The following is a 57,223-nucleotide window of genomic DNA, read 5'->3' on the forward strand; positions in this document are numbered from 1 at the left end:
CGCTTTCGTCGTCAGGACGTTTCGTCCTAGTGAGCCGCCCATTCTATATCGTTTTTCGTTTCCGTCAACACCCTCGTGAAGCTTTTTTTCGAGGTTGTCGCCGAAGCGATATAGCTGCCGTAGCGTTTGCCTTTCGGCGTGGGCCGCTGCGGGAGGCGAATAATACGGTTTTCAGAAAGGGCTGCAACCCCCTTTCGTGAATTATTTTTGAAAGCGCCGTTAAATCAGGCGGATACGGGCGAAATTTCTTTTGCCGACCTGCAGCACACCCTCGAAACCAGCCACGAACGTGCGGGAAGCATCTTCCACCACCTCGCCGTCGATACGCACGGCGCGCTCCTTGAGCTTGCGGTTCGCCTCGGAATTGCTGGGCGTGACGCCCGCGGCGGTAAGCAGGGAGGCCAGACGGAACCCTTCAGGGGGCACGGCGATCTCTGCGAGCGGAAGCAGGCTGGTATCGCCCTGCCCTGTTACCACGGCGTTCCAGCCGGCGATCGCCTGTTCTGCGGCGCCGGCATCGTGGAAGCGCGTGGCCAGTTCACGGGCCAGGCGGAGCTTGGCTTCCCTGGGATTGAGCGTGCCGGAGGCGACGTCGGCCTTCATGGCGGCCAGCTCATCCAACGATACGTCGAAACTGAGCAGTTCGAACCAGCGCCACATGAGGTCATCGCCGATCTTCATCGTCTTGGTGACGATGTCGATGGCCGGTTCGTTGATACCTATGTAGTTGCCCAGCGACTTGGACATCTTGTTGACCCCGTCCAGGCCCTCCAGGAGGGGCATGGTCAGGACGATCTGCGGCGGCTGCCCGTGGTGCTCCTGCAGGGCGCGCCCCATCAGCAGGTTGAACCGCTGGTCGGTACCGCCCAGCTCGACGTCCGCCCTGAGGGCCACCGAGTCGTAGCCCTGCACCAGCGGATAGAGGAACTCGTGGATGGCGATGGGCTGCTCCGACTTGTACCGCTTGGCGAAGTCGTCGCGCTCCAGCATGCGCGCCACGGTATGGGTAGCGGCCAGGCGGATCATGTCCGCGGCCCCCATGCTGCCGAACCACTCCGCGTTGAAGCGCAGCTCGGTCTTCTCCCGGTCCAGCACCTTGAAGACCTGCTCGGCGTAGGTCTCGGCATTGGCCAGCACGTCCTCGCGGGTGAGCGGCTTGCGGGTGGCGTTCTTGCCCGTAGGGTCGCCGATCATCCCCGTGAAGTCGCCGATCAGGAAGATGACCTGGTGCCCGAGGTCCTGGAACTGGCGCATCTTGTTGAGCAGCACAGTGTGGCCGATGTGCAGGTCGGGGGCCGTGGGGTCGAATCCGGCCTTGATCCGCAGCGGGCGTCCCGTCTTGAGCCGTGCCTCGAGGTCGTCCTTCTTGATGATCTCGTCCGCGCCACGCGCGATCAGCGCGAGGGCCTGCTCCAGCTCGTTCATGCTTTCTCTCTATAGTCTGTAAGTCAGCGTCCTTCACATTTGTCAGTGAAGACGGCATGGGGGTTAATTGTGCGTTAACCCCACGATGTGTTGCAAAGCCTTGATGGAAAAGGCGTTGACGGCCTTTACACGCGGCCGTTATGGTACGCGACAACTCGGGGCGAGCGGATAGACAAAGACGATGAGTGACGCAAACCGCAGGGCGCACAGCGCCCGCAAGCAGGCCATCCGGCGCAAGGCACAGCGCAGGCATTCGCACTTCTACGATTCGCGTGCCCATTGGTCGTTCAGTCGTAACGCCTCGGCCGAGCCGCTGAGCTGGAGCCGTGAACGCTGGATTCTCGCCGGCACGGCGTTCCTCCTGGTCATCCTCTCCGCCCTGGTCATCCCCGCCTGGGCCGGTGCGATGAAGAAGCAGACGACGGTCACCGGTTCCGCGGTCACCGTGCCCATGGCCCTGTCGAAGTCCCACGCGGTCGTTCCGCTGGCCCTGCCGAAGATCGACCCCGCGTCCATCAAGCCGATCGCCCCGATCGAAGAATGGCAGACGGTGCAGGTCAAGCCGGGCCAGACCCTTGCCGACATCTTCCTGGCGCAGGGCCTGACCATGAACGACCTGCAGCACGTGATCGACGGTGCCGGCGGCGCAAAGGTTTTCCACCAGATCAAGCCGGGCCAGGAGTTCCAGTTCCTCGTCGGCGACGACCACACCCTCAAGGGCGTGCGCTTCGACCAGGACGAAGCCAACATCGCCACCCTGCGCATCGACGGCGACAAGCCCCAGCTGACGACGCAGACGCGCGACGTGCAGCATCGCGAGCACATCGTCCACGGCGTCATCGACGGTTCCCTGTTCGGCGCGGCCTCCCAGGCCGGCATGAGCAACGCGATGGTGCTGAAGCTGGCCGAGGTGTTCAAGTTCGACATCGACTTCGTGCAGGACCTGCGCGTCGGCGACAGCTTCACCGTCATCTACGACGACGTGTACAGCGACGGCTCGTTCCTGCGCGACGGCGATATCTCCGCCGCGGAGTTCGTCAACCAGGGCAAGCGCTATACCGCTTACCGCTACAAGAACGGCGACGGCAAATACAGCTACTACAGTGAGGAAGGGCGGCCGCTCACCGGTTCCTTCCTACGTATCCCGGTCGACTTCACCCGCATCTCCTCGCAGTTCAGCGCCGGACGCATGCATCCGATCCTGGGCAAGATGCGCGCGCACAAGGGCGTGGACTACGCCGCCCCCACCGGCACGCCGATTCATGCCGCGGGCGATGGCGTGGTCAAGTTCCGCGGCTGGATGAACGGCTACGGCAACTTCGTGGTGATCCAGCACAACGCCACCATCAGCACCGCGTACGGCCACATGTCGAAGTTCGCCAACCTGCGCGTAGGCCAGCGGGTCAGCCAGGGCAGCACCATCGGCTTTGTCGGCATGACCGGCCTCGCCACCGGCCCCCACCTGCACTACGAATTCCGCGTCAACAACGTCCAGCGCGATCCGCAGACGGTAACGCTGCCGAAGCCGGAGCCGCTGCCGGCCGCCCAGCTGGCGAAGTTCCGGAAAGACGTGGTCGGACCGCAGCTGGCTCGCCTCAAGCAGATCGACAACAGCACCAAGCTCGCCCGTGTCGACACCGGCGCGAACGGCACCGACTGATCGATGGCGCGTGCCGACGGCCTGTACATCGGCCTCATTTCAGGGACCAGCGCCGACGGCATCGACGCCGCGCTGGTCCGCTTCGAGAACGAACGCCCGGCCCTCGTCGCCGGGCTCACGTATCCCTGGGATAACGCCCTGCGCCAGCTGATCCTGGCCGTGGCGCAGGATGAGGAACGCCTCGACCTGGACCGCTACGGACGGCTCGATGTGGCCGTGGGCGTGGCCTTCGCCGATGCGGCCCAGGCCGTGCTGGCACGAGCCGGCGTGGCCCGGTCCGACGTTACCGCGATCGGCTCGCACGGCCAGACGATCCGCCACCGCCCCGGCGGTGACCACCCCTTCACCCTGCAGATCGGCGACGCCTCGGTGATTGCGGAACGCACCGGCATCGACACCGTGGCCGATTTCCGCCGCGCGGACGTCGCTGCCGGTGGTCAGGGGGCTCCGCTCGTACCGGCCTTCCACGCCACGGTGTTGCGCCCCGTGTCCGGCGCGCGCGTGGTGCTCAACCTGGGCGGCATCGCCAACATCACCTTGCTGGGCGCCGACGGCGGCGTGACCGGTTTCGACACCGGCCCCGCCAACGGGCTGATGGACGCCTGGTGCCTGCGCCACCGCGGGGAAGCCTTCGACCGTGACGGACGCTTCGCCGCGTCCGGCCGTGTGGACGCGCCGTTGCTGCGCGAACTGCTGGCCGATACGTATTTCGCGCTCGCGCCACCGAAAAGCACGGGACGTGAACACTTCCACCTCGCCTGGCTGGCGGCACACCCCCGCGTGGGCGAACTGCCCCCCGAGGATGTGCAGGCCACGCTGCTGGCACTGAGCGCGGTCAGTGTGGTGGAAGCGATCGAACGGCACGCGCCCGACGCCATCGACGTCGTCGCCTGCGGGGGTGGTGTGCACAATGCAGGCCTGATGCAGGCCATTGCCGATCGACTGGACGGCCCTCGGCTGCGGATGAGCACCGACTTCGGCATCGACCCCGACATGCTGGAAGCCATGGCGTTCGCCTGGCTGGCGTATCGCCGCCTGCGGGGCGAACCGGGCAACCTGCCGGTCGTGACCGGGGCGCGCGGCCCTCGACTACTGGGCGCCCTCTATGCGGCGCCTGCACCCGGACCGCTCGACGGCTAGACCCGCTCGGCGGGGCTCGCTTCGCTACGCGCTGCCGCGTCCGCCAGCGATGACGGCGAGGCCTGGGCCAACGCGGACAGCGCCTCCTGGAAGGCGGCCTGCTCCTGGGCATCCCAGGCACCGGTGAGGTGCGCGATGTCGCCGGGCTCGATCAGCAGTTCACTGAACACGTCGCCCGGACTCAAACCCAGCCCGTAGCGCAATGCGTGGAGGATCACTTCGTTGATCGACCAGCGGCGTTCGCGCGCGAGCGATTTGATCCGCTCGGCCATCTGCTCGTCGATGTGTCTCACGATGATATCTGGCACGTGCGTTTTACTCCTCGCGCATGCCCCCTGTGCCGGAAATCTTACACACATCCGGCCGGTGACCAAAACCGGCCGTGCGGCCTACGTCGCTTCGACGGCCATGGGGCGCGGCATCCGGTGCCACAGCAGCGCCAGCAGGACCAGGGTGGGCACGATGGACACGGTGCTGACGATGAAAAGCGCCGCGTAGCCCGAATCCTTGACCAGGAAGCCCGAGAGCCCACCCAGCAGCTTGCCCGGCAGGTTGGCCAGCGCGCTCAGCAGCGCGTACTGCGTCGCGGTGAACCGGCGGTTGACCAGCCCCGACATGAAGGCCACCAGCACGGGCCCGGCAAAGCCCTGGGCAAAGTTGTCGCCGGACAGGGTGGCCACGAACGCCCAGGTCTGCCCGGGGTTCATCGCCATCAGCAGGTAGAGCAGGTTGGACACCGCGACGCCGATGGCGGAGATCACCAGCAGGCGGCGCATGTCGAAGCGGGTGACCGCCCAGCCGCCCAGCAGTGCGCCGACGATGCCGACGATCACGCCGTACACCTTCGACACCTCGGCGATCTGGGTCTTGCTGAAACCGGCGTCCAGGTAGAAGGGATAGGCCATGACCCCGAGCATCTGGTCCGGCAGGCGGAACAGGGCGACGAACAGCAGCAGGCCCAGCGCCAGCCCCAGACCGTAGCGCGAGAGGAAATCGCGGAACGGCCCGACGAAGCCCTCCTGGATCGCTACCCGCATGGGCACACGCTCGCGCACGCGGTGTTCCGGCTCGCGGGCCAGCAGCACGGCGATGACAGGGATGACCAGCAGGCCGCAGATGGCCACGTAGCCGCGTTGCCAGCCGAGCGCGTCGGCGACGATCAGGATGCCGGCACCGCCGGCGATCAGCCCCAACCGATAGCCGAGCGTATAGGTGGCGGCCAGCGCGCCCTGGGCCTCGGGGGGCGCGATCTCCACGCGATAGGCATCCACCACGATATCGATGGTGGCGCCGGCGAAGGCGGCCACCAGGGTGACCGCCATGAAGCGCGCCAGGGAGAGCGTCGGTGGGAACGCGGCCATGCCGAGCAGGCCGACACCCAGCAACAGCAGGGCGAACATCAGCCAGCCGCGACGCAGGCCAAGGCGACCGAACAGTGGCAGGCGCCACTTGTCGACCAGCGGCGCCCACAGGAACTTGAAGTTATAGGCAAACGTGACGTAGCTGGCGACGCCGATCGCACCGTAATCGACGCCCGATTCCTTGAGCCACGCCGACAGCGTGTTGCCCACCAGGAGGAACGGCAACCCGGACGCCAGACCGAAGAAAAGCAGGGTGACGGCGCCCGGCTGGGCGAACGCGGCGGCGATACCACGCAAGCCCTTGTAGCGTGGCGCCGCGGCGGTATCGCTCACTCGGCGTAGTCCACGATGAAGGGCGCGTGGTCGGAAAAGCGCTCGTCGCGGTAGATCGAGCAGTCGCGCAGGCGATCGCGCAGGCCCGGGGTCACGATCTGGTAGTCGATCCGCCAACCCACGTTGTTGGCGCGGGCCTGGCCGCGATTGGACCACCAGGTGTACTCGACCGCCTCCGGCTTCAGCGCGCGGAAGCTGTCGACCCAGCCGATCTCCTTGAACAGGAGGTCGAGCCAGGCGCGTTCCTCGGGCAGGCAGCCGGAGTTCTTCTGGTTGGAGGTCCAGTTCTTGATGTCGTTTTTGGTGTGGACGATGTTCCAGTCGCCGCAGAGCACGTAGTCGCGTCCGCTGGCCGCCCATTCGCGGAGGATCGGCGTCAGCCACTCCATCACGCGGAACTTGTACTGCTGGCGCTCGTCGCCCGAGGAACCCGACGGGATGTAGAACGACACCACGCTGAGGTTGCCGTAGCGCGCCTCGATGTAGCGACCTTCGCAGTCGAAATCCTCGCGACCCAGCGATACGCGCACTTCGTCCGGCTCACGGCGCGAGTAGATCGCGACACCGCTGTAGCCCTTCTTGCTGCGCGCGTCGTGGTAGAAGCAATGGTGACCGTCGGGCCGGAACATCGGGTCGGTGAGCTGGTATTCCTGGGCCTTGGTTTCCTGCAGGCAGACCACGTCGGCCTCCTGCGTGCGCAACCATTCGAAGACACCCTTGGTGGCGGCGGAACGGATACCGTTGGCGTTGAGCGAGATGATGCGCATGGGACCTTGATCGGGCATTCGATGACCCGTCCATCATACCTGCGCCTACAATGCGCGCATGAGCCCGCCTGTCCGCGTCACGCCCGTCACCGCCGAACTTCGCGCCGCCGTCCTCGCGGTGGCCGTGCATCCCGGGCAGGTGCCGTTTGCCGGGCGCACCGCCGATTCGCTGGCCGACGCCGCGGTGTGCCCGGGCAGCGAGGCACTGGCGCTGCTGGTCGACGAGGCGGTGGTCGGCTACGTCCGCATCGACCGGCGCGCGACGGCCCTGGGCGATCATCCGCTGGCGGATGGCGCGGTGGCGCTGCGCTCTTTCATGATCGACGCGGGCCGGCAGGGACAGGGCCTCGGCCGCCGCGCCCTGGATGCCATCCAGGCCTATGCGGAAGGCCGCCATCCCGACCGCGAGCGCATCGTGTTGACGGTGAACCTGCGCAACGAGGCCGCCGTGCACCTCTACCGCCGCGCGGGCTATCGCGAAGACGACGAGCTGTACCATGGCGGTCCGGCCGGCCCGCAATACGTGATGTGGCGCCCGTTGCACCCCTGGACCCACTGAGAGATCCCCCCGTGTACGACTACCAGCGCGAATTCATCGAACTCACCCTGACCCGCGACGTGCTGCGCTTCGGCGACTTCACGCTGAAATCGGGGCGCAGCAGCCCGTATTTCTTCAACATGGGCCGGATTGATTCCGGTGCCGCCCTGGCCGGTCTCGGCCGGTCGTACGCGGCCGCGGCCACCCGCTCGGGCGTACCGTTCGACATGCTGTTCGGGCCGGCCTACAAGGGCATCGCCCTGGCCGCCGCCACGGCGATCGCGTTGGCCGACACCCAGGGGCGGGATGTGCCGTGGGCGTACAACCGCAAGGAAGCCAAGGATCACGGCGAAGGCGGCCACCTGGTCGGCGCGCCGCTGACCGGCCGCGTGCTCATCGTCGACGACGTGATGACCGCCGGCACGGCCGTGCGCGAATCCCTCGAGCTGATCCGTGCCCAGGGCGCGGAACCCGCCGGCGTGCTGATCGCGCTCGACCGGCAGGAACGCGGGCAAGGCGAGCTGTCGGCGGCGCAGGAAGTGGCCGCCCAGTTCGGCATCCCGGTCGTTGCCATCGCCACACTGGCCGACGTGCTGACCTATGCAGGCGAGCGGCCCGATCTGGCGACGGAACACCAGCGACTGCTGGCCTACCGCGAGCGATACGGCGTCCAGGCCTGAGCGTATCCGGCCAGGATGGCCGTCGGTGTCCAGCCTTGGGGAGGCGGGCGTAGCCTGTCACTCCCGGCTGGCTATACTCCTTGCACAGGAGGGGACACCATGCGAGCAGTGCGTTACATGATGGCGGCGACGGCCCTGTGCTTCGGCACGATGGCGCTGGCCCAGGACAACACCACGAACAACAACAACTTCCGCTACAAGTGGAAGGACGCCGGTGGCCATTCGTTCTTCAGCGACAGCCTGACCCCCGAGGCGATGAAGTCGGGCTACGACGTGGTCAACGCGCAGGGCGTGACGGTGCGCCATGTGGATCGCCAGCTGACGGCCGACGAACGCGAGGCCGCACGCAAGGTGGCCGAGCAGCAGGCCGCCGTCCAGGCGGCAGCCGACCAGCGCAAGCGTGACGATGCCCAGTTGCTCAATGCGTATCCCGATGAAACGGCATTCTCGACCGCCAAGCAAGCCGAGCTGGACAACGTCGAGCAGGCCGCCCGCACCACGCGCATGAACCTGCAGGGCCAGGAAAAGGCGCTGGCCGACCTGCTCAATCGCGCCGGTGACCTCGAGCGCAGCAAGCAGCCGGTGCCGCCTTACCTGAACGACCGGATCACCGAGCAGCGCAACACGGTGGCCGGACTGCGCGCGGCGCTACAACGGCAGCAGGCCGCCAAGGATGCCGCCCAGGTGAACATGGATGCGCAGCTGAAGCACTATCGCGAACTGAAGGCCGCGGACTCGTCCGGCCGCTGATCCCGCCCCGACCGGAACCCGCCGGTCAGAACGGCAGGGGCAGATCCGGGGCCACCGCCAGCAGGCGCTGGCGGAAGGCCTGCTTGATGCGCTCCAGCGCCTTCCCACTGTCCGCGTCGAAACGGAAGATCAGTGCGGGCGAGGTGTTGGATGCACGCACCAGTCCCCAGCCGTCGGGCCAGTCCACGCGGACCCCGTCGATCGTCGTCACCCGGGCGTCGTCGAACGTCGCACCGGCGCGGAACGCGTCCATGAAGCGGAACGCCATGCCTTCCTCCGCCACCGGCAACTTCAGCTCGGGGGTGGATACGCTCCGGGGCAAGGTATCGAACAGCTCGGCGACGCTGCGTTCTTCCGGGTCGCCGGCGACGATCTCCAGCAGGCGCGCCGCGGCGTAGATGCCGTCGTCGAAACCGTACCAGCGGTTGTTGTCGGCGAAGAAGAAATGGCCGCTCATCTCGCCCGCCAGGGCGGCGCCGGTCTCGCGCATCTTCGCCTTGATCAGCGAGTGCCCGGTGCGCCACATCAGCGGCACCCCCGCGGCATCCTGGATGACCTTGCGCAGGTGGCCCGTGCATTTCACGTCGTAGATCACCGTGGCGCCGGGATTGCGGGAAAGCACATCGCCGGCGAACAGCATCAGCAGCCGGTCCGCGTCGATGACCTCACCCTTGGCGGTGACCACGCCGAGGCGGTCGCCGTCGCCATCGAAGGCGACGCCCAGGTCCGCGCCGAGGGCGTGCACCGCCGCGATCAGGTCAGCCAGGTTGCGCGGATCGGACGGATCGGGGTGGTGGTTGGGGAACGTGCCGTCGACATCGCAATACAGCGGGATGACTTCACAGCCGATCCCTTCGAGGACGCGAGGCGCCACCAAGCCGGCCACGCCGTTGCCGGCATCCACGACGACCTTGAGGCGCCGCTCGGCGGACACGTCACCCACGATGCGGGCCACGTAGGCATCGAGCACGGGTTGCTCGCGCCAGGTTCCGACGCCGTCGTCGCGTAGTTCGCCCTCGACGATCCGGCGGTGCAGGTCGGCGATGGCCGCTTCGGCCAGGGTCTCGCCGCCGACCACGATCTTGAACCCGTTGTGGTCGGCTGCATTGTGGCTGCCGGTGACCGCCACGCCGCAGCCGGTGCCCAGGTGGAACGCCGCGAAGTACACCAGCGGCGACGGCGCCAGGCCGATATCGATCACGTCGATGCCGGCGGCGCGCAGGCCCTCCGACAGGCCGCGCGCCAGCGACTCCCCGGAAAGCCGGCCGTCACGCCCGACCACCATCTCGTGCAGGCCACGCTCGGCCATCAGCCCGCCGATCGCCTGGCCGATGCGATGGGCTACATCCGGCGTGAGCGAGGTGCCGGCCACGCCGCGAATGTCGTAGGCGCGAAACATCGACGCGTCGAGCGCCGTCGCCATGGCCGGGGTAGACGGCGGCGCCGGTGCGACCCGCGCCCGCTCACCCGGGGCATCACCCGGGTGGACCGATGCGGGCGGCAGGCGCGGCTTGCGCGGCACCTCGGCCACCAGGAATTCGGGCTCCGCGGGCGCCTCGATCCGTACCGGACGGCGCCGGCTGGACCACAGCAGGAACCCACCCGCGCCCAGGCCGATCAGGCTGAGCAGCGCCGCCAGCGGCACCGAGTGCGGAATGACGATGAAGGCCTGCGGCATGGCCGCCACGACATACAGGGACGTGCCGGGGACGACCGTCTCCTGGCCGTCCGAATCGACCGAGGTCGAGCCCTTGGCCAGCAACGTGATGCCACTTTCCCCGCTGCCCTGCCGGAGCGAGAGCCGACCGCCGCCGGGCGAGGCGGCGTCGAAGCGCGCCACGATGTCGTCGAACGGGTATTCCAGCCAGGCCCAGGCGCGCAGCGTACCGCCGACGGCGATCGGCTCGGCCACGGAAAGGAAGCGCCGATTGCCGCGTACGGCGGTGGCGGCGACGGGCGGCTCGGACGAGCCCAGCGCGGCCAGCAACTGCGCCGCCTTGGCGTAACCGAACTCACGGAAATTGGCCCGAACGACCTCGTCCAGGCCGGCGCTGTATACCTCGACCACGGCGGCAGCCGGCAGCAACGCATGCAGTTGCGCGGCCGCGGCGGCGTGATCGTCGATCGCCGCCTGGACGGCGGGGGCGGCGGTCGCCTGCAGGAATTGCTGGCGTTTGGCGCCATAGAGCTGGCCGAGATCGCGCACGACCTGGCGCTGCGCGTCGCGCGTGCGCTCCGCCGCGGCACCCTCATCGGCGATCAGCCAGGCCTGCCAGGCACAGAACGCGCCCACCACGATGAGCAGCGTTGCGCCGGCCAGAGGTAGCAGACCTCGCAGATCGGCGCGGGATGCCCGCCCTTCCCCGCCCTTTTTCCCAGCCATGGTGCCCCTCGTTTCCCCTGGCGAATCAGCCGATACCGGTCGAGCCGAACCCGCCTTCGCCCCGCTGCGACGGCGTGAACCCTTCCACCACGCGCAAGCGTGGACGCCCCACCGGCACGAGCAGCAACTGTGCTACCCGATCGCCTGGTGCGATGGTGACATCGGCGTTACCGCGATTCCAGCAGGAAATCATCAGGGGGCCCTGGTAGTCGGCATCGATCACGCCGACCAGGTTGCCCATGACCAGGCCCTGCTTATGGCCCAGGCCCGAACGCGGCACGATCAGCGCGCACCAGGCGGGGTCGCCGATGTGGATGGCCAGACCCGTGGGCACCAGCTGGCTTTCGCCCGGCGCGAGCGTGACCGGGGCATCGACCGCCGCGCGCAGGTCCATGCCCGCGCTGCCTGCCGTGGCCGGCTCCGGCAGGGGAATGCTGGTGCCCAGGCGCGGGTCGAGGAGTTTCAGTTCGATGTCGATCAAGGGGTGCTTCCGTGTCCGGCGAGGAAATGTCGGGCGACATGCGCGATGAGATGACGGGCCAGCTCGGTCTTGGCCGTACGGGCCAGCGCGATGTCGCCATCGTGCCAGTAGAGATGCAGGGCGTTGTCCGCCACCTCGAAACCCTTGCCCGCGCCCACGTCGTTGGCGGCGATCATGTCCAGGCCCTTGCGCCGCAGTTTGTCCTGCGCGTACCCGGCCACATCGCGCGTTTCGGCGGCGAAGCCGACCAGGAAGGGATGGACCGGGCGCGCGGCCAGCGCGGCGATGATGTCGGGATTTTCCGTCAGCTCGAGACGCAGCGGCGAGCCGGCGGTCTTCTTCAGCTTGTGCCCTGCCAGCTCCGCGGGACGGTAATCGCCCACCGCGGCGGCGCCGATGTAGATGTCCGCGCCGTCCGCCGCGGCCAGCACCGCATCGTGCATCTGCCGTGCGCTGCGCACGTCCACGCGGTGCACGCCGACGGGCGTGGTCATCGCGACGGGGCCCGCCACCAGGGTGACCTCCGCACCGGCGTCCCGCGCGGCGGCGGCCACGGCGAAACCCATGCGTCCGGAGCTGCGGTTGCCGATGAAGCGCACCGGGTCGATGTCTTCGTACGTGGGGCCGGCGCTGACCACGACACGACGGCCGCGCAGCGGTTGCTCGCCGAAGGAGGCGACGAGGATGTCGCGCAGTTCGTGCGGCTCCAGCATGCGGCCGGAGCCGATATCGCCACACGCCTGGTCGCCATCGGCTGGGCCCAGCACCTCGACACCGCGGACCCGCAGCGTACCGATGTTGGCCTGGACGGCGAGATGGGCCCACATCTGCTGGTTCATGGCCGGCGCGACATAGACGGGCGCCGCCGTGGCCAGCACCACGGTGGTCAGCAGGTCGTCCGCATGCCCATGGGCCAGCCGCGCCAGTGTGTCCGCACTGGCCGGTGCGATCAGCACGCGCTCGGCCCAGCGGGCGAGCTCGATATGGCCCATCGCGGCCTCGCCTTGTTCATCCCACAGGCTGACCCGCACGGGCTGGCCCGAGAGCGCCTGGAAGGTGGTCGGCGTGACGAAGTGCGTGGCGCCCTCGGTCATCACCACGCGTACCTCGGCCTGCAGGTCGCGTAGACGACGAACGAGCTCGCAGATCTTGTAGGCGGCGATGCCGCCGGTGACGCCGATCAGGATGCGACGCTGATGAAGACTCATGGCGGAACGGCGCGGTGGCGGGGGTCGGTCAGCTTAGCGGATTTCCGCGCAGCAGGCGGCGCGAGAAAGGCCTTGCGAGATACCTCGCCTCACGGCTTCACCACAGGCTCGTCGCCGGCGTGGGCCGACACCGCGCTTCCCGCCGCGCTGGCGGCGACCGCAACGAACCGGTCCACGGGGCAGAGCGTCACGCCGCCACACGCCGGCTGTGCCAGCACCTGTCGCACCAGGGCACCGGCCGCCGTCATGTTTCCCGCTCGCAACGCATCCAGTGTCGGCATGGCGACCGTGAGGCGAACGGCCTTGCCGGTGGGCGTCTGCACCAGGTCGTAGACCAGGGCACCGCCGGGCGGGTAGTCGTCAGCCCGCGTGGCCTCGTGCCAGTCCAGCCCGAGCAGGCCCGCCTGCGCCGCCAGGTCGGTATCGTGACCGAGCAGCACCAGCACGCGCGTGCCCGGCGCCACGAGGGACTTGACCGAGGTCGGTGGTGCGGCCGCCTGCGCCAGCGTCGCCGTGACATACGCCAGCATCGTGCCGCCACGCGACCGCGAGGCGGCGGGCGTGGCATGCGCCAGCCGGAACGACGCATTGTGCAGTCCGATGAGGCGCGCGACGCCCGCGGCGTCGAGTCGGCCCCAGCCGTACTGCGCCGCGGGCATGCCTTCCACATAGCCGAGCATGATGTTCTCGGACAGCGAGCCCGCCGTCTTCAGGGCCTTCGCCGCGTCACCCCCCAGCAGCACCTGCTTGCCCCCGGCCTTCGCCCGGGTGAGGCAGGCGTCGTCGTGGCACCCCAGCAGCACCTGCTGCAAGACGGCCAGGGTCTGAAGGATCGGCGTGTCGATGGCCGCGGCCTGGATGCCACCGCCATCGTCGTCATCGCCGGCGGCCGCGCCGCGGAACAGCGGATCGTCCTTGCCCATGGGAAACGCCTGGTAGACGGGCGCGCAGCCGGGGGAGAGGCCCGCCAGCAGCGCCACGGCACTGGCCTGGTTACGCGCGGTGCTGTCCGCGATCACCCGCACTTCGCCCTTGCAACTGTCGTGAGGCAATCCCGCGTCGCGCAGGTCCTGGCTCAGGCGTCCACCGAGCGAGCGCAAGGTGTCGCGGCCATGGTCCGTAAGTTGCCCAGGCGGCACCGGCCACGAGGGCCAGGGATCGCTGGCATACCGAGCCAGGTCCGCCGGTGCCTTGGTCGGCGAGCGGATGCCATGGCGCATCAGGATCACCCGCTCCAGCACGCGCGGCGACGTGCCGGCGTCCACGGCCCCGGCCGCCGGTGCGGCAAGGCCCAGCACCGCGACCACGGCCAGCAGGCGCCACACGGTCGGCGCCCTCACAGCTTCAACGACAGGTCGAGGAAGACGCCGCGCCCGGGCAGGCCCCAGTAGAGGGCGTCGCCGCTGACGCTCTGCGTACCCGCGTAGCCGATGAACTTGTGGACGTTGAACAGGTTGTTGACGTCCATGCTGACGGACCAGCCCTTGCCGGTGGGACCGCCGTCGGCACTGCGATAGCCCAGGGCGGCGTCGGTGGAAACGTACGCGGCCAGGCGGTGGTCGTCGACGAACACCGTATTGCCGCTGCCGTCGGTCGCGTTGTCGCTACCGTACTGGGCACCGATGAACTTGGCCATCACCGAACCGTAGTAGCCGAGCGGACTGCTGTACAGCACACCCAGCGCGGCGGTGAGCTTCGGCGTACCGGCGATGCGCGTGTCGGTGTGCTTGTAGGTCGCCTCGTTGTAGGTCGCATTGCCATAAAGGCTGAGCGCCGGCGTCAGCGCGAAGGTGCCCTCCACTTCGGCGCCCTTGTAGATCGCGCCGCCCGCATTCAGGTAGGTCGGCTGCTGACCCACATCCGTGTTGACGAGCGTGGAAGCGAGGTAGTTCCGGAAGTCGATGTAATAGACATCGGCCCCGAAGGTCAGCCCGCGATCGGCATACGCCGTGCCGATCTGGTAGTTCGTGGTGGTTTCCGGATCCAGCTTGCGCGAGCCCGACAGTTCGATCACGTCGATGGGCGGCGCGAGGAACCCCTTCGCCACCTGGGCATAGCCGGCCCACCGGTCGCTGAAGCTGTCGTGCAGGCTGAGCGACGGCAACAGGGCGTTGTAGTTGGCGGAGTCGTACTGCGATACCCGTGCATTCTGCTTGCTGACGGGCGCGCTCATCTGCCGCGTGACGGTGCTGTAGCGCGCACCCGGGCTCAGCGTGAGGGCATCGGTGATCGACCAGTCGTACTGCACATAGGGTTGGAACGTGTCGGTGCGGTCGCGCAAGAGATAGTTATACGTCGAGCCGTACTTGGTGCCCGTCGCCACGCCGGTGGTCAGGTCGAGCGGGTACTGGTAACGGGCGTCCTGGCTGCGTTCCAGCCATGCACCGGTCTGCAACTGCCCAGGGCCCAGTTCGCGTTCGAACCGCAGCACGTCACCGAACGCATGGAAGCCGGAGTCGGACAGTTTGCCGGGCACGTCGTGCTTCAGCGTGGAAACCTTCTTGCCCGCCGCGTTGTACACGGTCACCCCGTTATCCGCCGGGTTGTCGTCGGTCGCGTCGGTGGTCTTGCGGGCCCAGTGATCGAACGTATTGAGATAGGCCTTGTTATCCATGGTCCACGCGCCAAGCTGCGTCACGAGACCCACGTAGGTGAAGCTGGAGTAGTACGCGGCGTTGTTGTAGCCCTTGTAGCTTTGCAGCAACGGATCGTCGGTCAGGCCGCGACGCCAGCCGAACTGGTCGATCTGCTGCTTCGTGGCGCCCTGCACCGTGTTCTGGTGTTCGCGGTTGTAGCTGCTGACGAAGGTAAGCGTGGTACCCGGCGACAGCGTGGTGAGGGTCTTGATGAACGCATGCTCGCGCTCGTCGTCCACCCCCTTCAGGTAGGTATCGCTCTTTTCCTTCGAGATGTCGGCAAAGATGCGCGTGTTGCCGATGGTCTCGTCGGCGCTCACGCCGCCGGCCAGCGTGTTCCAGCTACCTGCGGTGGTATAGAGCGTCACCCCGTCGACCTTGGCGGGATCGCGCGAACGCAGGCCCACCGTGCCGCCGAAGGTGGCGTTACCGAGGGTGGCGCCACCGCCCGGACCGCGATCGATCTCCGCCTGGCCCAGCACGTGGTTATTGAAGTAGGCCGAGGTGGTGTGATGCAGGTCACTCGCGTCGCCGAAAGGAATGCCGTCGAAGGTGATGTTGAACTGGCCGTCCTGGAAGCCGCGGATGCTGATGCCTTCGTTCTTGCCCATGCCCGGGCCTTCCGGCGAGGTAACGGTGACACTGGGCGAGTACTTGATGATGTCGTCGAAGTTGGCGTTGAAGCGCAGGCCGTCGCGAATGAAGCGCTCGTCGATCACCGAGGTGGGCTGCGTGGCTTCCAGCGGCGGCGCGCTGGGCGCGAGCGTATCGACGGTGTTGGCCTGCACGCTTACCGGAGCGAGGTCGCGCGGTGTGCCTTCGGCCCCATCGATCGGGGGGAGCGTGTCGGCGCGGCGAGCGGCCGCGACGCTTTTGTCGGGATGGCCTGCCGGCACCAGCGTGACCGTGGAGGCGGTGACGAAGCGATAGTCCAGCCCCGTTCCCGCCAGCAGCGCATGCAGTTGCCCCCGTGGTTCGAGGCCGGCGGGAACCGCCGTGCTACGCAGGGCGTGCACGGCATCCGGCGTATACACCACCTGCATGCCGGTCTGGCGCGCGAACGTGTCCAGGGCCTGATCGAGCGGCAGCGCGGCGATCGGCGCCTCGTTGGCGACCTGCGCCGCGAGGACCGAAAGCGGCAGCGTACCGAGCAGCACGGCAAGGGAGAAGGCGAGTGTGTTTCGCATGCGGGAGAACTCGTGAAGGGAGACAGGGCGCAACGTGGCGCATGTCACATACGAGTCAGGGGGAACCAGGTCGGGTACTGTTTTCTTCGTGAATCTTTTCTTACAGCCGCGCCGCGGCGCCGCCATGCCCGCGGCGGGCAATGTGGATACCCTCGCCGTCACGGTGCACCTCCACCCCCGGAAGCGTCTGCAGATAGGCGATGAAACCGGACGGGTCACGCGCGTGGAAGCGTCCGCTGATCCGCGTCCCGGCCACCTGCGCATCGTCGATCAGCAGGGGCGGCTGGCCGTAGTGGTTGAAGCGCCGGGCGACGTCCGCCACGGGCGCATCGTGGAAATCGATCTCCGCGGGCAACCAGGCGAGGTCGCTCGACAGGTCCTCGTGCGGTTCCAGATGGGTGAGGCTGCCGTCGCTGGCCAGGGTGGCGTGTTCGCCGGCTTTGAGGTGGGCGACGACCTGGGGAGCGCTTTTCGCCGTCCACGACCATGGTCGGTCTTCGTGCGGCGCCATCACATCGACCTGCCCGCTCAGCACGATTACCTCGCCCGCACGGGGTGTGGCCGTGACCTGGAAAACGGTGCCGATGTCGCGGAGCGTGGTACGCCCCAGGGTCACCGTGAGCGGCGCGTAGGAACGGTGGCCCACGTCGAGCAGCATCGTTCCGTCGAGGACGGCGACGTCGCGGCGGGCGGCGTCCAGGTTCACGCGGATACGGCTGCCGCGATCGAGCTGGATGCGGCTGCCGTCGGCCAGGTCGATGCTGCGCACGGCATCGATCGGCGCGGTGTAGACGATGCCGGGCGGCGCGTCCTGCCGGGGCCATGTGGCAAGCACGACCCACGCGAGGGCGGTGGCCGTGGTTAACGCGCCAGCGATCCACGGCCAGCGACGCGTGCGTCTCGTGGCGTGGCGTGGCCGCGCGCGGCGGGCAGGGTCCACCGCACCCGGACGCAACACGACCACGGCCGGCTCGCAGGCGGCCTGCGCGACCAGGACCGACGCGGCGACCGGCTCGCGGGCGGCGGCCTCCTTCATGTCCTGGTCGAGCTGCACCGTAGCCATGTATTCGGCGACGTGCGCCGGCGAGTGGCGCAGCCAGTTCACGAAGGCGACGCGCGAGGCTTCGTCCAGGCCCTCGCGACTGGCAAGCAGCCACTGGCCGGCTTCCTCGGCGATACGCCGGGCCGCGAGCGTGGTCGGATCATGCATAACGCGCCATTCCTTGCCGGCATGCGGCCAGTCCCTTGACGATGTACTTCTTCACCATGTGCACCGACAGATCGAGCTGGTCGGCGATGTCGCGGTAACTCAGGTCGTCGCGGTAATGCAGCAGCATCACCGCCCGGCACTTCGGGGACAGCCTTTCCATCAGCGCCAGCAGTCGCTTGCTGCGCACATCGCGGTCCACGTCGGCTTCGGCATGGCACGGCGTCGCCAGGCGCTCCAGCAGGTCGTCGCGACCAACGTCCTCCCGCGCGCCCGGCTGGCGACCGCCCGCCCGCTGGCGGAGCAGGTTGGTGGCCACGGTGAACAGGTAGGCCTCCGGGTTGCGGATGCTCTCCGGGTCGGCGGACAGCAGGCGCAGGTAGGTCTCCTGGACCAGGTCCTGCGCATCCCAGGCATGGCCGGTACGGCTGCGGACGTAGCGATGCAGCGGCCCGTCCTGTTCGAGCAGGACGTGGGCCAGGCCGTTGGGGGAATCGGACATCGGACTCACAGGGGCGGAGCGGCGCGTGAGGCGGTTACGCCTCGGCAAAGCCTGGGAGGCTGAGCGTAGGTAGGGTTGGTTACCGGGATATGACGTTGGAGCGGACGTTACGGCAGCTACGGAAATGACGTCTTCGCGTAGATGCCCGGCAGCATGGAAGCGAGGTCGTCACCATCGACACAAAGCTTCAGGCAGGATGGCTTCAGGCCTGACGATTCGCCGTAGACCAAGTTGAAATAGGGCCGGTGCGAAGACTGCTGCGCGTACACAGCCAGAAACGACTCGTCGTGAACGGCAGCATCTGCCAGGCGGAATGCATCGGCCAGCTCGCTGGCTGCGCCAGCCTCTTCAACAGGGGCGTCCGACAGGCCACAGACGTGAACCGCCTCGGCAAGAAGCGCAGGCAAGCTCGATGCGTCGCACCGGAATAGCGGAGATTCATCGACACCCCCATGCACCACGACCGTATATCTGCCTGACACATCGCGATAGCCGTCGATCTTTATAAGGACGGGGTTGCCCAACCTTGCCATACCGCAAAGTACCGGCACGAGCCGAGCGACCTCCTGCCATTCGGAGGCCGTCATGTTCCGTCGGTTTTCATAGGTAAGGCTCATGAAGCTGTCCGTCATGCATGCCAGGGTCGAGGATCAAAGGGTACTGCTGCCCGCATGGTACGCACTGCAATCACCTACATGCCGAACCCGCCGTCGCTCGCACGGCGCGGTGCCGCCTCCTCGGCAATGCGTGAAGAAGCCATTTTTCAGAATCGTTCTATCGCCACCGGAACCCGACACGCCTAACGTGGAGATCACGCCAGCCATCGGTCGGCCTACGGAAACCAAGCCCATGAAGCAGGGCCATCACCCTCACTCGGCGGTGCGCGACGGCACACCGGTTTTTGTTACGCGGGCGGCGCCCGCTCTGACCATCCGGCAGTGGCCGGTGGGCGATCGGCCGCGCGAGCGCCTGCATGCCCACGGCGCAGCCGCGCTGTCCGACGCAGAGCTGCTGGCGGTCGTGCTGGGCAACGGCGTGCCCGGGCGCGATGCCGTCGCCACCGGCCGGGCGTTGCTGGCGCAGGCGGGCAGCCTGGGGCGACTGCTGGCGGACCCGGACCACCTGCCCAGGCTGGCCGGTGTCGGGCCGGCCAAGCGCGCGCGGCTGGTGGCTACGATCGAACTGGCACGCCGGTCGCTACGCGAGAAGCTGGCCGACCTCCCGGCCATCACCTCACCCGAGGACAGCGCGGACTACCTCACGGCCCGACTGAGGCACCTGCCCTACGAGGTGTTCGCCTGCCTGTTCCTGGACAGTCGTCATCGGGTGCTCGGGTACGAGGAGCTGTTCCGCGGAACGCTGGACGGCGCCAGCGTCTACCCACGGGAGGTGGTGCGTGCCTGCCTGCGTTACCACGCCGGTGCCGTGATCCTCGCCCATAATCACCCCTCGGGCGCCGCCGAACCCAGCCGGGCAGACTGCGAGATCACCCGTGTGCTGGTGAACGCCCTGGCGCTGATGGATATCCGGGTGCTGGATCACCTGGTCATCGGCCAGGGTGCCCCGGTGTCGATGGCCGCCGCCGGGCTGTTGTAGGCCGGACGGCAGGCAAAAAAAACGGCGCGAGTGCCGCTCGCGCCGTTGGGGGGTCACCACTTCGAGGGAGGGGCGCGGTGAGCCCGTGTGCCTTGGGCCGGGGAGACGCCGGGGCACGGAAAGAAGTGTGGCCAATGGCGATGACAACGACATGACGACCGGCCATACGGCCCGTGACGACGCGCCGGGGCACTTGCGCGATTCGACTTATGCACATTCCGAAGAATTGCCACTTGGACGTCACACTTGCTGTCCTGGCACAGGAGAGTGATTCAACCAATTGTTTTGGATGGTCTTTTCTTGTTACGCAAACGTGTCAGACGGCCGTCATGGCCTTATGGCATGCCGTCAGCACTTATTGCCCACAGACTTATCCACAGGCTGGTGCAGGCCGACGGCGATCCCCGCGACCGGGTTTCGTGCCCCTTCTGATAGGATTGCCGGTTCCATATCCGCATCGCCCATCCCGTGAAAGCACAGCTTAAACAACTCGTCCTGCAGGCCATCGGGGCCATGCGGGAGTCCGGCAAGCTGCCGTCCGACTTCGTCGCACCGACGTTCGTGATCGAACGCACGCGCAGCCGCGAGCACGGCGATTTCGCGACCAATGTCGCGATGATGATGGCCAAGGCGGCCGGCCGTAAGCCCCGCGACCTGGCGACCGATCTGGTCGACTCGCTGCCGGTGTCGCCGCTGGTCGGCAAGGTCGAGATCGCCGGGCCCGGGTTCGTCAACTTCTTCCTGGCCCCGGCGGCCTTCCATGCCGAGATCGACAAGGCCCTGGCCGAAGGCGACCGCTACGGCCACAACCGCGATGGTGGCGGCCGCACGGCTGGCGTGGAGTTCGTCTCGGCCAATCCGACCGGCCCCCTGCATGTCGGCCACGGCCGCGCGGCGGCCATCGGCGACAGCCTCAGCCGCTTGCTGGCCGCCAGCGGCTGGAAAGTGTTCCGAGAGTTCTACTACAACGACGCGGGCGTACAGATCGCCAACCTGGCGCTGTCCACGCAGGCGCGCGCCCGGGGCATTGCCCCGGATGAGGCCGGCTGGCCGGAGTCCGGCTACCGCGGCGACTACATCGCCGAAGTGGCGCGGGCCTTCCTGGCCCGGGAGTCGGTCGAGGCCGATGGCGAGACCGTCACCGCCAGTGGCGATGCGGACAGCCTGGACGATATCCGCCGTTTCGCCGTGGCCTACCTGCGCCACGAGCAGGACCTGGACCTGAAGGCGTTCGGCGTCGGCTTCGACGTCTATTTCCTGGAGTCGTCGCTCTACAGCGAGGGCAAGGTCGACGAGACCGTGAAGGAACTGGTCGCACACGGCCATACCTACGAGGAAGGCGGCGCGCTCTGGTTGCGCTCGACGGACTTCGGTGACGACAAGGACCGCGTCATGCGCAAGTCCGATGGCACGTTCACCTACTTCCTGCCGGACGTGGCTTACCACCGCACCAAGTGGCAGCGCGGCTACGAGCGCGCCATCACCGAGCTGGGTTCCGATCACCATGGCTCGCTGGCCCGCGTGAAAGCCGGCCTGCAGGCGCTCGACACGGGCATCCCGAAGCACTGGCCCGAGTACGTGCTGCACCAGATGGTGACGGTGATGCGCGGCGGCGAAGAGGTGAAGATCTCCAAGCGCGCCGGCTCCTACGTCACCCTGCGCGACCTCATCGACGAGGCCGGGCGCGACGCCACGCGTTACTTCCTGATCGCCCGCAAGGCCGACTCGCAGCTGGTCTTCGATATCGACCTGGCGCGCTCGCAGAGCAACGACAACCCGGTCTATTACATCCAGTACGCGCATGCCCGCGCCTGCCGCGTCTTCCGCGAACTGGCCGATCGTGGCCTGTCGACGGATCGGGGCAACGGGCTGGCGAAGCTCGACCTGCTCGCCACCGAGCACGAGTCGGCACTGATGGTCGAACTGTCCCGGTACCCGGAGATGGTCGAGTCCGCGGCGGCCAACCTGGAACCGCACCTGATCGCGCAATACCTGCGCGAGCTTGCCGGCGCGCTGCACAGCTACTATCACGAGCACAAGTGGATCGTGGACGACGCCGACCTGCGCGACGCCCGCCTCGCCCTGGTGGCGGCAACACAGCAGGTGCTGCGCAACGGCCTGGATCTGCTGGGCATTTCCGCCCCGGAGAGCATGTAATGGCGACACGCAAGAAGGCGACGAAGGGCCGTCAGGCCGTCCGCAACGGTTCCAGCGGCATGCCCGGCTGGGGCTGGGCACTGATCGGCATCCTGGCCGGCGCACTGCTGATGGCCTTCGCGATGCGCGGTACTCTGATCCCCATGATGCAGAAGCAGCAGGGGCCGGCGCCGAATCCCGAGGCCACCGCCCAGAAGGGCAGCGATCCGGGCGTGGTCGAGCAGACCGCGCCGGAGAAGCCCAAGAAGCCGTCGTACGACTTCTACTCCGTGCTGTCGGAGAAGGAAGTCCGCATTCCGGATGCGGAGATCCGCGCACAGGCGAGCGCCGAAGCCCAGCAGCAGAAGCAACAGCAGCAGTTGCAGGCCACGCAGCAGGCGCAGGCCCAGCAGGCCGCCGCCGCGCAACAGCAGCAGGCACAGGCGCAACAGGCCGCGGCGAACCTGCCGAAGGCCGCCACGCAGACCGTGACCGCCGTTCCCGCCCAGCCGGCCGCGCCCGCAGCGTCGGGCGGTTCCGGGTACCTGTTGCAGGTGGGCGCGTTCCCGAGCGCGGCCGACGCCGAAGCCCTGAAGGCCAAGCTGGCCCTGCAGGGGTTCGTCGCCAACGTGCAGTCGGTAAAGGTCGGCGCCCAGACCTACAACCGCGTGCGCCTGGGGCCGTTCAAGTCGGCGACCGACCTGGAAGGCACCAAGCAGCGGTTGCAGTCGGCGGGGATCAGCGCCATTGCCTTGAAGGAAGGCAGCTAAACCCCGCAAGCCATGACGGGTAACGCCCCTTACTTCGGGGCGTCCTTGCCGACGGTCTCCGCCAGATAGGTGTAGCCGGTCAGGCCCTTGTCCAGCGATGCCGACAACACCTCCGCTTCTTCGCCGGTAATGCCGGCGGCCGCAAGACGGTCGGCGTAGGACTGGCGCAGCTGCTTCAGGTCGTAGCCGACGTAATCGAGCATCAGATCCGTGGTGTCGCCATGACGGATGTGGTCGAACTCGTAGCCGCCCGCGGTGGCACGGACGTTGACGGCATCGGTATCGCCGAACAGGTTGTGGATGTCGCCCAGGGTCTCCTGGTAGGCGCCGACCATGAAGATACCCAGGCGATAGGACTGGTCGTCCCGCAGCGCGTGCAGCGGCAGGCTGACGTCCACGCCTTCGGCATCCACGTAGTGGTCGATACGGCCGTCCGAGTCGCAGGTGAGATCGGCGATGACGCCGCGCCGCGTCGGTTCCTCGTCCAGGCGTGAGATCGGCACGATCGGGAAGATCTGGTCGATCGCCCAGATATCCGGCACCGACTCGAACACCGAGAAATTGACGAAGTACTTGTCGACCAGCTTCTCGTCCAGGTCGTCCAGCGCCTGGCGATGGGCACGCTCTGCCGGCAGCAGGCGCGGACGTACGGCATTGGCGATGGCGTAGAACAGGTCGTCCAGCTTCGCGCGGTCACGCAGGTCCAGCTGGCCCAGTGCATACAGCGCCTGGCCTTCGGCGAAATGGTGCTGCGCCTCATGGAACAGCTCCAGCGGCGGGCGGGTATCCAGTTCGGCATGGGTCTCGCGCAGGTGGCGCAGCACCGTGGGCTCGTCCGCGCGCGGTTCGGGTATGGCGCCTTCCGGTACGGGCTCCACTTCCGACACGTTCACCACCATCACGGCGTGATGGGCGGTCATGGCGCGACCGGACTCGGTGAAGATGGTCGGCGCCGGCATGCCGTGTTCGGCCACGGCCTCGGCCAGCGGCTGGACGATGCTGGCGGCGTACTGGCCCAGGCTGTAGTTGATCGAGTTGTAGCTGCGCGAGCGCGTGCCCTCGTAGTCCACGCCTAGGCCACCGCCGACATCGACCACGTCGATGGGCACGCCCAGCCGGTGCAGTTCGACGAAGTAACGCACCGCTTCGCGCATGCCGGCGGCTATATCGCGCACGTTGGAGATCTGCGAGCCCATGTGGAAATGCTGCAGCTTCAGCGTGTGCTTGAGGCCCGCGGCCTCCAGGCGCTCGATCAGCTCCAGCACCTGGCCGGGGCTGAGGCCGAACTTGCCCTTGTCGCCACCGGTGTTCTGCCACTTGCCGGCGCCGATCGAGGCCAGGCGCACGCGCACGCCGAGCAGCGGCTCGACATCCAGTGCCTTCGCCTCGGCGAACACGTGGTCGAGCTCCGACAGCTTCTCGATCACGATATGCACGCGCAGGCCCAGCTTGCGGCCGATCAGGGCGAGGCGGACGTATTCGCGATCCTTGTAGCCATTGCAGACCACCATGCTGCCGGGGCGGGCGTAGGCCAGCACCGCCATCAGCTCGGGCTTGGAACCGGCCTCGAGGCCGAAGCCTTCCTCGCCCGCCGCGACCAGTTCACTGACCACGCCGCGCTGCTGGTTGACCTTGATCGGGTAGATCGCCGTGTAGGAGCCGGCGTAGTCCACATCGTCGATCGCCTTGGCGAAGGCTTCCTGCAAGCGGGCGAGGCGGTCGGCGAGGATGTCCGGGAAACGGACGAGCAGCGGCAGCCGCAGTCCTTCGGCCGTCGCCTGTTCGACGATGGCGGGCAGGTCGAGGGTCGGGCCCTCGTCGCCACGCGGGCGCATCTGCAGGTGGCCGTTGGCCGCGACGTCGACATAGCCATTGCTCCAGTGCGGGATGGCGTAGGTCAGCTTCGCGCGTTCGGTGGTCCAGTTCGTCATGGTGGCGACGATCTCCAAGTGATTGTGTCGTGTCCCCGTGGGGGGCGCGGAACAGTCGCAGCGGCGAACCTTGACCTGAAGCGGGTCTGGCGACCGGGAGCCTCGCACGCCGCGGGGCCGACCAGACTGGGCCCGCCCCGCCGGTTAGGGCGGGACAGACCTCCTAGTGTAACGGCGCCGGATGACATCCGTGTATCGCGCCTACCGGCCTGGCAGGGCGGCGACTTGGCCGATTTCGGGCCGGGAGCCGGTACAATCCCTGATTTGGCCCCCTACCTCCTTTCAGGATTCGAGTCATGTCGCAACAGCAGCTCACCTGGTTCACCGAAGCCCATCAGGCATCGGGCTCTTCCATCGGTTTCCGCGTCGAGCGCCTGCTGCACGCCGAAAAGACCGAATTCCAGACCATCGAGATCTACCAGACGACCGACTGGGGCAATCTGATGGTGATCGACGGCTGCGTCATGCTGACCAGCCGCGACAACTTCCTGTACCACGAGATGATGACCCACCCGGCGCTGTTCACGCATGCGCGGGCCAAGCGCGTGGTGATCATCGGCGGCGGCGACTGCGGCACGCTGCGCGAGGTGCTCAAGCACGAGGAAGTGGAGAAGGCCACGCAGGTGGAGATCGACGAGCGCGTCACCCGCCTCGCCGAGGAATACTTCCCCGAACTGTGCGAGTCCAACGGCGATCCGCGCGCCGAGCTGCTCTTCATCGACGGCATCAAGTACATGGCCGAGGCGGACCCGGAATCCATCGACCTGATCATCGTCGACTCCACTGATCCGGTCGGCCCCGCCGAAGGCCTGTTCAACGCCGCCTTCTACACCAGCTGCTACAAGGCACTGCGTCACGGCGGCATCCTGGTGCAGCAGTCGGAGTCGCCGCTGGCGCACATCGAGCTGATCAAGGCCATGCGTTCGGCCATGCGTACGTCGGGCTTCAAGGCCGTGCGCACCCTGCCCTTCCCGCAGCCGTGCTACCCCACCGGCTGGTGGAGCTGCACCATGGCGCGCAAGGACGGCGACCTGTCCGGTTTCCGCGAGCGCGGCGCCATCAGCAAGGGCTTCCCCACGAAGTACTACAACGCCGACATCCACAAGGGCGCCCTGGCCCAGCCCGAGTTCATGCGCGAGCAGCTGGGCGACTGAACGCCGCCGATCAACGGCGCCGGGCGATCAACGACGCTGGATGATTGACACCGCTGGACGGCTAACAACGCTGGATGTTGATGTAGGAGCGCACGATGTGCGCGACATGTTTTGAGGCCGAACCCGGGAGCTGGCGCGCCAGCCCCTAGGTTTCGCGAAAACATGTCGCGCACATCGTGCGCTCCTACAACGTTTCGGGCGTTCGGACGTTGCCGTCCGATACGGGACTACTGCTCGACCTTGGCCGGCTCCCAGCCGGCCGGTGCTTCCGCCGGCATGCCGTACGTGCGCAGCGCGGCCAGCACCACGCTCATTTCCGTGCCGCCGCTGCGGGCCAGCGAGAGCAGCTTCTGTGCCGTGGCCTTGTCACCCTGGGCCTGGATGTTGAGCTGGGCGAAACGCTGCATCTGCCAGATCAGGTTCATCCGCGCGGTTTTCGCGGACTGCTGGTCGGCGGTATCCGTCGACAGGGTCTCGCGCAGGTGCAGGCCCAGTGAGCGGCCCAGCGGGCTGCTACCCCATTCCAGCACCTTGGCCAGCTTCAGGCAGTCGCCCACGATGCCGGCGTCGGCCTTGTTGTCTTCGCAGTACTTGGCCGTGACCTGGAAGCCGGGCAACGGCTGCGAGCTGGCCAGTCCGTAGACGATGACCATCTGCACGCCAGCCGCGCCGGCACCCTGCAACGGGTTGAACGTATCCGCGGGAGGCGGCAGCTGGCTGACCGAGTTGGCCAGCGCCTTGAGGCTGGAGCCGAGGTAGTCGTCGTAGAGCTTGGCATTGGCGGCGCGGGTGAGGTCGCTGCGCACGTCCTTGCTCGCGCCGTTGTGCTCGTCCACGCCGAGCTTGAGCAGCCACACGGCGGCGTTGTCCGGCGCCTGCTTCTGCAGGGTGGCCAGGGCTTCCGTGTTCGGGCAGGCGCCGGCCTTCGCATCGCAGTCGGCCAGCAGGGCCCAGGTGACGGCCGGGCCGGCGTCCGCGTTACGCGACGCGCGCTCCAGCAGGGCGTGATAGCTGAGCACGGCGGGCGGGTTGGTCAGCGGACGCGCCAGCAGGGCCGCGCCCAGCAGGGGCTCGGCTTCGGTACGCAGTGCCAGCACGCTGGCCAGGTCTTTCTGGAACTGCAGCAAGGCCTTGGTCTGGTCTTTCTGCACCGCGGGCCCCTTGACGGGACCTTGCGCGGGGCCCTGGGCACCCGCCCATGGCGTTGCCGCGAAAGCCGGCAGCGAGAGCAGGCCCGCAAGGGCCAGGGTCAGCACGCGACATCCGCGCATCAGCCATCTCCATGAAATAAAACGACAAGAATACGGTTCGACCATGAACGCAGCCTGCGCCGTTTCGGCCCGGTCGACGACGGACATTGCTACCATCGGCCTCCGATGCGGGGGGACCGCCGATCTCATGTCAGCATGACCGCTGCACAATCCTGCGATAGAACAGGAGTTTACGATGGACCAATTCGCACTCTTCGCCAGCGAACGCGCTGGCTTCTTTGTTGGCTGGGGCACACTTTCCCTTATCAACGCTGGCCTGGCCCAAGGCAAGAACCGTGGTGGCCTGGCCTGGTGGCTACTGTCGCTGTTCCTCGGACCGATCGCCACGCTGATCCTCGTGGTCATGCCCAAGGTCCGCAATAAACTGTTCTGATCGCCCTTGCCTGTGGCCCACGGGTGTGTAGGCTAGGGAACAGCCCAAAGCAGGTGCGCGCAAATGCTTACGACGCTCGTGGCAAGCAGCAAGGGGGGTTGCGGCAAGACCACACTGGTTACCCAGCTCGCCACCCATTGGGCCCAGTCCGGCAAGCAGACCGCCATCATCGATGCGGATCGACAGCAGTCCAGCCTGCGCTGGACCGCCCGGCGGCCGGAAAACGTACCGGCCGTCACCGCCGTCGAAGGCAGCCGCAAGGCCTTCGATCGCCTGCCCGAGACCATCCAGCGGGTGATCGTCGACACCCCCGCCGGGGTCACCGAGAAGGACCTCGAACCCTACCTGGACAAGGCCGACGTCATCCTGGTGCCGGTGCTGCCCTCGCATTTCGACCTCGATGCCACCCTCGACTTCCTGGCCGTGCTCCGCGCGATCCCGCGGGTGAAGCGCGGCAAGCTGCCGGTGGGCCTCGTGGGCAATCGCCTCAAGCCGTGGACCAACGCCAGCCAGGCCGCCATCGCCGAGCTGGGCGAACGCGCGCCGTTTCCCGTCGTGGCGGAACTTCGCGACTCGCAGGCGTACGTCTTGCTCACAGCGCTCGGTAAGGGCATCTTCGATTACCACTCGGAAAACGTACGCGGACACCAGGACGACTGGGGGAAGCTGCTGCGCTGGATCAAGCGGAGCACCTGAGCCGACTGGGACGCGTCATGACCTGCCACACACGTGGCCTAGCGGAGGACGGTACCCATGCACGAACTCATCCTGTTGCGCCATGCCGAGGCGGAGCCCGGCACCGACGGCAAGGACGACCGCGAGCGAAAACTGACCGAGCACGGCCGCAACGAAGCGCGCGCCGCAGGCGAATGGCTGGCCAGCCACGGCGTGAAGTACGACCGCATCCTCTGCTCCCCCGCGGAGCGCACCAGGGAAACCGCCGCCCTGGCGCTCGGCCAGGTCGAGCCCTCCTACGAGGCAGGCATCTACGACGCGACGCCGGGCGACCTCTACGACCTGCTGGACCAGCAAGCCGACGTGGAACGCGTGGTCCTGGTCGGGCACAACCCCGGCATTGAACAACTGGTCGCCTTTCTTGTCGAAGGCAGGTCAGAGGATTACCGCGGCATGCCGCCGGGTGGCATGGCCCGACTGGTATTCAGTGGTGGACTGGAACCGGGCAAGGCCAAACTCGAGACCTTCTGGTCCCCTCCCAACTGAGTCCCATGAATGCGCCACCTGCTCTGGGCGATCGCCTTGCTGCTGTCGACGATGCCGGTGTCGGCCGCCGACCTGCGGATCGACCCGACCCGTTCGAGGGCCGAGTTCAGCGTTCGCCTGCTGTGGGTGAGCACGGTCGCCGGCAGCTTCGAAAATATCCGGGGTGAGCTGGCCATCGACCATGAGGCGCGCACGGCCATCGTGCGCGCCGACCTGGCCACCGAAAGCATCACCATGGAATCGGCCCGACTGCGGCGCTGGGTGCTGGCGCCGGAATTCTTCGACGCGGTGCATTACCCGCAGATCCAATTCGTGTCCGAGCCGTTGCCGCTGGACCTCATCAGCCAGGGCGGCGACGTGAAGGGCCAGCTGACCATGCGCGGCATCACCCGTCCCGCGACCTTCCACCTCCAGGCCAACCGCTGCCCGCCGGACGCGCTGGCCGGTTGCGTGCTCCAGCTGCAAGGCATGATCGACCGCACCGACTTCGAGATGCGCGGGCGCCGGGGTGCGCTGTCCGACCGGGTGAACCTCGGCATGGCGATCGTCCTCAGCCCGCCCTGACAGGCACTCACGTCGCGTTGTGACGGGTCACCTATGATCCCCGCCATGCGACGCCACCACCTACTCTTTCTCATCATCGCCGTCCTGGCGGTTTCGGGCTGTTCGCTGTCCGCGCAGCGCATCCGGAAGGCCGATGCCGTGGTCGCGCTGACGGTGGACCGGCAGAGCAGTTGCGTCCAGGCGGAGCACTGCGCCGCGCCGTCCACCCTGGTGGACGCGGCCCGGGAAGCGGACGCGGCATCCACCGACACGCGGCCGGTGCACGTGGCCACGCTGCTGGAAGACGGCGAGACCGCCATGGCCGCGCGCATCAACCTGATCCGCGCGGCAACGCAGACCATCGACGTGCAGACCTACATCTGGGAGCAAGACGACGCGGGCAAGCTGGTCCTCGACGAACTGGTCCGGGCGGCTCGCCGCGGCGTCCGCGTGCGCATCCTGGCCGACCAGCTGTTCTCCTTCCGCGATGCCGGCCTGCTGGCCGGGCTGGCGCGCGCCAGCGACCACCTCGAGATCCGCCTTTACAACCCCACCTTCCACAGCGCGCACACCACACCGATGGCCTTCGCGGCAGGCATCGTGTGCTGCTTCTTCAAGTTCAACCAGCGCATGCACAACAAGCTGATCGTGGTGGACGACGTCATCGGCATCACTGGCGGCCGCAACTACGAGGATCGCTATTTCGACTGGGACGGCACGTTCGACTACGTGGACCGCGACGTCATGATCGGCGGCCCCGCCGCCCGGGCCATGGGCGCCAGCTTCGCCCAGTTCTGGAACCACAAGCGTGCCGTGCAGCTCACGCATCTGCGCGACGTCAACAAGGAACTGGTGCGCGACACCGACGACCCGCGCCATTGGACCACGCCGACCTACGAGCACCCCGAGCGCGTGGTCGACATCGTCGCCGATGCGGAAAACCCCGAGTGGATCGCCGACCGTATCCAGCGCGACACGTTGCGCATGAACCGCGTCGAATACCTGTCCGACCTGCCCGGCAAGACCGACGAGCCGAAACGGCGCGAGGCGCGTGCGCTCACCCGCCACATCATGGGCCTGGTGCGTAACGCGCACAGCGAGGTGATCCTGCAGACGCCGTACCTGGTGATGAGCAAGCCGGCGAAGAAGATCTTCAGCACGCTGCAACGCAAGCCGTCACCCCCGCGCGTGGTGGTCTCGACCAATTCGCTGGCCTCCACCGATGCGTTCGCGGTGTATGCCATGTCATACAAGCATCGCAAGCGTTACCTGATCGACTACGGCTTCGAGATCTACGAGATGAAGCCGCACCCGGCCAATGGCGATCCCGACGCACGGGAATGGCAGACCGGCGAGGAACCGTCGCCCCCCCTGCTGACCGCCAGCGGGAGCGGCAGCGGCGCCAGCAAGTCGGGACGGCGCAGTGGCCGCCGTGCGTTGCCCGAGGCGGCGCCCTCGGAATCCGCCGGCTTCATGGCCTTCGGCGGTCGCCGTCCGCACCAGGGGCCGCGATCCCGCCCGGCACCGCTGCTGACCGAGGGCGTGCGCTTCGGGCTGCACGCCAAGTCGATCGTGGTGGACGACACCTTCGCCATGGTCGGCACGCACAACTTCGACCCGCGCTCGGACCACTACAACACCGAATCGGGCGTGATCATCTACGACAAGCGTTTTTCCGACCGCCTGCGCGACTCGATCATGCAGGACATCCGCCCGGAGAACGCCTGGTCGATCGGTCCGCGACAGAAAACCATCCCCGTGCTGTCGTCGGTCAACGAATTCATCGGCGACGTCTCCGAGCGCCTGCCGTTCTTCGATCTGTGGCCGTTCCGCTATGCCACCAGCTACCAGCTCAAGCCCGGCTGCATCCCGATGCGCTGGAAAGACCCGCGCTTCTTCGACTGCTACGAGGCCGTGGGCGACTTTCCCGAAGTGGACGTGTCGCTGAAGCTGATCTACACGCGCATGATCACGGCCTTCGGCTCATCGGCCGCGGGCATCCTTTGATGGACTGCCGCTGAGGATCAGTCGGGGCGGGTGAGCTCGAAGCGCACCGGCAGGTCGGCGGTATAGCGCGGCCCGCGGTCTTCCGCGCTGGCGAAGCGCCAGTTGCGCACGGCCTCTTCGGCGGCGCGATCCAGGTCCGTGTCGCCACTGGAACGTCCCACGGCGACATCCGCCACGCCACCCTCCGGCGTCACCGTGACACTGAGGACCACCTGGCCCTCGCGGTGTGCACGCAAGGCCGACATCGGATAGCGCGGCGACGGGGTGTAGACGGGTACCAGGTCGTTCGGTGCCTGCCGGGGCGTCGCCGCGACGCGCGGGGCGGACGGCCGGACAACCGGCGCAGCACGGGACCGCTCCCGCAACGAACGGTTCTCCGTGACGGCATCCGCCGCATCGGTGCGTGCCGACCGGGCCGCCGGCCGCGGCAGGCCATGGCCCGTGCCGGGCATCACGATTTCCGCGAACGGCCGCGTGGCCGGCGCCCGTTCGTAGGTCAGGGCGGTGAGCCAGCTGGTGCCGGCAATGCCGATGACGAGCCCGAGGGCGCTGAGGGACGTGCTGGTACGAAGTGCGAGCATGCGGTCTCGGGAACGGACAGGATCAGGGACGTTCGAGGATCGCCGTGACGCCCATGCCGCCTGCGGTACAGATGGAGATCAGGCCACGGCCCGAACCCTTCTTTTCCAGCATCTTCGCCAGGGTGGCGACGATGCGTGCCCCCGTGGCCGCGAACGGGTGACCGGACGCGAGGCTGGAGCCGTTGACGTTGAGCTTGGCCGGATCGATCGAACCCAGCGGACCGTCGAGGCCCAGCCGGGTACGGCAATAGTCGTCGTTCTCCCATGCACGCAATGTGCACAGCACCTGGGCAGCGAACGCCTCGTGGATCTCGTAGAAGTCGAAATCCTGCAAGGTCAGCCCCGCCCGCTTGAGCATGCGCGGCACCGCCACGGTCGGGGCCATCAGCAGGCCCTCGCCGTGGACGAAATCCACCGCCGATACTTCCGCATGCGTGAAATAGGCCTGGATGGACAGGCCGCGGGCCGCGGCCCACTCGTCGCTGGCCAGCAGCACCGCGGCGGCGCCATCGGACAGGCCCGTGGAATTGCCGGCCGTGAGCGTGCCCTGGCCCGAGGTCTTGTCGAACGCCGGCTTGAGCGAGCCGAGTTTTTCGAGGGTGGAATCCGCACGGAGGAAGCCGTCGCGCTTGAGGCCACGGAACGGCACCACGAGGTCGTCCAGCAGGCCGGAGTCATAGGCGGCGGCCAGGTTGCGGTGACTGGCCAGGGCCAGTTCGTCCTGCTCCACGCGGCCGATCTTCCAGGTTTTCGCCATCTGCTCGCAGTGGTCGCCCATGGACTTGCCGGTACGCGGCTCGGCCACCCCGGGGAACGAGGGCTTGAGTTCCTTGAGCGAGAAGCCGCGGGTGGCGGCCTGCAGTTTTTCCTTCAGCGAGCGGGCGCGGTTGAGCGCCAGCAGACGCTTGCGCAGCTTCTGCCCGTAGACGATGGGGACGTCGCTGGTGGTGTCCGAGCCCCCAGCGATGCCGGCCTCGATCTGGCCCGTGGCGATCTTGTTGGCGATCGCGATGGCGTTGTCCAGCGAGGTGCCGCAGGCGCGCGCCGAGGTGATGCCCGGGGTGGTCGGCGCCAGGCCGGACGAGAGCAGCGCTTCACGCGCCAGGTTCCAGTCCGACGAGTGGCGGATGACCGCACCCATGGCCACTTCGCCCAGTTCCACGCCATGCAGGCCGAACTTCTCGACCAGGGCACCCAGCACCTTCACCGACATTCCGAAATTGCCGACATCGGCGTAGGCGGTGTTGTTGCGGCAGAAAGGAATGCGGACGCCGCCGACCACACCCACACGCTTTTGCGTCTTTTCCATGCTTTATGAAGGACCGGATCGAAGGCGAAGGGATCGCGGACGCCGACGATCGCCGACGAACGCGTATCGGCAAGGCTAACCCGCATCCCGTCCCGGGGAAACCCCGCCAGACCCCGATGGTAGAATCGCATTCCTTTGCCGTTCGGAAATCCCCGCCGTGAACGAGTCGCTGATCGCCTGCCCTGCCGTCCTCGCCCTGGAGCTGGCCGACGGCGAGATGCCCGACCGGCTCGAGCTGACCCGCGACGAGGCGCAGGCCCTGGCCGGCCTGGTGGCTGACGACCTGCGCACCCTGCTGCCCGGCGTCGAGGCCTCGCGTTTCGCGCTGGCCGGTGCGCTGTTCGACGGGGTGGAGCTGCTCCGTCCGGGTTTCCCCGTATTCGCCACGCTGGAGGAACTGGCCCGCCGCGTGCCGCGCGTGGTCACCGCCGGTGGCGTGGTGGCGTTCGGCTCGCACGAGGGGCACATGCCCGCCCAGCCGCTGGTGCCCGACCCGCATTACGCCGGCGGCCCGATGCGCCTGGTGCCATGGATGCTGCTGGCACCCGCCGACCAGGCCGAAGACCTGTCGCAGGCGATGGAGCGCGAACTGGCCGCCAAGGGCGAGGCCGGCACGGCCACGGCCGACTTCCTGATGCGCACGCTGGGCATGCGACTGGAGCACGCGCGCTACCTCAGCCGCGACGACCTGCTGGCACTCACCTGCGTGCAATACGAGCACGTCAACCTGGCGCCCCTGTGGACGATGCTGGAAACCGCGCTGCTTACGCCGTACAAGCAGGAGACCGCGCTGGGCTCGCGGGGCCTGCCCCTGCGCTACGCCGAGGGGCGGGTCGGTATTCCCGGCCTCGCCGACTGGTTTGCCCGGGATGCGAGCAAGGGCGGCAACGCCGCGCACGAGTTTGCCGGCACCCTGTTCGAGCTGCGCCAGTACGCGGCGCTGCTGGCGGCCCATCACGTGCCCCTCGATATGGACGGCATGCCGCCGGGCCCCGCCGGTTACCTGGTCGAGGCGCTGGCCGAGGCCGACCCCGCGGCCGAGGCGCCGCGACTCTATGCCCACGAGGCACCCGGCCTGGGCATGGCCGCGATCACCGTCGCGCAGCCGGTACCTGGCAAGGCGCGCATCCTGGCCCATGGTTACCCGCTGGCACCCGATGCCCTGGTGCCGCTGCTGGAAACGCTGGCCGAGCGTTACGGTGCCGCCAGCGAAGTGCAGACCCTGGGCCGGGTGATGCTGGACGGCGAAGGCGCACTGACGGCCCCGGCACCCGCGCTGCACTGACCCTGCCGGTACGGCCCCACGATTAGGACGTCTTCGCATAGTTAACCGTAGACGGACGGACTAGAGTGGGATGACGTGAACAACGCTCATCCCACCGACTGGCCCGCCTACCTCCTGGATCGCTCATCGGCGATGCTGGCCTACGTCGATGCCGATACGCGGTTTCGCTATGCGAGCCCGGCGTTCCTCGCGTGGATGGGATCGGACGGCGCCTCGCTGGTCGGCTGCCGTGCTGACGATGCCCTGCCCGCGCCGATCGGTGCGCTGATCGCCGACGGCATCCGCGACGCGCTGGCCTCCCGGCCGTTTTTCGACCAGGGGCTGGCCAATACCGCGGGGCGCTACGCCCAGGCCACCTTCACCCTCGACCAGGACGACACCGGACAGCCGATCGGTGTGTCCATCGTGCTCGCCGACATCTCCAGCCGGCGGCTGCTCGAAGGGCGGCTGCGCGAAAGCGAGCGTCGCTTTTCACTCGCGTTCCGCCACGCCTCCATCGGCATGGCGCTGGTCTGGCCGGACGGCCGCTGGCTGCAGGTGAACGACGCCCTGTGCGGCATGCTGGGCTATACCGAGAACGAACTGCTCAGCACCGCCTTCCAGGACGTGACCCACCCGGACGACCTGGAAGGCGACCTGGCGCTGGTCGATACCTTGCTGACCGGCGAACGCCCGTCGTACCTGCTGGAAAAACGCTACGTGCATCGCGATGGGCACACGGTGCACGGCCTGCTCAGCGCCTCGCTGGTACGTGACGAGCACGGCGAGCCGCTTTACTTCATTTCGCAGGTGCAGGACATCACCGAGCGCAAGGCCTTCGAGGACGCGCTGTTCCGCGAGCGAGAACTGGCGCAGGTGACGCTGAAGTCCATCGGCGATGCCGTGATCACCACCGATACGAACCTGGTCGTCACCTCGCTCAATCCCATCGCCGAAGCCATGACCGGCTGGTCCAGTCAGGAAGCGGTCGGCCGGCCGATGGACGAAGTGTTCCAGCTGCGCGAGCCCGTGTCGGGGTTGCCGCTGGCCAATCCGCTGCGGGCCGCGGTGGAGAGGCACACCATCGTCGGCCTCACCACCGGCGCCATCCTCATCCACCGTAACGGCTTCGAAAGCCCCATCGAGGATTCGGCCGCGCCCATCCACGACCATGCCGGCAACGTCGTCGGCGGGGTGGTGGTGTTCCACGACGTGAGCGAGACGCGCGCGCTGGCGCTGAAGATGGCGCATCTGGCCCACCACGACACCCTGACCGGCCTGCCCAACCGCGCCCTGCTGCAATCGCGCATGGAGTTCGCCACCACGGCGGCCACGCGACGCAACCAGCGTGCGGCCCTGCTCTTCGTCGACATCGACCATTTCAAGCAGATCAACGACAGCCTGGGCCATGCGGCCGGCGACGCCCTGCTGCAGGAGGTGGCGCGACGTATCCGCGCGGCGGTGCGCGCGGACGACACGGTAAGCCGACTGGGTGGCGACGAGTTCGTGGTGTTGCTGCCGGTGATCGACGGCCCGGCGGATGCCAGCACCGTGGCGGAGAAGGTGCTGGCCGCCTGCAGCCGGGCGGTCAGCGTCGACGCCGCCCCGCTGGCCATCAGTTTCAGTATCGGCATCAGCGTGTATCCCGAGGACGCGGCGGATGCGGAGTCGTTGTTGCGCCACGCCGATGCCGCCATGTACGAGGCGAAGATGCAGGGCCGCAACGGCTACCGCTTCTTCAATCCCAGCATGAACGAGCGCAATGCCGCCCGTGTACGGATCGAGGTGGAACTGCGCAAGGCGCTGGCGCGCGGCGAGCTTTGCCTGCATTACCAGCCCAAGGTGGATGTCGACCTGGGTGCCATCGTCGGTGCCGAGGCGCTGCTGCGCTGGCAGGTGGACGGCGTGGACGTCTATACGCCCGAGCAGTTCATCCCGGTGGCGGAAGACTGCGGACTGATCGTGCCGATCGGCGAGTGGGCGCTACGCGAGGCCTGCCGCCAGGCGGAGCTGTGGACGCGGCGCTACCGACCGCTCTCCGTATCGGTCAACGTATCCGCCCTGCAGTTCCAGCACACGCGCTTCTTCGAAGCGCTCAGCGGCATCATCACCGACAGCGGCATCCATCCCACCCTGCTGGAGCTGGAGCTGACCGAGCGCACGGTGATGGAGGGCGGCGACCACATCGCCCGGCTGTTGCATCGCGTGAAGTCGCTGGGTGTGTCGCTGAGCCTGGACGATTTCGGTACCGGCTATTGCAGCCTGTCGTACCTCAAGCACTTCCCCATCGATACGTTGAAGATCGACCGCGCCTTCATCCGCGACGTGGCCTGGGACAACGACAGCGCAGCCATCGTCAGCGCGATCATCGCGATGGGCCGGGGCATGAACAAGCAGGTGCTGGCCGAAGGCGTGGAAAGCGGCGAGCAGGCCCGTTTCCTGCGCGATGCGGGCTGCCCGCAGATGCAGGGCTTCCTGTTCGGCAAGGCCATATCGGCGCGCCAGTTCGAGGCACGCATCGCGGCCGTGGATACGGGCGAACTGCGCCTCCTGGTCGGCTGATCAATCCCCCAGCGGGGCCTCGTACATGTGGTAATGGCAGCGCTGCATGCCCAGCCCGCTGTAAGTGCGTTGCGCGCGTTCGTTCTCAAGCTCCACGTACAGGCGCAGCCCCACGGCACCGGCGCTTTCAGCCATCGCTTTCACCTGGCGGTAGAGGGCGCCGAACACGCCGGTGCCGCGCGCTTCGGCTTCCACATACACGCTCTGCACCCACCAGAAGTCACCGCAGCGCCAGTCGCTCCATTCATAGGTGACCATCAGGCAGCCCACCGGCACGCGATCCCGCTCCGCCACGAGGTAGAAGCCGCGACGTGGCTCGTCGAGAACGGTGCGCACGCCGCGCGCCACCATGGCGGGATCGAGCCGCTTCTGTTCGGTCTCCCAGGCCATGGCGGTGTTCCAGCGGGCCAGGTTATCCGCGTCGGCAGGACCGGCGCGACGAATGTCGAGGCTCATGTGGGTTGTCCATTGGACGGCCGCCGCTTGCGCGACGCACCGAGTTTGCGTGTGAGGGTGTTGCGGCCGACACCGAGCGCCGCCGCAGCGTGCTGCCGATGGCCATCGTTGGCCAGCAGGGCGGCCTGCAACAGGGTCTTGTCCAGCGCCTCGCGGGCACGCGCGTGGATATCGGGCTCGCCCTGCGCCAGGGCATCCTGGGCCCAGACGCGCAGGGCATCCGTCCATTCCACGCCGCGCGTCTCCCGCGCAGGAAGGCTGCCCAGGTCGCTGGCCAGTATCTCCAGGCCCGGCGCCACCACGGCAAGGCGACGGCAGAGGTTTTCCAGCTCACGCACGTTGCCCGGGTAATCGCGCTGCTCCACCGCCTTCATCGCGCCACGCGAGAAACGCTTGGGCGGCACGCCCAGTTCGGCAGCCGCCCGGGCGAGGAAATGCCGGGCCAGCAAGGGGATGTCGCCACTGCGCTGGCGCAGCGACGGCAGCTGGATGCGCACCACATCCAGCCGATGCTTGAGGTCCGCGCGGAACAGGCCCTGCTCCACCCGCGCTTCCAGGTCCTGGTGCGTGGCGGCGACGATGCGCACGTTGCTGCGGATCGCCTCGCGCCCACCCACGCGATAGAACTCGCCACCGGCCAGCACGCGCAGCAGGCGCGTCTGCAGGCCGATCGGCATGTCGCCGATTTCATCGAGGAACAGCGTGCCGCCTTCGGCCTGCTCGAACCGCCCAGCTTGCCGCCGCGTGGCGCCGGTGAACGCGCCGGCCTCGTGGCCGAACAGCTCGCTTTCCAGCAGCTCCGACGGAATGGCGGCAGTGTTCAGCGCGACATAGGGCTTGCCATGCCGTGCGCTTTCCTCGTGCAGCGCGCGCGCCACCAATTCCTTGCCCGTGCCGGTCTCGCCGGTGATCAGCACGTTGAGGTCGCTGGCCGCGACACGGCCGATGAGGCGGAATACCTCGCGCATGGCGGCGCTCTCACCGAGCAGGGCGTGTTCGTCCTCGCGCGGCGCGGGCGCGATGACTTCCTCATGGGCGGCGGCCAGCGCGCGACCCACCGCCTCCACCGCCCGGTCGAGGTCGAACGGCTTGGCCAGGTAATCGGCAGCGCCAGCACGATACGCCGCCGCCGTCGTGGCGACATCGGTAAACGCACTCATGACGATTACCGGGCCGATGTTGCGCCGGGTGAGGTCTTCGAGCAGTCTTAATCCATTCTCACCGGGCATGCGTACGTCGGTGACGAGCAAGGCCGGGCGGCTTTCGTGCAGCGCCGCGCGCACCGCATCGCCCGCGCTGAATTCGCGCACGCTGTGACCGGCATCGCGCAGGGCCTCGGCCAGCACGAAACGCACCCCGCGATCGTCGTCGGCGATCCATATCTCAGTCATGCGGACGCTCCATCGGGAGGTAGAGGGAAAAGACGGTCTCGCCTTGACGACTGGTGTAACGAAGGTCGCCGCCGTGTTCGAGCGCGATCTCGCGTGACAGCGCCAGCCCGAGCCCGGTGCCATCGGGGCGACCGGACACCAGCGGCTGGAACAGCGTGTCGCGCAGGTCGTCAGGCACGCCGGGGCCGTCGTCGATCACGTCCACGCGTAAGGCGGCGCGGACGGTGCGCTCGCCGACGCGCGCGCCATGCTCCACGCGGGTGCGCAGGGTGAGCATGGACGCCCCCGCTTCGCCGGCGTTGCGGGTGAGGTTGAGCAGCACCTGCAGCAAACGATCGGCGTCGCCCAGGGTGTCCGGCAGGCTGGGGTCGAAGTCATGGCGCACACGCGGGGCGTTCGCTTCGGCGACGACCAGACCTTCAAGGCGCTCCAGCAATTCGTGGAGGTTGACCGGACCCAGACGCGGCGCTCCGCCGTGCCGGAGCAGACCGTCGGCCAGGGCGGCAAGGCGATCGGCCTCGGCGATCACCATGGCGGCGAGCTGGCGCAGGTCCTTGTCGACGACGCGGCGCTCCAGCAGTTGGGCGGCGCCGCGCAGGCCAGCGAGGGGGTTCTTCACCTCGTGGGCGAAGCCGCGCAGGGTGGCGGAGAGCGGGGTACCGGCGCTGGCTGCCGCAAGTTCGGGCGCAAGCGGGTGGACTTCGACGAGGATGCTGCCGTCGTCCAGGGGCTGGAGGATCAGGTCGGCGGTGAGTTCACGGCCGCGGGCGACGCCGAAGGTGACGGCGCGGAGGTTGTAGGCGCGGCGTTCGAGGGCGACGCGGTCAAGCTGCGCCGCCAGGGCCGGGTTGCGCATCAGGGCGGTCAGGTCCTGACCGGGGGCGGTGCGGGGGCCGACGTCGAGGAGTTCGCCGAGGGCTGGGTTGATCCAGGTGACGCGGCCGTCCGTGGAGACGACGGCTAGGCCGGTGCCTAGGAGCGTCAGGAGGTCGGCTTGGGTTGGTGCTTGCATTGCACCAATTTAGGGAAGGGGTTGGGTGGATGCAATGGCGTCCTTGACCCCTAGTCTTCTTCCGCCGCCTCACGTCCCTGCTGCCGTATAAGCATTTCTTCTCTTGCGTCATTGATGGACTGCCGGATGCTGTCCAGATCGACCTCGGACTCATCCGGCTCGAAATGACCGGTCAGTTCCGTATCGGCGCGGAGATCGCCGGCCTGCAGCAAGGCCCACATCTCCTCGCCGTACCACGTCTCCAGCAGCTCGGGCGCCGAGCGTCCAAGGTAGGCGGTGAGATTGTTGACGTCACGCAGCAGCATGTTGCGCGCCGCATTATTTCCCGTAGCACTGACGACTTGCGGAAAATCGATCACGACAGGGCCATCCGGACCGACAAGGACGTTGTACGGGGAAAGATCGCCGTGGATCAATCCCGCACACAGCATCAGCACGACCTGCCGCACGAGGATCCGATGGTATTCCCGAGCCTCATCGGCGCTGAGATCGACCTCGCCCAGGCGGGGGGCGGACAGGCCATCGGCGTCCGTGACCAGTTCCATCACCAGCACGCCGTGGAAATAGCCGAACGGCTCGGGCACGCGAACACCGGCATCGCGCAACTGGTAAAGCGCATCGACCTCAGCGTTCTTCCAGGCAACTTCCTGCTGCTTGCGCCCGTACTTGCTTCCCTTGCCGATGGCGCGCGCCTCACGGCTGCTGCTTACCTTGCGGCCTTCCTGATACTGCACGCGCTGCTGAAAGCTTCGATGCGCCATGTCCTTGTAGACCTTGGCGCAGCGGACGTCGTTGCCGCTACGGACAACGTACACCGCCGCCTCCTTGCCGCTCTTGAGTGGCCGGAGCACGTCGTCAATGATGCCGTCATCGATCAACGGCTGCAGGCCTTGGGGGGTCTTCAATTTATTTCGGGGACCGGTGGCATAAAGGAGGCGTTCAACCCTTGATTTTTACATTTTACTGAGCGTAGCGCCAACCCGCCAAGCGGTCGTTCAGAACCTGGCCAAGATCACGTAATGTCACCATCCAGACGGCAATACCCACATCGCCAGGGATATCGCGTCGTGAAAAGATCGACCCGAGCGCTATTGATCTGCATCTTTCCTCTCTCCGTCGCCATGCACGGATGTAATGCCGTGAGTGGAAACGATCCAAACGACACCTTCCAGCCACAGCAGTCAGCGCGCGAAGCGAAGGCTCAGATTGAGCAATGGATTCCGAATGGCATTGCGCTTGCCGACGCAGTAAACGCATTAGAGCGGCATGGCTTTTCTTGTCAGCCAGCGAAGCCGGCCGGTCCAGCGACACACGCAGCCATGCTCTGCCAGTTCAAGCTGCAGCCGCTACCTGCGCCCGAGCAGCGATTGACGGCGCCCGGCACTCCGGTAAGTTGGTTCATTACGCTCAATTCAAGTGACAGCACAACGCTGAGCAGAGCACAGGTCGCGCGTTTGCCCGAGGATATCGGAGGCTGAAGCGGCCGCTGTGACGCGGTGAATTCACCTATGGAATGCGGTAACGAGCCGCATGCATCAAGAGCTTGACTCTCGCGTCGGTCCATGTCCCATGCTTGGCGCCGGAAGCGGTGGATTCACCCACACCGCGCTCCACACTCACCTTTCCGCGTGAACCTCCAAGCCGATGCCCACCAGGACTGACATGCCTACATCCCGACGCGTTGCTGTCATGTGGTTCGGCCTTGCTGCCTTCCTCCTCAGCGGCAGCGCCCTCGCCCACCCCAAGCTCATCTCCTCGACGCCCGCCGACAAAGCCGTCGGTGCAGCTCCTCGTAGCATCCAGCTGACCTTTTCCGAGGCGTTGATGCCGCAATTTTCCGCTGCCGACGTCATGATCACGGCCATGCCCGGCATGGCCATGGCCCCGGCGAAGGTCGCTACCGCGGTCGCGACGGGGACGAACGGCCAGACCCTTGTCGTTACGCCAACCCGTCCGCTGACGCGAGGCAGTTACCGCGTCGACTGGCGCGTGGTTTCGGTAGACACGCATGCGGTCAAAGGTTCGATTACGTTTGAAGTGAAGTAAATCGGTGGATGACGCGCTGCCGATGATCGTCTTGCGCTGGGCACTTTACGGCGACTTGATGATGCTTTTTGGCGTGCCGCTCTTTGCACTCCACGCCTTGCCTGAGGTGCACCGCGCAGGCAGGGTGGGCAGGTCGTATAGCCGGCTGATCGCCTTCGGAGCGATAGCAGGGCTTGTGCTCTCGGTCGCTGCCCTGGCGTGGTCGGCCAAGGGCATGGTTGGCGCCGCGGCTTGGTCCGACATCCCTATCTCGACGTACGCGGTGCTGGTGGTCAACACCACGATGGGTTGGGCCTGGCAGGTCCGTATGGTGGCGCTGCTGGCGTTGCTGTTTATGGGGCACGCGTTACGTCGGCCGGCCAGGCCGATGTGGACGATCGCGTCCGTCGCTAGTGCGGCCTCGTTGGCCAGCCTTGCCTGGACCGGGCATGGTGCGATGGATGCGGCGGCGCGCGGCATGACTCACCTGGCAGCCGATATCGTTCACCTATGGGCCGCTGGTGCCTGGTGGGGAGCACTCGTGGCGTTCGTCCTGCTTGCCCGAGACGCACGGCGCGGGCATCCGCAATCCATCGACCTCCTGAGCGAGGCCGCACATGGCTTTACGCGTGTCGGTGCATGGATCGTCGCGCTGCTCATGCTGACGGGTGTCATCAACTACGTGATGATCGCCGGAGTCTCGTGGGAGACGCTGGCGAGCACCCGCTATGGCCATCTTCTCGTCATCAAGCTGTGGCTGTTCGGGATGATGCTCGTGTTGGCGAGCATGAACCGCTACCGGCTGGTTCCCGCGCTTGCCATCGCACGGCAGCAGGGAGAACCCAGCCGGGCCTTGCGTCTCCTTCAGCGCAGCGTGTTGGTGGAGACGGGTTTGGCCGGGATGATCCTTGGGCTCGTGGCGTGGCTGGGAACACTCTCTTCTGTAACGTGAGACCAGCAACACCGTCTTTCAGCGCGACGCGATGTGCTCAGCGAACGACAAGCCTACTTCGCTCATCGCTATGCCCCTTTTGCTAAACGGATGGACGGATCACGACAACGGGCACCTGGAAGACAACCTCGTGTTGCTCAAGCAACTGGGCGTATACAAGTAAGCGACCTCATCCCAGGCAAGAATAGCGTCATCGCTTCCGCACCCGTCACGGAGAAATACCCCCCATGAAAGCCGTCGGCTTCTTCAAGAACCTTCCCATCGACCAGCCCCAGGCGTTGCAGGACGTCGACGTGCCCGAGCCGGAGCTGCGCGAGCACGACCTGCTGGTCGACGTGCGCGCCGTGTCGGTCAATCCGGTGGATACCAAGGTCCGTGCCCATGGCGATGTGCCGGCCGGGCAGCCGCGCATCCTGGGCTGGGACGCCGCCGGCATCGTCAAGGCGGTCGGCCCGGGCGTGACGCGCTTCAAGGCCGGTGACCGCGTGTGGTATGCCGGCGATATCACGCGCCCGGGCAGCAACGCGGAACGGCAGGCCGTGGACGAGCGTATCGTCGGTCCCATGCCTGCTTCGCTGGACTTTGCCGAGGCCGCATCGCTGCCCTTGACGGCGATCACCGCCTGGGAACTCCTGTTCGACCGGCTGCGCGTGCACGAAGCGGACCCCACGGAGCACCGCGTCCTGCTGGTGGTGGGCGCCGCGGGAGGTGTCGGCTCGATCCTGACCCAGCTTGCCCGTCGGCTTACCGGCGTGACGATCGTCGGCACGGCGTCCCGCCCGGAAACGCGCGACTGGGTAATGAGTCACGGGGCCCATCACACGATCGACCACCACCAGCCATGGAAACCGCAGTTGCAGAAGCTGGGCATCGATGGCGTCGCCTACGTCGTCGGCCTCAACCACAGTGCGACCTATGTGCCGCAGATCGCCGACGTCCTGGTTCCGGAAGGGCAGTTCGCGTTGATCGACGATCCGGTCGGCCTCGATATCAGCCCCTTCAAGGGCAAGTCGATCGCGATCCACTGGGAGCTCATGTTTACCCGTGCCATGTTCGGCACGGCCACCATGGCGCGCCAGCATGCGTTGCTGCGGCGGGTGGCGGAGCTGGTCGACCGGGGCGACATCACGCATACGCTGACGCAGCGCATCGACGGTATCGATGCTGCACGTCTGATCGAGGCGCACCGGCAGCTCGAAGCTGGCAGCATGCTCGGGAAGCTGGTGCTCGTCAGGCCAGACAAGTGAGGACGGTATGCCACGAGCCCGTCGATCATTCGCGCCAGGATGCGTAGTAGACGACTGGTCTAATTCCATGTATCGTCTTTACCCATGAGCCCCGCCACCGCCACCATCGAATCCTCCGACGTCCGCGAGAAGATCCTTGCCACCGGCCAGCGCATCATGGGCGGCAAGGGCTTCTCGGCGGTCGGCCTCAACGAGGTGCTCGCCTCCGCCGGCGTTCCGAAGGGCTCGTTCTATCACTACTTCGCTTCCAAGGAAGCCTTCGGCGAGGCCATGCTCGAGGCCTACTTTCAGGATTACCTTGCGGACATGGATCGCCTGCTCCGGCAGGCCGGCGGTACCGCGGCGCAGCGGCTGGAGCACTATTTCCAGGCCTGGGAACACAACCAGTCGTTCGAGGACTGCCAGGGCAAGTGCCTGGCGGTGAAGCTCGGTGCCGAGGTGTCCGACCTGTCCGAGGCGATGCGTGCGTCGATGAAGCGCGGCACCGCAGGCATCGTGACGCACCTGGCCCAGGCGATCGAAGCGGGTGTGGCCGATGGGTCGCTGTCTGTCGACGATCCACCGTCAGACGTGGCGCAGAGCCTTTACCAGCTCTGGCTCGGCGCCAGCGTCATGGTCAAGATCGTTCGCAACGTCGAACCTTTCCACAAGGCCATGACCACCACGCGCCAGATCCTGCACTTTCCGACGACCTGAGCGGGCGACGTCGTTGAACCGCACGCTTCCTACACGTCACGTGTTTTTTAATACCCATTGATTAGACGACCGGTCTACTTATCGGCAACCCAAGGAGTCACCATGAAAGTCCTCATCGTCCTCACCTCCCACGACCAGCTCGGTACCACGGGCAAAAAGACGGGCTTCTGGCTCGAAGAACTGGCCGCGCCCTATTACACATTCAAGGATGCCGGTGCCGAAATCGTCCTGGCCTCGCCCAAGGGTGGCCAGCCGCCGCTCGATCCGAAGAGCAACGAGCCGTCATCGCAGACCGATGCCACCCGTCGCTTCGAGGGCGACGCCGCGGCGCAGGACCAGCTTGCCCACACCGTCCGCCTCGACACCGTATCGCAGGCCGACTTCGACACCGTGTTCTATCCGGGTGGTCACGGCCCGCTGTGGGACTTGGCGGAAGATGCGCACTCCATCGCGCTGATCGAGTCGTTCATCGAGGCGGGCAAGCCGGTCGCCCTGGTCTGTCATGCGCCGGGCGTGCTGCGCCACGTGAAGGCCTCCGACGGCAAGCCGCTGGTCGCGGGCAAGCAGGTCACCGGGTTCACCAACACCGAGGAAGACGGCGTCGGCCTCACCGAGGTGGTGCCCTTCCTCGTCGAGGACGAGCTCAAGGCCAAGGGCGGCGTCTACTCGAAGGGTCCGGATTGGGGCTCGTACGTCGTGACCGACGGCCTGCTGATCACCGGGCAGAACCCCGCGTCCTCGTCGGAAGCGGCCACGGTACTGATGAAGCACCTCGCCGGCTGAGCACACGCCCGGATGTACCTCGGGCAGTGAAAGCCCATCGTGGCGGCTCACGGAAACGTGAGCCGCCACGAATGCGTTCGGACGAAGCATCACGTCGCCGAATGGCCCGCCACATCGGCGGCAAACTCGCGATACGACCGCAACGGCCGACCCAGCATGGCCGTCAAGCGTGCCACATCGCCCTGCTCCGGCTGCATGCCGTCGCTGACGAAACGCTCGGTCATCATGCGCATGTCGTACGCCGTCCACGACGGCATGAACTGGCGAAGGTTGCCCTCGAAACCCGCGAAGTCCTCGCCCGGATAAGCGATGGGCCGGCCCAGTACATCGCTCCAGATCTGCGCAATGGCCGTACCGGTGAGGGTATCCGGCCCCACCACATTGATCCGCTCCAGCGGCAACGGTTGCGCGGCGTTCTCGCGACGCAGCAGTTCGAGTGCGGCAATCTCGGCCAGATCGCGCGTATCGATCATGGCCAGGCCCTTGCTGCCGACCGGCATGGGATACACGCCATGGCCAGTGATCACATCCTTGATGCTCAGGTCGTTACCGATGAAGTACGCCGGCCGCAGGATGGTGGCGTGCATGCCCATCGTTTCGAGCATACGCTCGACACCGAACTTGCCGGCGAAGTGCGGCACATTGACGTAGCGGTCGCTGTGGATGACCGAGAGATACACGATCCGCTCGATACCGGCTTCGCGGGCGACGTTGAGCGTCACGATGGCTTGGGTGTATTCGTCGGGGGTGACGGCGTTGAGCAGGAACAGCGTCGATACACCCTGGAAGGCACTTCGCAGGGCGTCCACATCGAGCAGGTCGCCCTTGGCGACGTCCACGCCGGCGGGAAGCTCGGCCTTCGCCGGATCGCGGACGAAGGCACGCACGTCGGCACCGCGACGGACGAGCTGGTTGACGACTTCGCGGCCGACCTGGCCGGTTGCACCGGTAACGAGAATGGTCATGACATGACTCCTTTGATGGGCCGGTAAGGCCGAAGGGTGGTTGGGTGGAAAGAACGATAGGTGGTACCGATAAAGAAACACAGACGCTAAGATCGAGACCATGCGTATCATTATTGAGACACCATGGACCTGAGCGCGCTCGAGGATTTTCAGCTGGTGGCCCGGCACGGCGGCTTCGGCAAGGCCAGCCGGGCCAGCGGTCGATCGAAAGCCACGCTATCGCGACGCGTAGCGGACCTGGAGGACGCACTGGGGGTGCGGCTCATCGAGCGGGGCGGCCAGAGCTTGGCGTTGACCGTGGCGGGACGTGGCCTGCTTAGCCGCACGGAAGGCCCGATGCACGAGGTGGCCGAGGCCCTGGCGGCGGCGCGGGACGGGATGGACACACCCCGGGGCCTGCTGCGCGTGGCCGCACCGCAGTTGTTCGCGCAGGTGGCGCTGGCGAGGTTGGCGGCGGACTTCATCGCGCTTTACCCCGACGTGCAGATCGAGGCCGTCGCCGAGGATCGCGTCGTCGATCTTGTCGAGGAACGCTTCGACGTCGCCATCCGGATCAATCCACGCAAGGACTCCGACCTCGTCGGTCGTTGCTTTGCGCACGACCGGTTACTGCTTGTCGCGCCACCGTCGATCGCGAGACCCAGTGACAGCGATGGCGATCCGTTGCCGGTGCGCGCCGTCGTGATGTCGAGCCATCGCGACGGCGATATATGGAAGACACGCGACGGACGCGCCATCGTGCCGCAACCCGTGCTGCGCCTGTCTTCGCTGTTGATGGTGCGCGATGCCGTCGCCGTTGGCGCAGGTGCGGCGTTGCTGCCCCGATCGATCGTCGGCGGCATGCTGGACAGCGGACAATTAGTGACATGGGGCATTGCCGGTGACGATGTCGAGCTTTGGGTACTGCACACGTCGCGGCGACTGGAAAGCCCCAAGGTCAGGGCTTTCGTGGACTTCATGGCAAGCCAGTATCCCGACGGCTCGTTCATCGCACAGGCGTGACGCGCCTCTGGCAATGACGCAAAACGGCGCATCACGTTAGGTTCGGCGGCACCACCGAACAACATGGCGATAACTGACGATGCCTGTTATGGCCTTCTATGTAGGACCGACGTTACAGCGTTACCTTTCGATGATCGCTTGAACGCCGTTAGTGCTGGCGGGGCAGCCAGGATTCACATCGGTGACTTTCATGTCACATCCAGGTCCGACGCGGCTTCAACTGCATGCATCGTGCTTAACTCGATATCGCTGCCACATCGTCTGGCGGCTTGGACGCCACGTATCTTCAGTCAGGTGCGATCCCCGTACCGACGACTGGAGACCTTATGTCAGACCATGGCAAGCCCAACCCCATCAAGAATGCACTCGCCGACGCCGTCGGCGCCATTCGTGCCGATCACGACATGCATGAGGTGGCGATCGCCTTCAACGAACTCGAACCCAAAGCCATAGAAAAACTCACGCCGGCGGAAGCACGCACCCAGCCAACCATGAAGGATGCGGTGAACCACCTGCTGAAGAAGCAGAACCGCGACGCCACGCCGGAAGTGCTCGTACCCGGCGTCATCCGTCGCACCATCGTGGTCGACACACCTGCCGGCGCGCTCAACGCGTTCGTATTCACCCCGACCGGCATCGTCAATCCGCCGGTGATTCTCTATTTCCACGGCGGCGGCTGGGTCATCGCCAATGCCGATGTGTACGACGCGGGCGCACGCGGCCTGGCCAAGCAGGCCGGTGCCATCGTGGTGTCCGTGGACTATCGCCAGGCGCCGGAGCACAAATTCCCTGCCGCGTGGGACGACGCCCTGGCCAGCTACAAGTGGGTTATCGCCAACGCCGCATCGCTAGGTGGCGATCCCACCCGCCTGGCCCTGGCGGGTGAAAGTGCGGGCGGCAATCTGGCCCTTGCCACGGCGGTCGCGGCACGGGATGCGGGCCTGCAGGCACCGCTGCACGTCCTGGCCGTCTATCCGGTGGGACAGACCGGCTCGCTACACACCGAGTCGTATATCGAAAACGCCATCGCCAAGCCGCTGAACAAGGCGATGATCGAATGGTTCGTCGGTCACTTGGTCCGCTCGGAAGACGACAAGAAGGATTCGCGCCTGGACCTGGAGCACGCCAATCTGCGTGGCCTGCCGCCGGTGTCGATTGTCAACGCGACCCTGGATCCGCTGCGCTCGGACGGCGGCATCCTGGAAGACAAGCTCAAGGAAGCCGGCGTGCCGGTCGAGCGTCGGATCTACACGGGTGTGACACACGAGTTCTTCGGCGCGGCGGCGGTGGTGAAGAAGGCGGAAGAAGCGCAAGTCTGGTCGGGTGAACGCCTGCGGCAGGCTTTCGGACGTGTCTGATCACCGGACGTGAAGCGAGGCGGGACGACGAACCCGGGGATCCAGCAATCCCCGGGTTCGTCCGTTTAGAGGGCTGGCCGTCCCGATTGCGGACGTTTCAGGCGTAGGGCGTGCCGACCAGCGCGGCCTGGATGCCGCGGGTGCCCTGGTCGACCAGTCGAAGGAAGGTGGCTGCGGCTTCTCCGGCGTCGGGATGCTGGCGATAACGCCGGTGGGCCTGCCACATCGCCACCGTGTAAGTGGCCAGCAGCATGTCCGCAGCCAGGTGGGCCTCGGCGTCGGCCGGATCGCGGCCAACGCGTTCCGCCAGACCCACTGCGATCAACTGGGCGATCTCGTCACGGATGGCACGAATGCGGGACTTCAGGGTCTCGCTGGCCTCGATGGTCTGGACGTAGTTCTGCCGCGCCGAGGTAAAGCGGATATACGGACTTCCCTGCCCGACCAGTTCATGGGCGAACAGGCGCATCGTTTCCAGCGGCCCGATGGCCGGATCGTAACGGCGGATGGTCTCGCGGATCAGCTCCCTGCCCGGCTCGTCGTGTTCGAAGAACATGTCCTCCTTGCGGGGGAAATGATTGAACACCGTCATCCGCCCCACCTCGGCAGCCGCGGCGATTTCTTCGATCGTCACCTGGTCGAATCCCCGCTCGAGGAACAGCCGCCTCGCTTCACGGGCGATAGTGTCACGCGTGACGAGACGGCGCCGGGCGCGGAAATCGAGGGTCTGGGAGGAAACGGTCACTGTGTGGGGTAGCAAGGTGCGGGATTCAATGGCGCATTAGAGCGTGAAGTGCGTGGGGCGGCAACACTACCAACGGCTAGCGCACGCCTTCGTCACGTTTGGATATCTCGTCCATCTTTCGCTCACCTTCCTCGATCGCCTTGTCGCGCTTGACCTGCTGGGGCTGGTCGTTGCGGGCGACATAGTCGTTGTTGCGATCGCCGGACTGCGGCTTGTGCTCTTGATCGGCCATAAGGGCTACTCCCGGTTCAACCGTGGTCTTCGTTGTCGTGCTGCTGCTGGGGCGACTCCGGCGTCTTGGGGTTCTTCTCAACCCGGTCGCTCGTGCCGGCGTCGTACTCGCGCGGGCTCTTCGGTTTCGTGGATTCGTTCGACTCGGCCATGGCTGGCTCCGGTGCGGTGGGAAGGCCCAGCTTCCCCCTTGCCCTGTAAGGCGGAGTCGAGTGCACGTGAAGACCGCGGCACGACAGGCGTTGATTCAGAACAGCTGGCTCTGCTGCGACACCAGGGTATCGAACCGGCCGCCGACCAGGGGCAGGATCGCATCGGCGATCGGGCGCAGCTGGTGTTCCACGTAATGGTCATAGTCGATGGCGGCGCGACGCGCTTCCATGGGTTCCGGCCCGTTGAGGGTCATGACGTAGCGAATCCAGCCGCCACCCTGGTACTGCAGGGGCCGGCCGAGCCGCGCATTGTGCTCGTCGGCCAGCCTGGCGGCCCGGACCTGGGGTGGGGTCATGCGGTCGTACGAGTCCAGCTTCCCACGCAGGCGCTTGCGATAGACCAGGCGTTCGTCGAGGCGGCCCTCGCGCAGGTCGCGCACATAAGCCTGGATGTACGCTTCGTAAGGCTGCCGCCGGAAGATCATGCCGAACAGCTCTTCCTGGAACTGCCTGGCCAGCGGCGTCCAGTCGCTACGAACGGCTTCCAGTCCGCGGAACACGAGCTGTTCGTCGTCGCCGTCACGCACCAGCCCCGCATAGCGCTTCTTGCTGCCCGTCTCGCTGCCGCGGACCGTTGGCATGAAGAACCGACGGTAATGCGTGTCGAACTCGATCTCCAGGTAGGAGTCGATCGCCATCTCCTGGCGTAGCTTGGCGGCCCATGACGTGTTGATGCGCGCGACCAGCGTATCGGCCACCGCCTGCGCTTCGGCTTCGTCGTGCGCACGTCCCAGGCCGATGAAGATCGAATCCGTATCGCCGTAGATCGTCTCGTAGCCGTCGGCCTCGATCCATGCACGTGTCTGTTGCATGATCTCGTGGCCACGCAGGGTAATGGCGGAGATCAGCCGGGGATCGAAGAAGCGCGCATCCGGGGCGCCCAGCACCCCGGTAAACGCGTTCATCAGCAGCTTGAATGCCTGTGCGAGCGGGGTGTTGCCCTGCGCCTTCGCGGCATCGCGACCCGTCCACAACTGCGCGATGAGCGCAGGCAGGCAATGCGTCGTCCGCGAGAAGCGCGTATCCAGCGGACCGGGTATCCAGGCATCGGGATCGACCGCCCGCATGCCTTCCACCAGGCCGATCGGATCGACGAGAAAAGTGCGGATGATCGACGGGTAGAGGCTCTTGTAGTCCAGTACCAGGATCGAATCGTAGATACCGGGACGGCTCTCCATCACGAAGCCACCCGGATAGGATTCGCCGGTGGCGCGGCCGGTACGTGGGGCGACGTACCCCTCCCGGTGCATGCGCGGCAGGTAGAGATAGGTGAACGCGGCAATCGAGCCGCCGGAGCGATCGGCCTGCAGGCCGGTCACGTCGGCGCGCTCGAGCAGGAACTCGAGCAGGCGCGTCTTCTGGAATATCCGCGTCACCAGTTCGCAGTCGTGCAGGTTGTAACGCGCCAGCGCCGGCTTGTCGTGATGGAACCGCCGCTCGATCTCGTCCATGCGGCTGTACGGATCGTCGATGTCCTTGCCTTCACCCAGCAGCTCGCGGGCGACGGCCTCCAGGCTGAAGGACGCGAAGCTCAGCGAGGCCGAGCGCAGCGCCTCGATGCCGTCGATCGGCAGGCGGCCGGGGATGGACGCGAACATGTAATGATCGCGATGCCGGTGTTCGCGCCAGTCGATGGGCGTGCCGCCGCGCCCGAGGGTGAGCACGCGGCCGCAACGATCCGCACAGGCCTGCAACAGGCGCAGGTCGAACTGGATCAGGTTCCATCCGATGATGACGTCCGGATCGTGGTGGCGGAACCAGTTGTTCAGCGCGACGATGAGCGCCGCGTGGTCGTCGACATAGGCCAGGTCGAAATCGTGCGGCACCTCGTCGCCCGCCGCAGGGATGCCGAGCATGTAGACCTGCCGCTGGCCACAGCCTTCCAGGGCCACGGAATACAATTGGCCCTCCGCGCTGGTTTCGATATCCAGCGATACGGTACGCAGCGACGGCCGGTAGCGCTCTCCGGGACGCAGGCGCGGATTGACCAGGGTGGCGGCATCGGCGTCCGCCGCCTCGATCGTCACCGACGCCGTGATGAAGCGCTCCATGAGGTAACGGTCGTCGGGGCGGATGTCCGCCTCATGCAGCACGACGCCCCGCTCCGAGAGTTGCTTCTCCAGCGCCTGCATGACCCGATGCCCGCGCGTGTAGACGCCGAGCACCGGCTCCTGCGCGAAGGTCTTCAGCGGCAGGGGTGCCAGCTCGACGGCGGCATCGCGCCGGATCACGGATTCCACGGTTTCCCGAGCGGAAGCGGCAACGAAGGCCACGCTGCGCTGCCCGGTGAGGACGACGCGGCGGGCGCCGCCTTCCATGGCCACCCACAGTTCGACCTCGCTACCTTCCCGCGTGTCCCGCCATTGGCGCGTCAGGATGTAGCCGTTCTGGGTGGGGGTGGTCACCTCATTAGTTTACCCGAGGCTGGACTTGGCCCGCAGCGTAGCTAGCTCGTAAGCAGCCGCCTTACCAGATCCGGACGCGCTGGCCGGGTGACAGGTAGAGCCGCTGCCCTACATGAACGCCGAAGGCCTCGTACCAAGCGTCGATATTGCGAACCACACCGTTGACACGCACCTCGAAGGGCGCGTGAACGTCGTTCGCCAGTTGCGCTTGCAGGGCTTCGCGGGTCTTCTTCCCGCGCCATAGCCACGCCCAACCGAGAAACACGCGCTGGTCGCCGCTCAAGCCATCGACCACCGGTGCGGACTGACCGTGCAGGAACGCGTGGTACGCATCCAGTGCCACAGACAGTCCACCCAGATCGGCAATGTCTTCGCCAAGGGTCTGCTCGCCGTGCACGTGCTCCCCCGGCAGGGGCTCGAAAGCATCGTATTGGCTGGCAAGCTGCTTCGCGCGCTTCAGAAACTGCACGTTGTCCTTCGCGGTCCACCAGTCACGCTTTCGGTTGTCGGCATCGATGTGCCGACCCTCGTCGTCGAAACCGTGTGTCCACTCGTGCCCTATGAAAGCCCCCATCGCGCCGAAGTTGTAAGCAGCATCCCTCGCAGGGTCGAAAACCGGCGGTTGGAGAAGGCCTGCGGGGAATTCGACATCGAGCGCTGTTCCGTTGTTGGCATCGACACTCTGAGGCGCTTCCACCCACCGCTTCGGATCGACACGCTCGCCAAGACGTGCCAACTGCTGGGACCAGTCTGATGCGGCGACACTTCTCGCACTGGCGGAAAGATCGTGCTGGTTGATTGTCACGGCGCGAAGATCGGCAGCATGGGATGGTCCACCTAGCTTCACCGTATAGGCGTCCAGCTTACGGATCGCCTGCTCGCGCGTCGAAGGGGCCATCCAGTCATTGTGCTCTATGCGATGACGAAAAGCCGCACGAAGCTGATCGATCATGGCTTGCACCTGTTGCCGTGTCCCATCCGGAAAATAGGCCGCCAGGTAGATATCGCCAGCGGCCCAACGCAGGCTTCCGAAGCAATCCGCCGACGGGCCTCCGGCACCGACGCATTGGCTACCCGTCGCAGCGCGTATGGCGAGTTGCCATATCGGCAGCGGTGTGGAGCGACCCGTGAGCGCCTGACCGTGAAAGCGCTGCCACGCTGCGATCCGGCGACTATCCAGAAAGGGGGCGGAGCGATCCATCGCGTGGGCCGTCATCCACTCTCGCAACACCGGTAGCGGGGCTTTCGCAAAGAGCGCCGATAACGCCTTGGCGGCACCTGGTTCGCCAATTACCACGCGGCTGCCTTCGCCCACGTCGGCGGCTTTGAAAAACGCAGGCCAGTCGATCCCGGGCGCCAATGCCGGCAGGTCGGTCGCGCGAGCATGGCGCTCGTTGGAGGCCACCTGCATGTCGTCGCTCCAACTCGCACTCGCCACGCGGGTTTCGAACGCCATGACGTCGTCGGCTACTCGCCGAGGATCGTTCGTACCGATACCTTCGAACAGCGTGACCAGATAGACGCGAAGCGCTTCGCGCTCCGACACGAAGTTCGGCTCGAGGTAATAGGAACGGTCAGGCAACAACAGGCCGGCTTGTGACAGGAAGGCTGCGTATTGATGTCCGTCGTCGTGGTCGACATCGATGTAGATGTCGAACAACGATCCGGTGAAATCGACCTGTTCGTGTCCCATGAGCGAGGACAGCGTGCTGCGGTCGGGCGCTTTCGCTATCTCGCCCAACAGCGATTGCACCGGAGACAGCCCCAGGCGATCGCGCGTCGGCATGTCGGAAAATGCACGAAAATAAGTATGGAGCTTCTGCGCATTGCTCCCCGGCGGGGCCGAGTATGCAGCATTCACCAAGTTACGAAGCTTCTCGTCCATGTCGTCGACGGCCGCCTGCATCGAGCCAACTTCGGCATGATCCAACGGGATAGCCGTAGAGCGGAGCCATCCGCCGTTGGCATAGACATAGAAGTCGTCACCCGGAGCCGTCGCATCGTCCATGCCCGATGCATGGTTCGGCTCCGAGGCAACGGCCGCGCCTGCTAGCGAAATCAGGCAAGCCGCTATCAGGCAGCGCAGGTACTTTCTGTTGCCCACGCCCGACATCCGCGGTGAAAGAGCGGAGTATACGAAGCCAGGGAAGAGCAAGCATGCGCGAGATCTTGCGTCATGGCGTAACGACAGCACGCTGGATCACTCCCAGTGCACAGCCGCCCGGAAGTCTACCCGCCAGCTGTCCTGTCCCGGGATCACCTTGGTGAACGCGTGCGCCACGTCGCCGTTGAAGCTGAGGCCAGTGACGGAAGTTCCACAGCACGCCTAGGCCACCGCCGGTGATCTGGCGATCACGCGGGAAGGACGCGAAGACCGCGCCGTGGTCGGCGAAGGCGTCGAAGCTGAGCTGCGCGGGCCCAGTGAGGTCGACCAGCCGGTCGGTCATATAGCGACGTCGTCCGGTTGGTTGAGAGCGTGCTGGCGTTGCACTGCGCCGGCTGTATGTCGGGTTCAATGTCGGATGGGCGGTCATAGATGTGCAACGGCTTCACGGTGTCCGCTTAGGCAGTGTGAGCCGTGTCGCAGTATGGCGAAGCTTCCCCCATACCCGTCCTTCGTCAATCTTCCGTTGGAGGAATTGACGATTTTTGGATGTCGAATTAGACAGCACATCTAATCGTAAGAGATTGTCAGACAAAGTTTTTTCGGCAAAATCGCCGCCATCTCGCCCTACATCCACCGCAAGTCGTGCCTCCTGTCTAAAAGCGGGGGCTTGACCGTTTGCACCGAATTGCTGCATTTCGCCTACTATCACGCCATGAACACATCCGTTGCACCCGAACGTCTCGAACCGAGCGGCAGCATCGCCTGCGTCGGCATGGGCATAACGCTCGGCTCGCATCTGACGCCTCTGTCCAGAAGCCATATCGAGCAGGCCGACGTCGTGTTTGCGGCGCTATCGGATCACGTGGTCGAGCTCTGGCTCCAGCGACTCAATCCGGACGTCCGCAGCCTCCAGCCGTACTACAAGCCTGGCAAGTCGCGCATGAAGACCTACCGCGAGTGGGTCGACCTCATGATGGTGGAAGTCCGCGCGGGCAAACGCGTCTGCGCCGTGTTCTACGGTCACCCCGGCATCTTTGCCTGGTCGCCGCACAAGGTGATCGAAGTCGCGCGCGCCGAAGGGTACCAGGCGCATATGGAAGCAGGCATTTCCGCTGAAGATTGCCTTTACGCCGATCTCGGTATCGACCCGGGCCGCGTGGGTTGCCAGCACCTGGAGGCCAGCCAGCTGCTTTTCTTCGAGCGGAACCTGGATACCACGGGGCACGTGATTCTCTGGCAACTGGGCGTCGTGGGTGACAGGTCGCTGGGTCGCTTCCGAACGCCGGATGCGTACAGGGAGCTTCTCGTAGAGCGCCTGCGCGAAGACTATCCCGCCGATCATGGTGTCATCGTCTACCGTGCCCCCACGCTTCCGATCGAAGGGCCTCACATCCAGCGAATGACGCTTGGTGAGTTCGTCGGTGCGGAGTTCACGGGGCAGGAGACACTCGTGCTCCCGCCGCTACACCCGCTCAAGCCCAACCTCGTGATGCGCGCACGGCTGGATGCACTGGATGCCGAGCATGGCTCGGGCATCGAGCCCGCGTCCCCGACCATCGCGGTTAAAGAAAAGATATAGCCTGCCGCTACTGCCTCAGCGTGGTGGAAACTGCGTCCGCTAAAAAAGCGGCGCGTCAAGCTGGAAAATCAGGGGAAAAACATGCGCGATACTGTCGAACTACTGGAAGCCATCGGTCGGGACGCCCATCTGCGGCACGCGTCGCCCGAAGAGCTTGCCAAGGCCCTCAAAGAAGCGGACGCGTCGAAGGGCCTGCTTGAAATGGTCAATCATGGCGACAGCACGGCACTGACGGCTGAGCTCGGGCTCGTGCACATGCACGTCGAGCACCAGAGCCAGACCGGTGGCCACGAAGGTGATGAAGAGCATCATCACCCGCATCACCCGCATCACCCGCATCACCCCGATCATCCCAAGCACGACGACGACCACGGCGGCGATAAGGAGCACAAGCCAACTCCGCGACCCGCCGAACCCAAAGATACGCCTGCGGACTGAGTTCCCCTGGGTGACTCGCTTCCGTGGCCGCTGCCTGCACTCCTGGCCGATCCTGGTGGCCCTGGCCTTCTGCATGCACGCTGTCCCCGCGTGTGCCGATAAGGCGCATGCGGCCGGAAGCGTCAAACCATCGCTGGCGGATGTCGATGCCATACGGGTGAAGGACCATCCGCGGTTCGTCGAGGCACTATCGGAACTGCATCGAAACACTGCGCTATTGACGACCAGCGAGAAGTGGCACCTTCGCTACCTCGACGGCTATCAGTTGAACTTCGAAGGACGTTATCCGGAAGCAGAGGTCGTACTTCGCGATGTCATGGCGCACGCGGACGACGATGCCCTGGCAACGCGTGCCACAGCTCTGCTCATGAACAACCTCAACGAGCAAGGTAAGTACGCAGAAGCCTATGCCATAGCGACGCGAGCCGCGGACACGCTGCCAGGCGTAACCGACCCGCTCGCGCGGTTCGTACTCCTGGCGAACCTCTCGCAGATGCTTACATTCGCAGGCCAGCCGGAGCTGGGCCTGCAATATGCCGACATGATGCTCAAGGCGACCCCCGCAGGGCAGTCTCTTTGCCAGGCCATGGTCCAGAAAGTCACGGCACTCGAGGGATCGAGAAAGCTCACCTCGCAAAGCCCT

52 protein-coding genes and 1 pseudogene (1 of these 53 cut by a window edge) are annotated in these 57,223 nt (G+C 66.4%); 26 read left to right on the plus strand and 27 right to left on the minus strand.

Annotated features, from left to right (window positions below; genetic code table 11):
• Positions 1-219: 219 nt before the first annotated feature.
• Positions 220-1,425: a tyrosine--tRNA ligase gene (gene tyrS, locus ACVKN3_RS16960; protein WP_354516719.1), complete on the minus strand. Its 1,206-nt coding sequence runs from the start codon at positions 1,423-1,425 to the stop codon at positions 220-222.
• A 181-nt stretch (positions 1,426-1,606) separates the two neighbouring features.
• Here tyrS and ACVKN3_RS16965 point away from each other — a divergent pair, with 181 nt between their 5' ends.
• Positions 1,607-3,085 (plus strand): OapA family protein, encoded by a 1,479-nt coding sequence (locus tag ACVKN3_RS16965; protein WP_354516721.1) that lies wholly within the window; start codon positions 1,607-1,609, stop codon positions 3,083-3,085.
• 3 nt (positions 3,086-3,088) lie between these two features.
• On the plus strand, positions 3,089-4,225 hold the full coding sequence (locus ACVKN3_RS16970) for an anhydro-N-acetylmuramic acid kinase (protein ID WP_354516723.1): 1,137 nt from the start codon (positions 3,089-3,091) through the stop codon (positions 4,223-4,225).
• Here ACVKN3_RS16970 and ACVKN3_RS16975 read toward each other — a convergent pair.
• The 3 genes and pseudogenes from ACVKN3_RS16975 to ACVKN3_RS16985 all read right to left on the minus strand — a co-directional run bounded on the left by ACVKN3_RS16975 (position 4,222) and on the right by ACVKN3_RS16985 (position 6,686).
• Positions 4,222-4,533 carry a hypothetical protein gene (locus tag ACVKN3_RS16975; RefSeq protein ID WP_285403187.1) on the minus strand — a complete coding sequence of 104 codons (312 nt, stop codon included), beginning with the start codon at positions 4,531-4,533 and terminating at the stop codon, positions 4,222-4,224. The genes ACVKN3_RS16970 and ACVKN3_RS16975 overlap by 4 nt on opposite strands.
• Before the next feature lie 85 nt (positions 4,534-4,618).
• Positions 4,619-5,919: pseudogene (locus ACVKN3_RS16980) on the minus strand (AmpG family muropeptide MFS transporter); the annotation flags it as partial.
• Entirely contained in the window at positions 5,916-6,686 is a 771-nt protein-coding gene (locus tag ACVKN3_RS16985) for an exodeoxyribonuclease III (RefSeq protein ID WP_285403478.1), read from the minus strand. The gene ACVKN3_RS16985 and the pseudogene ACVKN3_RS16980, both read right to left, overlap by 4 nt.
• A 58-nt stretch (positions 6,687-6,744) precedes the next feature.
• On the opposite strand from ACVKN3_RS16985, the gene ACVKN3_RS16990 reads away from it, so the two are divergent.
• The 3 genes from ACVKN3_RS16990 (at position 6,745) to ACVKN3_RS17000 (ending at position 8,654) form a co-directional block, all read left to right on the plus strand.
• Entirely contained in the window at positions 6,745-7,245 is a 501-nt protein-coding gene (locus tag ACVKN3_RS16990) for a GNAT family N-acetyltransferase (protein WP_285403201.1), read from the plus strand.
• Positions 7,246-7,256: 11 nt separating this feature from the next.
• Positions 7,257-7,904: an orotate phosphoribosyltransferase gene (pyrE, locus tag ACVKN3_RS16995; protein WP_285403203.1), complete on the plus strand. Its 648-nt coding sequence runs from the start codon at positions 7,257-7,259 to the stop codon at positions 7,902-7,904.
• A gap of 99 nt (positions 7,905-8,003) precedes the next feature.
• Entirely contained in the window at positions 8,004-8,654 is a 651-nt protein-coding gene (locus tag ACVKN3_RS17000) for a DUF4124 domain-containing protein (RefSeq protein ID WP_354516728.1), read from the plus strand.
• 25 nt (positions 8,655-8,679) lie between these two features.
• Here ACVKN3_RS17000 and ACVKN3_RS17005 read toward each other — a convergent pair whose 3' ends face one another.
• From ACVKN3_RS17005 to ACVKN3_RS17040, 8 genes are all read right to left on the minus strand, one after another.
• Positions 8,680-11,037 carry a phosphomannomutase/phosphoglucomutase gene (locus ACVKN3_RS17005; RefSeq protein WP_354516730.1) on the minus strand — a complete coding sequence of 786 codons (2,358 nt, stop codon included), beginning with the start codon at positions 11,035-11,037 and terminating at the stop codon, positions 8,680-8,682.
• 25 nt (positions 11,038-11,062) lie between these two features.
• The gene (gene dut / locus ACVKN3_RS17010; RefSeq protein WP_285403210.1) at positions 11,063-11,518 is read right to left on the minus strand and encodes a dUTP diphosphatase; all 456 of its coding nucleotides are present in this window, start codon (positions 11,516-11,518) and stop codon (positions 11,063-11,065) included.
• On the minus strand, positions 11,515-12,726 hold the full coding sequence (gene coaBC / locus ACVKN3_RS17015; protein WP_354516733.1) for a bifunctional phosphopantothenoylcysteine decarboxylase/phosphopantothenate--cysteine ligase CoaBC: 1,212 nt from the start codon (positions 12,724-12,726) through the stop codon (positions 11,515-11,517). The genes dut and coaBC overlap by 4 nt, the downstream gene beginning before the upstream one ends.
• Before the next feature lie 89 nt (positions 12,727-12,815).
• Positions 12,816-14,051, minus strand: a complete 1,236-nt coding sequence (locus ACVKN3_RS17020) for a histidine-type phosphatase (protein ID WP_354516735.1) — start codon at positions 14,049-14,051, stop codon at positions 12,816-12,818.
• 11 nt (positions 14,052-14,062) lie between these two features.
• Complete coding sequence (locus tag ACVKN3_RS17025; RefSeq protein WP_354516737.1) at positions 14,063-16,549, minus strand: TonB-dependent receptor; 2,487 nt, start codon at positions 16,547-16,549, stop codon at positions 14,063-14,065.
• A gap of 100 nt (positions 16,550-16,649) precedes the next feature.
• Positions 16,650-17,759 (minus strand): FecR family protein, encoded by a 1,110-nt coding sequence (locus tag ACVKN3_RS17030; protein WP_354516739.1) that lies wholly within the window; start codon positions 17,757-17,759, stop codon positions 16,650-16,652.
• On the minus strand, positions 17,752-18,258 hold the full coding sequence (locus tag ACVKN3_RS17035; RefSeq protein WP_354516741.1) for an RNA polymerase sigma factor: 507 nt from the start codon (positions 18,256-18,258) through the stop codon (positions 17,752-17,754). Before ACVKN3_RS17035 ends, ACVKN3_RS17030 begins: the two co-directional genes overlap by 8 nt.
• A 116-nt stretch (positions 18,259-18,374) precedes the next feature.
• Positions 18,375-18,875: a hypothetical protein gene (locus tag ACVKN3_RS17040; protein ID WP_354516743.1), complete on the minus strand. Its 501-nt coding sequence runs from the start codon at positions 18,873-18,875 to the stop codon at positions 18,375-18,377.
• A 307-nt stretch (positions 18,876-19,182) separates the two neighbouring features.
• Here ACVKN3_RS17040 and radC point away from each other — a divergent pair, with 307 nt between their 5' ends.
• The 3 genes from radC to ACVKN3_RS17055 all read left to right on the plus strand — a co-directional run bounded on the left by radC (position 19,183) and on the right by ACVKN3_RS17055 (position 22,760).
• Positions 19,183-19,854 carry a RadC family protein gene (gene radC / locus ACVKN3_RS17045; RefSeq protein WP_354516877.1) on the plus strand — a complete coding sequence of 224 codons (672 nt, stop codon included), beginning with the start codon at positions 19,183-19,185 and terminating at the stop codon, positions 19,852-19,854.
• Positions 19,855-20,322: 468 nt separating this feature from the next.
• Positions 20,323-22,011 (plus strand): arginine--tRNA ligase, encoded by a 1,689-nt coding sequence (gene argS / locus ACVKN3_RS17050; RefSeq protein WP_354516745.1) that lies wholly within the window; start codon positions 20,323-20,325, stop codon positions 22,009-22,011.
• Positions 22,011-22,760: an SPOR domain-containing protein gene (locus tag ACVKN3_RS17055; protein ID WP_285403226.1), complete on the plus strand. Its 750-nt coding sequence runs from the start codon at positions 22,011-22,013 to the stop codon at positions 22,758-22,760. Before argS ends, ACVKN3_RS17055 begins: the two co-directional genes overlap by 1 nt.
• A gap of 29 nt (positions 22,761-22,789) precedes the next feature.
• On the opposite strand, the gene speA is transcribed toward ACVKN3_RS17055, so the two are convergent.
• Positions 22,790-24,691, minus strand: coding sequence for an arginine decarboxylase (gene speA / locus ACVKN3_RS17060; protein WP_285403228.1), 1,902 nt, complete (start codon positions 24,689-24,691; stop codon positions 22,790-22,792).
• 296 nt (positions 24,692-24,987) lie between these two features.
• On the opposite strand from speA, the gene speE reads away from it, so the two are divergent.
• Complete coding sequence (gene speE / locus ACVKN3_RS17065; protein ID WP_036139019.1) at positions 24,988-25,845, plus strand: polyamine aminopropyltransferase; 858 nt, start codon at positions 24,988-24,990, stop codon at positions 25,843-25,845.
• 227 nt (positions 25,846-26,072) lie between these two features.
• On the opposite strand, the gene ACVKN3_RS17070 is transcribed toward speE, so the two are convergent.
• A complete protein-coding gene (locus ACVKN3_RS17070; protein ID WP_285403231.1) occupies positions 26,073-27,116 on the minus strand; it encodes a hypothetical protein in 1,044 nt (347 codons plus the stop codon).
• 175 nt (positions 27,117-27,291) lie between these two features.
• Between ACVKN3_RS17070 and ACVKN3_RS17075 the strand changes: the two genes are divergently transcribed.
• The 5 genes from ACVKN3_RS17075 (at position 27,292) to ACVKN3_RS17095 (ending at position 31,260) form a co-directional block, all read left to right on the plus strand.
• Positions 27,292-27,489 (plus strand): hypothetical protein, encoded by a 198-nt coding sequence (locus ACVKN3_RS17075; RefSeq protein ID WP_036139016.1) that lies wholly within the window; start codon positions 27,292-27,294, stop codon positions 27,487-27,489.
• A 63-nt stretch (positions 27,490-27,552) separates the two neighbouring features.
• Positions 27,553-28,185 carry a ParA family protein gene (locus ACVKN3_RS17080; RefSeq protein ID WP_285403234.1) on the plus strand — a complete coding sequence of 211 codons (633 nt, stop codon included), beginning with the start codon at positions 27,553-27,555 and terminating at the stop codon, positions 28,183-28,185.
• 57 nt (positions 28,186-28,242) lie between these two features.
• Positions 28,243-28,710, plus strand: coding sequence for a SixA phosphatase family protein (locus ACVKN3_RS17085; RefSeq protein WP_354516749.1), 468 nt, complete (start codon positions 28,243-28,245; stop codon positions 28,708-28,710).
• Between the two features lie 9 nt (positions 28,711-28,719).
• A complete protein-coding gene (locus ACVKN3_RS17090) occupies positions 28,720-29,274 on the plus strand; it encodes a YceI family protein (protein ID WP_354516751.1) in 555 nt (184 codons plus the stop codon).
• A gap of 45 nt (positions 29,275-29,319) precedes the next feature.
• The gene (locus ACVKN3_RS17095; protein ID WP_354516753.1) at positions 29,320-31,260 is read left to right on the plus strand and encodes a phospholipase D family protein; all 1,941 of its coding nucleotides are present in this window, start codon (positions 29,320-29,322) and stop codon (positions 31,258-31,260) included.
• A 17-nt stretch (positions 31,261-31,277) separates the two neighbouring features.
• Here the strand turns inward: ACVKN3_RS17095 and ACVKN3_RS17100 are convergent, their stop codons facing one another.
• Positions 31,278-31,841 (minus strand): energy transducer TonB, encoded by a 564-nt coding sequence (locus tag ACVKN3_RS17100; protein WP_354516755.1) that lies wholly within the window; start codon positions 31,839-31,841, stop codon positions 31,278-31,280.
• Positions 31,842-31,863: 22 nt separating this feature from the next.
• On the minus strand, positions 31,864-33,150 hold the full coding sequence (locus tag ACVKN3_RS17105; RefSeq protein WP_354516757.1) for an acetyl-CoA C-acetyltransferase: 1,287 nt from the start codon (positions 33,148-33,150) through the stop codon (positions 31,864-31,866).
• A gap of 157 nt (positions 33,151-33,307) precedes the next feature.
• Here ACVKN3_RS17105 and ACVKN3_RS17110 point away from each other — a divergent pair, with 157 nt between their 5' ends.
• Positions 33,308-34,435, plus strand: a complete 1,128-nt coding sequence (locus ACVKN3_RS17110; RefSeq protein ID WP_354516759.1) for a hypothetical protein — start codon at positions 33,308-33,310, stop codon at positions 34,433-34,435.
• A gap of 75 nt (positions 34,436-34,510) precedes the next feature.
• Positions 34,511-36,976, plus strand: a complete 2,466-nt coding sequence (locus ACVKN3_RS17115; protein ID WP_354516762.1) for a sensor domain-containing protein — start codon at positions 34,511-34,513, stop codon at positions 36,974-36,976.
• On the opposite strand, the gene ACVKN3_RS17120 is transcribed toward ACVKN3_RS17115, so the two are convergent.
• Genes ACVKN3_RS17120 through ACVKN3_RS17135 form a run of 4 tightly spaced genes read right to left on the minus strand, consistent with a single transcriptional unit; the run spans position 36,977 to position 40,740 of the window.
• Positions 36,977-37,432: a GNAT family N-acetyltransferase gene (locus tag ACVKN3_RS17120; protein ID WP_354516764.1), complete on the minus strand. Its 456-nt coding sequence runs from the start codon at positions 37,430-37,432 to the stop codon at positions 36,977-36,979. It abuts the gene before it with no gap.
• Positions 37,429-38,823 (minus strand): nitrogen regulation protein NR(I), encoded by a 1,395-nt coding sequence (gene ntrC / locus ACVKN3_RS17125; protein ID WP_354516766.1) that lies wholly within the window; start codon positions 38,821-38,823, stop codon positions 37,429-37,431. The genes ACVKN3_RS17120 and ntrC overlap by 4 nt, the downstream gene beginning before the upstream one ends.
• On the minus strand, positions 38,816-39,835 hold the full coding sequence (locus tag ACVKN3_RS17130; protein WP_354516767.1) for a two-component system sensor histidine kinase NtrB: 1,020 nt from the start codon (positions 39,833-39,835) through the stop codon (positions 38,816-38,818). Before ACVKN3_RS17130 ends, ntrC begins: the two co-directional genes overlap by 8 nt.
• A gap of 50 nt (positions 39,836-39,885) precedes the next feature.
• Positions 39,886-40,740, minus strand: a complete 855-nt coding sequence (locus ACVKN3_RS17135; protein WP_036138997.1) for a PA4780 family RIO1-like protein kinase — start codon at positions 40,738-40,740, stop codon at positions 39,886-39,888.
• 234 nt (positions 40,741-40,974) lie between these two features.
• Here ACVKN3_RS17135 and ACVKN3_RS17140 point away from each other — a divergent pair, with 234 nt between their 5' ends.
• From ACVKN3_RS17140 to ACVKN3_RS17165, 6 genes are all read left to right on the plus strand, one after another.
• Positions 40,975-41,313, plus strand: coding sequence for a hypothetical protein (locus ACVKN3_RS17140; RefSeq protein WP_354516770.1), 339 nt, complete (start codon positions 40,975-40,977; stop codon positions 41,311-41,313).
• Between the two features lie 211 nt (positions 41,314-41,524).
• Positions 41,525-41,881, plus strand: a complete 357-nt coding sequence (gene copC, locus ACVKN3_RS17145; RefSeq protein ID WP_354516772.1) for a copper homeostasis periplasmic binding protein CopC — start codon at positions 41,525-41,527, stop codon at positions 41,879-41,881.
• Positions 41,882-41,885: 4 nt separating this feature from the next.
• Positions 41,886-42,812, plus strand: a complete 927-nt coding sequence (gene copD, locus ACVKN3_RS17150) for a copper homeostasis membrane protein CopD (RefSeq protein WP_354516774.1) — start codon at positions 41,886-41,888, stop codon at positions 42,810-42,812.
• A gap of 227 nt (positions 42,813-43,039) precedes the next feature.
• Positions 43,040-44,059, plus strand: coding sequence for a zinc-binding alcohol dehydrogenase family protein (locus ACVKN3_RS17155; RefSeq protein ID WP_354516776.1), 1,020 nt, complete (start codon positions 43,040-43,042; stop codon positions 44,057-44,059).
• Positions 44,060-44,143: 84 nt separating this feature from the next.
• Positions 44,144-44,755 carry a TetR/AcrR family transcriptional regulator gene (locus ACVKN3_RS17160; protein WP_354516778.1) on the plus strand — a complete coding sequence of 204 codons (612 nt, stop codon included), beginning with the start codon at positions 44,144-44,146 and terminating at the stop codon, positions 44,753-44,755.
• 102 nt (positions 44,756-44,857) lie between these two features.
• Entirely contained in the window at positions 44,858-45,538 is a 681-nt protein-coding gene (locus ACVKN3_RS17165; protein WP_354516780.1) for a type 1 glutamine amidotransferase domain-containing protein, read from the plus strand.
• Positions 45,539-45,627: 89 nt separating this feature from the next.
• Here ACVKN3_RS17165 and ACVKN3_RS17170 read toward each other — a convergent pair whose 3' ends face one another.
• Positions 45,628-46,503, minus strand: coding sequence for an SDR family oxidoreductase (locus ACVKN3_RS17170; RefSeq protein WP_354516782.1), 876 nt, complete (start codon positions 46,501-46,503; stop codon positions 45,628-45,630).
• A 123-nt stretch (positions 46,504-46,626) separates the two neighbouring features.
• On the opposite strand from ACVKN3_RS17170, the gene ACVKN3_RS17175 reads away from it, so the two are divergent.
• Both ACVKN3_RS17175 and ACVKN3_RS17180 read left to right on the plus strand, forming a co-directional pair.
• Positions 46,627-47,505 carry a LysR family transcriptional regulator gene (locus tag ACVKN3_RS17175; protein WP_354516784.1) on the plus strand — a complete coding sequence of 293 codons (879 nt, stop codon included), beginning with the start codon at positions 46,627-46,629 and terminating at the stop codon, positions 47,503-47,505.
• 326 nt (positions 47,506-47,831) lie between these two features.
• The gene (locus tag ACVKN3_RS17180; protein ID WP_354516786.1) at positions 47,832-48,863 is read left to right on the plus strand and encodes an alpha/beta hydrolase; all 1,032 of its coding nucleotides are present in this window, start codon (positions 47,832-47,834) and stop codon (positions 48,861-48,863) included.
• A gap of 97 nt (positions 48,864-48,960) precedes the next feature.
• Here ACVKN3_RS17180 and ACVKN3_RS17185 read toward each other — a convergent pair whose 3' ends face one another.
• The 5 genes from ACVKN3_RS17185 to ACVKN3_RS17205 form a co-directional block, all read right to left on the minus strand.
• Positions 48,961-49,608 (minus strand): TetR/AcrR family transcriptional regulator, encoded by a 648-nt coding sequence (locus ACVKN3_RS17185; protein ID WP_285403278.1) that lies wholly within the window; start codon positions 49,606-49,608, stop codon positions 48,961-48,963.
• Positions 49,609-49,684: 76 nt separating this feature from the next.
• A complete protein-coding gene (locus ACVKN3_RS17190) occupies positions 49,685-49,840 on the minus strand; it encodes a hypothetical protein (RefSeq protein WP_285403280.1) in 156 nt (51 codons plus the stop codon).
• Between the two features lie 16 nt (positions 49,841-49,856).
• Positions 49,857-49,991, minus strand: a complete 135-nt coding sequence (locus ACVKN3_RS17195) for a hypothetical protein (protein WP_255349632.1) — start codon at positions 49,989-49,991, stop codon at positions 49,857-49,859.
• A gap of 95 nt (positions 49,992-50,086) precedes the next feature.
• The gene (locus ACVKN3_RS17200; protein WP_354516789.1) at positions 50,087-52,456 is read right to left on the minus strand and encodes a DNA polymerase II; all 2,370 of its coding nucleotides are present in this window, start codon (positions 52,454-52,456) and stop codon (positions 50,087-50,089) included.
• 61 nt (positions 52,457-52,517) lie between these two features.
• The gene (locus ACVKN3_RS17205) at positions 52,518-54,560 is read right to left on the minus strand and encodes a M13 family metallopeptidase (RefSeq protein WP_354516791.1); all 2,043 of its coding nucleotides are present in this window, start codon (positions 54,558-54,560) and stop codon (positions 52,518-52,520) included.
• Positions 54,561-55,230: 670 nt separating this feature from the next.
• Here ACVKN3_RS17205 and ACVKN3_RS17210 point away from each other — a divergent pair.
• The gene (locus ACVKN3_RS17210) at positions 55,231-56,142 is read left to right on the plus strand and encodes an SAM-dependent methyltransferase (RefSeq protein ID WP_456992176.1); all 912 of its coding nucleotides are present in this window, start codon (positions 55,231-55,233) and stop codon (positions 56,140-56,142) included.
• Positions 56,143-56,241: 99 nt separating this feature from the next.
• Here the strand turns inward: ACVKN3_RS17210 and ACVKN3_RS17215 are convergent, their stop codons facing one another.
• Positions 56,242-56,532, minus strand: coding sequence for a hypothetical protein (locus ACVKN3_RS17215; RefSeq protein WP_354516793.1), 291 nt, complete (start codon positions 56,530-56,532; stop codon positions 56,242-56,244).
• A gap of 58 nt (positions 56,533-56,590) precedes the next feature.
• Between ACVKN3_RS17215 and ACVKN3_RS17220 the strand changes: the two genes are divergently transcribed.
• A protein-coding gene (locus ACVKN3_RS17220) for a tetratricopeptide repeat-containing diguanylate cyclase (RefSeq protein ID WP_354516795.1) crosses the window boundary here: on the plus strand, positions 56,591-57,223 show its start. The gene runs 1,197 nt beyond the window's last position; 633 of the gene's 1,830 nt are visible here — the first part of the coding sequence; its start codon is at positions 56,591-56,593; its stop codon lies off the right edge, out of view.

It is taken from the genome of Luteibacter sp. PvP120, assembly GCF_054055715.1.

What these genes read in the sequence shown, in the direction of transcription:
- tyrS (WP_354516719.1), bottom strand. Translation starts at nt 1,425, where the DNA reads ATGAACGAGCTGGAGCAGGCCCTCGCGCTGATCGCGCGTGGCGCGGAC.
- ACVKN3_RS16965 (WP_354516721.1), top strand. Translation starts at nt 1,607, where the DNA reads ATGAGTGACGCAAACCGCAGGGCGCACAGCGCCCGCAAGCAGGCCATC.
- ACVKN3_RS16970 (WP_354516723.1), top strand. Translation starts at nt 3,089, where the DNA reads ATGGCGCGTGCCGACGGCCTGTACATCGGCCTCATTTCAGGGACCAGC.
- ACVKN3_RS16985 (WP_285403478.1), bottom strand. Translation starts at nt 6,686, where the DNA reads ATGCGCATCATCTCGCTCAACGCCAACGGTATCCGTTCCGCCGCCACC.
- ACVKN3_RS16990 (WP_285403201.1), top strand. Translation starts at nt 6,745, where the DNA reads ATGAGCCCGCCTGTCCGCGTCACGCCCGTCACCGCCGAACTTCGCGCC.
- ACVKN3_RS17000 (WP_354516728.1), top strand. Translation starts at nt 8,004, where the DNA reads ATGCGAGCAGTGCGTTACATGATGGCGGCGACGGCCCTGTGCTTCGGC.
- ACVKN3_RS17005 (WP_354516730.1), bottom strand. Translation starts at nt 11,037, where the DNA reads ATGGCTGGGAAAAAGGGCGGGGAAGGGCGGGCATCCCGCGCCGATCTG.
- coaBC (WP_354516733.1), bottom strand. Translation starts at nt 12,726, where the DNA reads ATGAGTCTTCATCAGCGTCGCATCCTGATCGGCGTCACCGGCGGCATC.
- ACVKN3_RS17025 (WP_354516737.1), bottom strand. Translation starts at nt 16,549, where the DNA reads ATGCGAAACACACTCGCCTTCTCCCTTGCCGTGCTGCTCGGTACGCTG.
- ACVKN3_RS17030 (WP_354516739.1), bottom strand. Translation starts at nt 17,759, where the DNA reads ATGCATGATCCGACCACGCTCGCGGCCCGGCGTATCGCCGAGGAAGCC.
- ACVKN3_RS17035 (WP_354516741.1), bottom strand. Translation starts at nt 18,258, where the DNA reads ATGTCCGATTCCCCCAACGGCCTGGCCCACGTCCTGCTCGAACAGGAC.
- ACVKN3_RS17040 (WP_354516743.1), bottom strand. Translation starts at nt 18,875, where the DNA reads ATGAGCCTTACCTATGAAAACCGACGGAACATGACGGCCTCCGAATGG.
- ACVKN3_RS17055 (WP_285403226.1), top strand. Translation starts at nt 22,011, where the DNA reads ATGGCGACACGCAAGAAGGCGACGAAGGGCCGTCAGGCCGTCCGCAAC.
- speA (WP_285403228.1), bottom strand. Translation starts at nt 24,691, where the DNA reads ATGACGAACTGGACCACCGAACGCGCGAAGCTGACCTACGCCATCCCG.
- speE (WP_036139019.1), top strand. Translation starts at nt 24,988, where the DNA reads ATGTCGCAACAGCAGCTCACCTGGTTCACCGAAGCCCATCAGGCATCG.
- ACVKN3_RS17070 (WP_285403231.1), bottom strand. Translation starts at nt 27,116, where the DNA reads ATGCGCGGATGTCGCGTGCTGACCCTGGCCCTTGCGGGCCTGCTCTCG.
- ACVKN3_RS17075 (WP_036139016.1), top strand. Translation starts at nt 27,292, where the DNA reads ATGGACCAATTCGCACTCTTCGCCAGCGAACGCGCTGGCTTCTTTGTT.
- ACVKN3_RS17080 (WP_285403234.1), top strand. Translation starts at nt 27,553, where the DNA reads ATGCTTACGACGCTCGTGGCAAGCAGCAAGGGGGGTTGCGGCAAGACC.
- ACVKN3_RS17085 (WP_354516749.1), top strand. Translation starts at nt 28,243, where the DNA reads ATGCACGAACTCATCCTGTTGCGCCATGCCGAGGCGGAGCCCGGCACC.
- ACVKN3_RS17090 (WP_354516751.1), top strand. Translation starts at nt 28,720, where the DNA reads ATGCGCCACCTGCTCTGGGCGATCGCCTTGCTGCTGTCGACGATGCCG.
- ACVKN3_RS17095 (WP_354516753.1), top strand. Translation starts at nt 29,320, where the DNA reads ATGCGACGCCACCACCTACTCTTTCTCATCATCGCCGTCCTGGCGGTT.
- ACVKN3_RS17100 (WP_354516755.1), bottom strand. Translation starts at nt 31,841, where the DNA reads ATGCTCGCACTTCGTACCAGCACGTCCCTCAGCGCCCTCGGGCTCGTC.
- ACVKN3_RS17105 (WP_354516757.1), bottom strand. Translation starts at nt 33,150, where the DNA reads ATGGAAAAGACGCAAAAGCGTGTGGGTGTGGTCGGCGGCGTCCGCATT.
- ACVKN3_RS17120 (WP_354516764.1), bottom strand. Translation starts at nt 37,432, where the DNA reads ATGAGCCTCGACATTCGTCGCGCCGGTCCTGCCGACGCGGATAACCTG.
- ntrC (WP_354516766.1), bottom strand. Translation starts at nt 38,823, where the DNA reads ATGACTGAGATATGGATCGCCGACGACGATCGCGGGGTGCGTTTCGTG.
- ACVKN3_RS17130 (WP_354516767.1), bottom strand. Translation starts at nt 39,835, where the DNA reads ATGCAAGCACCAACCCAAGCCGACCTCCTGACGCTCCTAGGCACCGGC.
- copC (WP_354516772.1), top strand. Translation starts at nt 41,525, where the DNA reads ATGTGGTTCGGCCTTGCTGCCTTCCTCCTCAGCGGCAGCGCCCTCGCC.
- ACVKN3_RS17155 (WP_354516776.1), top strand. Translation starts at nt 43,040, where the DNA reads ATGAAAGCCGTCGGCTTCTTCAAGAACCTTCCCATCGACCAGCCCCAG.
- ACVKN3_RS17160 (WP_354516778.1), top strand. Translation starts at nt 44,144, where the DNA reads ATGAGCCCCGCCACCGCCACCATCGAATCCTCCGACGTCCGCGAGAAG.
- ACVKN3_RS17165 (WP_354516780.1), top strand. Translation starts at nt 44,858, where the DNA reads ATGAAAGTCCTCATCGTCCTCACCTCCCACGACCAGCTCGGTACCACG.
- ACVKN3_RS17170 (WP_354516782.1), bottom strand. Translation starts at nt 46,503, where the DNA reads ATGACCATTCTCGTTACCGGTGCAACCGGCCAGGTCGGCCGCGAAGTC.
- ACVKN3_RS17175 (WP_354516784.1), top strand. Translation starts at nt 46,627, where the DNA reads ATGGACCTGAGCGCGCTCGAGGATTTTCAGCTGGTGGCCCGGCACGGC.
- ACVKN3_RS17180 (WP_354516786.1), top strand. Translation starts at nt 47,832, where the DNA reads ATGTCAGACCATGGCAAGCCCAACCCCATCAAGAATGCACTCGCCGAC.
- ACVKN3_RS17190 (WP_285403280.1), bottom strand. Translation starts at nt 49,840, where the DNA reads ATGGCCGATCAAGAGCACAAGCCGCAGTCCGGCGATCGCAACAACGAC.
- ACVKN3_RS17195 (WP_255349632.1), bottom strand. Translation starts at nt 49,991, where the DNA reads ATGGCCGAGTCGAACGAATCCACGAAACCGAAGAGCCCGCGCGAGTAC.